Genomic DNA, 57671 nt, shown 5'->3' on the forward strand with positions numbered 1-57671 from the left:
TGAACCCGACTAAATTTTCTCTTGGAAAATCGAATCGAGATGTTCAATTAATATGTTATCGCTAACATTACCTGTGTTTTGTTACATTTCTGTAACGTGCTGTTGTTTCCTTACTTTCAAAGACCTTTCCTAACCTTGATCTGCTCTTTAGCAGTTCGTTGCCGGTTAAAATTGTTAGATGCCAAGGTTGCGAACCTCCAGGCCCGAAGCCTGCATCCAGTAAATATCTTAAGAACCATATCCCCTCACTTTCCTCTCACTTTTCTTTCTCTTCGATCACTCCGTTTCAGAAGGGAGTGCAAAGGTAGAAGAGTTTTTATTTCATTCCAAATTTTTCTGAAGAAAATTTCAATCTTTTTTCGATCGTCTTTTCCTCCGAAAACCAAGCCCATCAAGAACTTGCGGAAATCAAAACCATGTAAAGAACTGAAGTAGTTTACCGCGTTAGCGGGTCGCAAAGGTAGAAGAAGTATTTCTTTCAACCAAATTTTTCTTTCAGAATTTTATTCTTTTTCTCTGATCATTGAACCTCGGAAAACCACTGCTGGTATAGCTTTTAAGCCGTGCAGAAGAAAGAAAAACCATGCAAAGAACTACGTGTTTTCCGTGTTAGCGGGATGCAAAGGTAGAGACTTTTTCCCGGTACTTCCAAATGTTTTCAGCAATTATTTCTCACAAACAACCGTAATGCCCGTCCATAGCCAATTCTATCTTCCAATATTTTCTCCCAACACCCCCTCCGCATACATCACCCGCATCAAACAAAGCCCGTGCCCCGGCACCGCAAAATCAGCCCGCGTACAATCCTTACTCTCCACCGCCGCACGAAATTCCTCCATCGTCAGCTTCCCCCTCCCCACCCGCAACATCGTGCCCACAAGCCCCCGAACCATCCCGCGCAAAAAACGGTTCGCACTAACGCGATAGACTAAACGACCTTCTTCCCGCTCCCAGTACGATTCCTCTATAGCACAATTGTACGTTTTTACCTGCGTGTTCCGCTTGCTGAACGTGCTGAAGTCCGTATAACCTTTTACCGCCGCCGCCGCTTCCTGCAACAGTTGCAGGTCGATCGTATAAGGATAATAATAACCACGGTCGCGCATGAACGGGTCTTTAAACCCATACAACGTATACGCATACGCCCGCCCGGTAGCCGCAAAACGGCTGTGCAGATCGCCCGGCACTGCGTAAACGCCCTTCAACACCACATCCTGCGGCAATATCGCGTTCATCTTGTACATAAACTGCGGGTGCAGCGCCTTTTCCGTATCGAAATGCAAAAAGTTCTGCCGCGCATGCACGCCCGCATCCGTTCTGCTGGAACCGGTCGTTTCCACCGTTTCCCGCAGCAGCAGGCTCACCGCGCGGTCTATCTCCCCCTGCACCGTCTGCGCGTTTTCCTGCACCTGGAAACCGGCGTAACGCCCGCCCATATATGCTACTTCTATGAAATACCTGGCCATGATGCGCGAAAGTAGGGATTTTTAAAACGACAAATGGGGAAATGACACGTGTCATTCCCCCATTCGCAATATCAGGATGATAGCGGCTATTTCTTCAGCATCGCCTTGAAACGCCCCTTGTAATAATCGTCTTTCAAAAGATCCGACAGGCCCGCGAAATTCTGCGAATCGTACGTTCTAGCATATGCCGCGTCCAGCAGCTGGTAACGGTTTTCTTCCGTGGCGATCAGCTGCGCCAGCGCGCGTACCTGTTCGGTGCTCACGCATGTATTGCGGGTGCTTTTCCGGAACGCGTCTACCATATCTTCGTCGGTCTTCTTCACGTTCATCGTGCGCAGCAGTTTGCGGAACGCATCTACTTCCAGCACTTTCCCGCAATCGGAGTTCACCATGTCCAGCGACAGTTTTTTCTTTTCCTTCACCGTTTCTTCCGTCTCGGTTACCGCAACGTCTTTATTAAACTCGGCATTCGCGATGCTGTCTTTGATCTCGCCTTCGCGGATAGCTGCTTCGCGCTCGGCTTTCCTTTTCTGGCGTTTGGCCTCGCGGGCATCCTTTGCGCTCGTTTCCACCCCTTCTCCAACGGTTTCGGCCGCGCTTTCCACCGCCGCTGCGGCAGGCTCGGCGGGCGTTGTATTACCGGCGGCGCCAAAGTCGATGAACTCGGGCTCAGGCTGGTCGCGTTTCTTTTTGGGTTTCTTTTCTTTTTTCTCTTTCACCGGTTTGGGCGCGGGCGCATATTCCCCTCCTTCCGGCTCCGTAACCACTGCTGCTGTGGTGTCCGCTTCACGAAGCGCTTCGTCCGCCGCGGCTTTTTTCTCGTCTTCCAGCACGCTGCTCAGCAATGCCTGCTCTTCTTCCGTAAGCGGTTCACGGTCCCTGCCGCGTTTTCTGTTGCGGGGCTTTTTCACCGGGGCGGATTCGGTTACCGCCACAGGCGCCACATCCGCCACTTTTTCAGTTACCGGGGGAGCAGTGGGCTTGGGTTTGGGCAGTTCCAGCGGCATATCGTCCGGCCGGTCGTCCGTCACTACTTTATCAAGCGCGGCGGCAAAGCTGCTTTTTTCCTTCGGGCCGCTTTTAGGCGGCTCTGAGGTATCTGTTTTCTTTCCCAGCGCGGCTTCCACGTCGGCCTGCACATTATTGATCAGTTCTTTTTGTTCGGCCGTCGCATTTTCGTCGGAGACCCGGGCGATCGTCACTTCCTCCGCAGGCGCTTCCGCGGGCGGCGCGCCGCCGCCGGATTTCAGCGTGGCGAAGGTCTGCAGGTCGTACAACGCGTATTCCTTTTCACCCGTGTTTTTCAGCAGGTAACCATAATCGCGGCTGCCGTTGAGCCGGATCACGAACTGCTGCTCCGGAGCTTCGCTTTTCGGGAAACCTACGGTTACAGGCACTTTGCCGGCCTGCAGCTTCGGCAGTATCACATACCCTTTTTGCGAAGAACTGAGCAGTTTGCCGTCTATTTTAACATAGAAGGGCTGCTGTTTTTCGTGTTGTATGTAAACAAAATACGATGGGTCCTGCGCCGAAAGGCCCGAAGCGGCCAGCAGGCAGCAGAACAGATATAACAGTTTCATTCTGAATCGATGCATAATGTTACCTGTAACAAATATTATTCCAGCACAATGAGCACTTCGCCTTTTTCGACGGCGGTGCGCTCGGAAACCTTTATTTCTTTTACGACGGCATCCGCCGCGGCTTTGAACACATTCTCCATTTTCATCGCTTCCAGTATCAGCACCGGCTCGCCTTTTTGGATGGCCTGCCCCGGGCTCACCAGCACTTTCAGCACCATGCCGGGCATGGGCGCCTTGATGTCGTTGATCTTGCGGCTGGCCGCTTCGCTGATGCCCATGGATGCCAAAAGGCGGTCCATCGGCTCTTCCAGCGCCACTTCGTACAAAGCCTGGCCGATCTGGAGGCTGACCGTTTTGGTGTCCCTGTCTATTTTCACCACCTGCGCCACAAGGCTTTTCCCGTCCATCAGAATGCTGAAATCGCCGGAGGGAAGCGCTTCCGCGCTCCAGTTCACCTGCTTCCCGTTACATTCCACATTTCCGGTGCCGGGGCCGGCAGGAGTGATCTCGAACGACTGCGCGCCGTTCACTGTTGCTTTGATCATAAATTCGAGCTGTCCTGTTACAAAAATAACAATTTTAACCGCTTGCCTCGTATTTGGGCCATTTGTTTAAATTTGACCCTTGCCCTCGGTCGGAGGGCCTATTTTTGAATTAAACATTTTTTCATGCATTCACAGACCAGGAAATTAACAGGCCTTCTGCTGGCCAGCCTCGCGATCATGGGGCTCAGCCTGCGGGCATCCGCCCAGTCCGCCCCGGACAAAGAAGACCCGGAAATGAAAATCTATCGAGCCACCGCCACAAAAATCAACGATCTCATTCACACCAAACTGGACGTCCGTTTCGATTACGCGAAACGTTACCTCTACGGAAAAGCCTGGATCTCCCTCAAACCGCACTTCTACCCTACAGACAGCCTGACGCTCGACGCAAAGGGAATGGACGTGAAAACCGTGTCGCTCGTGCAGACCAGCGGCTCCGCCACCCTCAAATTCCCCAACGAGGCCGCACTTAAAGCCGCGCGCACCACGCCGCTGAAATACGAGTACGACGGCAGCCAGATACGCCTGAAACTCAACAAAACCTACAAAAACAACGAATCCTACACCATTTTCGTGGAATATACCGCCAAACCCGACGAAGCGAAAGTGGAGGGCAGCGCCGCCATCACCGACGCAAAAGGCCTTTATTTCATCAATCCCGACGGCTCGGACCCGAAAAAGCCCATCCAGATCTGGACGCAGGGCGAAACCGAATCGTCTTCCGTATGGTTTCCCACCATCGACCGCACCAATCAGAAAACCACCTCCGAGATCAGCATGACCGTGGAGAAAAAATACGTGACCCTTTCCAACGGTAAACTGACCAGCCAGAAATCCAATTCGGACGGCACGCGTACAGACACCTGGCGCATGGACCTCCCGCACGCCCCTTACCTCTTTATGATGGCCGTCGGCGACTTCGCCATCGTAAAAGACAGCTGGCGCGGCAAAGAAGTGAACTACTACGTGGAAAAAGCCTATGCGACCCATGCCAAAGCCATTTTCGGCAACACGCCCGAAATGCTCACCTTCTTTTCCAAACTGCTGAATTACGATTATCCCTGGGTGAAATATTCGCAGATCATCGTGCGCGACTACGTTTCCGGCGCCATGGAAAATACCACGGCCACCATTCACGGCGACTTCCTGCAGAAAACGCAGCGCGAGCTGCTGGACGATGACGAGCGCCTCGGCGAATCCGTGATCGCCCACGAACTGTTCCACCACTGGTTTGGCGACCTCGCCACCGCGGAATCGTGGAGCAACCTGACCATGAACGAATCTTTCGCCGATTACAGCGAGTATCTCTGGTTCGAGCACAAATACGGGAAAGATGCGGCCGACGAGCACGCCTGGTCCGCCATGAACAACTACCAGGAATCCGCCGAATACCAGGGAGACCGCGACCTGGTGCGGTTCCACTATCATAACAAAGAAGATATGTTCGACGCCGTCAGCTACCAGAAAGGCGGCCGCATCCTCCATATGCTGCGCACTTACCTCGGCGACGAAGCTTTCTTCAAAGCGCTCAACCTTTACCTGCGCAACAACGCGTTCAAAGCCACGGAAGCGCATCAGCTGCGCCTCGCCATGGAAGAGGTGTCCGGCCAGGACCTGAACTGGTTCTTCAACCAGTGGTATTTCGGACAGGGTTACCCTACGCTCGACATTTCCTACGATTACAGCCAGACCGGCTCCGCCAAAGTGACCATCGAGCAGAAAGGCGACAAGGTTTTCGATCTTCCTTTCGCGATAGACGTGTATGCCGGCGGCAAAAAAGAACGCCACGACGTGCGTCTCTCTGAAAAGAAAGCCACTTTTACTTTCCCGGTGAGCGCCAGGCCCGACTTTGTGAACGTGGATGCGGACAAATCGCTGATCGTTAAAAAAGCCGACCGCAGGGAGCTGAGCACATACGTGTTCCAATATAAAAACGCGCCCACTTATTTCGACCGCCGCGAGGCCATCGAGGCCTGCATCAAACAGCAAACGGGCAACGCGGCCGCACGCGCCACGCTCATCGCCGCGCTGAACGACAAATATGAAGGGCTGCGCGCCATGGCCGTTGCCGGTCTCAAGATCGAAAATCCTGAAGTGCAGTCCGCCGCGCTGCCCGTGCTAACGGAGCTGGCGAAAAAAGATAAGTTCTCCCAGGTGCGCGCCGCCGCAATCAAACAGCTGGGCAGGCTGAAAGACGCGAAATACATGCCGCTGTTCGAAGCCGCGTTGAAAGATCCATCTTACATGGTGGAAGGCACCGCGCTGAACGCGATTGCCGAGCTGGACATCAAAAAGGCTTACCAGCTGGCTAAAACCATGGAAAAAGACGCCCGCGGCCTGCTTGGCAGCGGCATTGCGAACGTGTACGCCAAAAACGGCGACGTGAGCGACGTGCCTTTCTTCGCGGCCAAACTCGAGGAAAGCTCCGGCCAGGAAAAGATCGGCGCGGCCATCCTCTATCTCAACATCCTCGCGTCTGTAGACGATACGCCCACGGTTACCAAAGGCATCGACGATATCACCGCGGTGGTGACCGGCTTCAACAACAACTGGGTGAACGATTACATCGTGAACCTGATGGGCCCCATCGCAAAAAAGAAACAGGAAAAAGCGGCACAGGCAGCCGGCGACCAGCGCAACGCGCTCAACGCCCAGGCGGATCACATCCTGAAAGCCATCGCTAAAATAAAAGAGACCGGCAAAGAGTAAGGTGATGGTTGCACCGGCGCCGGGAACGCTTCCGGGCCGCCGTTGTGTCACTCACTTCAGCCGCATCGCTTTTTTCAGCTTTTTAGAAGCGGCCTCCCCTGCGGAGGCCGCTTTTTTTATGCTGCCGCTTGCCAGGCGCCGGCCTTACCCGGAGTTGGTCTTATTACCTTCCTGTAAGGTTATTGCGCAGCTGCAGCGTAACCAAAGCGAATCGGAGTGAGCCGGAGCTTGCCAGGCGCAGGTCTCCCCCGGAATATGCCTTCGCTTGCCAGGCGCCGGCCTTACCCGGCGTTGGTCTTATATCACCTTCTGCAAGGTTATGGCGCAGCTGCAGCCTAACCGAAGGTGAATCGAAGGTGTACCGGAGTTGAGCCGGAGATGAGCCGGACTTGATCGGCGGTAAAATACTATCACAAGCATCGGATTTACCATTCAAGTTCCCTATATTGGGTAGCATTAAATTCCACCGTCTCCATGATCTCACCCTTGTTACTCGTTCTGCTGGCTATCCTGTTGCTCATTGCCCTCATCATGTGGGTAAAGCTCGATACTTTTATTTCATTCCTGATCGTAAGCGTATTGCTCGCCCTCGCCTGCAAGCTGGACGGGCCGCAGATCGGGCAGGCCATTTCCGGCGGCATCGGCAGCACGCTCGGCTCCCTGGTCACCATTCTCGGTTTTGGCGCCATGCTTGGCAAAATAGTGGCGGACAGTGGCGCGGCGCAGCAGATCACCACGTCGATGGTGCATCTTTTCGGCGTGCGGCACATCCAGTGGGGAATGGCGCTGGCCGGCCTGCTCGTAGGCATTCCCATGTTCTACACCGCCGGCTTCGTGATCGTGGTGCCGCTCATTTTCGCCACGGGCGCTTCCACCCGCCTGCCTTTGCTGTACGTGGGCATCCCGATGATCTCCGCACTGTCTACCGCGCATGGGTTCCTTCCGCCGCATCCTTCGCCCACCGCGCTTTGCCAGCAGCTGGGGGCAGACCTCGGCAAAACGCTGGTGTACGGCCTCATCATCGCCGTGCCTACCATTGCGCTGGCCGGCCCCTTGTTCGGCAGCACGCTCAAAAAAATCCACATCACGCCCGGGCAGGGCATGTTCAATATCCATCAGCGCGAAGCGGGCGAGCTGCCCGGTCTTGGCGTCAGCCTGGCCACGGCCATGCTTCCCCTCATCCTGCTTACGCTCACCACCGCGCTGGGCCCCTTCCTGGAGAAAGGCGGCGCGTTCAGCCGTTTTATCGCCATCATCGGCGACCCTAACATCGCCATGCTGATCTCCGTGCTGGTGGCCGCTTATTTCCTCGGCCTCCGCCGCGGGCAAACGATGAAGCAGGTGATGAAGTCGATGGAGAACGCGTTTAAAGAAGTAGCGCCCATCATGCTGATCATCGCCGGTTCCGGCGTGTTTATGCAGGTGATCAAAGACGGCGGCATCAATACTTACATCGGGCAATCGCTGAGCCACCTGCCGGTATCGCCGCTGGTGCTCGGCTGGATCATCGCCGCGACCATCCGCGTTTGCGTAGGATCGGCCACGGTGGCCGGTCTTACCACGGTCGGCATTTTGCTGCCGGTGATACAGCAGCAACCTGTACATCCCGAGCTGATGGTGTTGTCCATCGGCGCGGGCAGCCTCATGTTCTCCCATGTGAACGACGGCGGGTTCTGGCTGTTCAAGGAATATTTTAACCTCAGCCTGAAACAGACCTTCTCCACCTGGTCCGTCATGGAAACCATCGTGTCGCTCAGCGGGCTTGGCGGCGTGCTGGTGCTGCAGCAATTTGTGTGATTACTTCGATTTATTGGATACCTTTAAAATAAAATTCGTGATGAACGCAACAGCCAATTTTGAATCGCTCGGACTTCAACTTCCTCCCGCTCCCGCACCCAAAGGGGTTTACAAACCTTTACTGATCGTGGATAAATTCGTGTACGTATCCGGCCACGGCCCGGTATTGCCCGATGGTTCGCTGCTGTTCGGAAAGGCCGGTCTTGACGTAAACGCAGACGGCGCAAAACTGGCTGCGCAGCAGGTGGGCCTCACGATCCTTTCCACGCTGGTTTCCCAGCTCGGCAGCCTGAACCGGATCAAACGGGTGATCAAAGTATTGGGCATGGTGAACGCCACGCCCGATTTCGGCAAACATCCCTACGTGATCAACGGATGCAGCGAACTGTTCGTAAAGATCTGGGGGGAAGACAATGGCGTGGGCGTGAGAAGCGCCGTGGGCATGGGCTCCCTGCCGGACAACATCACGGTGGAAATCGAAGCTGTTTTTGAACTGGAAGACTGAAAAAACCCGCATGCAACCTGACTATCGCCACCACATCGCATCGCCGGCGCTGCTGATTTTCAAAGAAGAAATAAGCCGCAATATCGACAAAATGATCGCCATCGCGGGAAGCCCCGAAAGGCTCATCCCCCACGTGAAAACGCACAAAATGGCGCCCATCGTGCAAATGCAGCTGGCCAAAGGCATCACGCGATTTAAATGCGCCACTTATGCGGAAGCGATGATGCTCGCGGAAGCCGGCGCGAAAGACATCGTGATCGCATACCAGCAAAACTCTCCCGCTGCCGAGGCTTATGCCGCGCTCACACAACGATTCCCAAACATTTCCTTCGCTTCGCTGGTAGACAACCTTGCTTCCGCCGAACTGATCGACGCGATATTTTCGAAGATCAACGCCAAAGCCGGCGTTTACATCGATATGGACAACGGCATGCACCGCACGGGCATTGCGCCGGAAAAAGCCTTTGCGCTGTACGAACAGTTGCGCGAGCTGCCGAACGTGTTCTGCCGCGGCCTTCACGCCTACGACGGCCACATCCGCGAAACGGATTACGACAAACGCGCCGCGCTGTGCAACGAAGCGTTTGCGCCGGTGGAAGCGCTCGCAAAAAAAATGGAATACCCCGAGATCATTGCGGGCGGCACGCCCACTTTTCAAATACATGCGCGCCACGGCGGCGTAATGCTGAGCCCGGGCACCTGCCTGCTGTGGGACGAAGGTTATGCCACCGGCGTGCCCGAACAGCCCTTCGTTCCGGCCGCGCTGCTGCTTACCCGTGTATTGTCCAAACCCGCGGAAGGCCGCGTAACACTCGATCTGGGGCACAAAGCGGTGTCCGCCGAAAATCCCATCACCAAACGCGTGTTTTTCCATGAACTGCCGGAATATGAAGTGATCTCGCAAAGCGAAGAGCACCTGGTGGTGCAAACGCCGCTGGCAGACAAATTGAAAGTAGGCGACATATTGATGGGCACGCCCTGGCACGTTTGCCCGACGGTAGCGTTGTACAACGAAGCGCAGGTGATCGAAAACGGCGCCCGCATCGGCTCCTGGGCTATCGCGCGAGGCCGGCGGATCGACTGAAACCATATCAGCACATTTCTTCAACCAGATACCCTATGCAATCTTTTATTTTCGACGCGCACCTGGACCTGAGCATGAACGCCCTGGAGTGGAACCGCGATCTTACCAAATCCATACAGGCCATCCGCGACCGCGAAAAAGGCCTTACCGATAAACCGGACCGCGGGCGCGGCACCGTGTCGCTGCCCGAAATGCGCAAAGGCCGTGTAGGCTTGTGCGTGGCCACGCAGATAGCGCGGTACGTAGGGCTGGACAATCCATTGCCCGGCTGGCACTCGCAGGAGCAGGCCTGGGCGCAAACGCAGGGGCAGCTGGCCTGGTACCAGGCTATGGAAGCGCGCGGCGAAATGAAACAGATCACCAATGCAGCGGAGCTCACCGCCCATCTCAAACTCTGGGAAAACGCGGAAGACACGGCATCGCTGCCCATCGGGTTTATTCTCAGCCTCGAAGGGGCGGATTCTTTTTTTGAACTGGCCTGCGTGGAAAAAGCCTACGCATCCGGTCTCCGCGCCATCGGCCCCGCGCATTACGGCCCGGGCGTGTACGCCTACGGCACCGATTCCAGCGGCGGGCTGGGCACTAAAGGCCGCGCGCTGCTCAAAGAAATGGAACGCCTCGGCATCATCCTCGACGCCACCCATCTCTGCGACGAAAGTTTTTTCGAAGCCATGGACCACTTCTCCGGCCCCGTTTGGGCCAGCCATCATAACAGCCGCGCGCTGGTGCCGCACAACCGCCAGTTCTCCGACGAACAGTTCTCCATCCTCATACAGCGCGGCGCCGTGATCGGCACTGCCTTCGACGCATGGATGCTGACGCCCGGCTGGGTGCGCGGTGAAAGCACGCCCGAAAAAATGGGCGTGAACATGGAAAAGGTCGCAGACCAGATCGATCACATTTGCCAGCTGGCGGGCAACAGCCAACACGCAGCCATCGGCTCCGACCTGGACGGCGCTTTCGGAACGGAACAATCCCCGTACGATCTCGGCACCATCGCCGGTTTGCAGAAAGTGCCCGGGATACTGCGCACACGCGGTTATTCGGATGAAGATATTTCCAACATCACGAGCAAAAACTGGGTCCGCTTTTTATTGGACGCATGGAAATAAAAAAGGGCCGCCGTAGCAGCAGCCCTCCCCCGGTTACGGAAAGCAGATCGCAACCGGGCCCTTGTTATTGTTCACAGTTTTTATTCCGGCCACCGGCGGAACATACGACAACGGTTTTTAAAAGACAGCTGTTCCAAACGGATCAGCTGTCTTTCTTTTTTAGCCGGTCTTTATTCTCACTGGGTAAGTTCTATCTGTCCGCGTATCTCCCCGCCGCCATGGGCCGCGGTGTGAATGTTCACGTACCATTTGCCTGCCAGCAGGTCGGCTTCCGTTTGCGTGGTGCCATTGATGGTGAAGGTGGTGGAGAAGCTGCCCGAAGGCGCGGAAGCGAATAATGTCGCGAAGTTCTGTATCACGCCGGTGTTCACGCCGCGTTCGGCCGGGCCGTGGATGTGCATCAGGGTGGCGTTGCCGCTCAGGCCTTGCCAGCGCACGGTGATATTGAACTGTTTGCTCTCGGGATTGTAGGTGGCGTCGAAGCTGCCAGTGGCCGTGGTGGCTACCGCGGGGTTTTCCTGGGCGCCGCTCATCGGGACGTTGGTTGCTTTGTAGAGCTTTGGCCCGTCGTCGTTATCGTCTTTATTGCAAGCTACCGCAAATGTGCAAAACAGGCCCGCGGCGATCAGTATCCATACGTGCAATTTTTTCATAAGCGTAGTGTTTAGAGAAGTATACGGGCGGCGGGGCTTTGGGGTTGCCTGTGGTTCAGGGACGCACCACTTTGCCTTCTTCTTCGTCCCAGCGCCAGGGTGTTTGGTCCAGCGGGATGCCGCCGATCCAGACATTTTTACTGGAGGCGAAGGAAAGATAATTTTGTTCCTGCTTCAGCACTTCTTCGCCCAGCTCGGTAATGCTGAGCATTTCGTCTTCCCGCTTCACCACGCCGGCCTGCTGCAGGCGGTTCGTGTACACGTCCAGCTGGAAATCGCCAAAGCCATAGATCTTCAGTTCATCCCAAAACTGGTAATAAAGATCGCGTTCGCGCAGCTTCCCCAGCGCCAGCCTGTCAAGAAAAAAATGTTCCACCGCATTGAGGCCGTTGGATGCGTTGGGCAGCCGCCGCAGATGCGCCTGCAAAGCTTTTCCGAGATACGGCAGGCGATGGCCGGGCCGGTGGCTGAGCGCTTCGATGGCCAGCGGATCGTCTGTACTGTATGCTTCCCATGTTTCGCGCGCCAGGTCCCAGTCTTCCTGCTGAATATAAGTGCGCGTTCCGAACAATGGTGGCAGATGGCGGGATTGCAGCATGCCCAGCCCGCGGAAATTCGGCACTTCCGGGTGATGGTCAAGCTGAACGATACTGACGGGCGGGAGTTTAACGGAAAGCTGGCTGAGGTAATACAATACGAACACCAGGTTCACCTGGCAAAAGAGGTCGAATTCGAACCATAGCACGATTTCGTCGTAGGAAGCGGCTTTTTGAAGAGTTTGTTTGTCGCGTTGCGCTTCCGAGAGATAAGCAGCGCTGTCTATGCCGTAAGCCTGCTGCAGGAATGCGGCGCGTTCCTCGAAAAAGCGGGACATGTTCCGTGTGGCGGGCGTTCTGCCTTCGCAGAGCATTTCCCGCCACACGATCACGTCTCCTTCGATGCCGCTATCCTGGAAGACGGAGCGCGTGGCGTCTCCGTTAAGAATATGTAGGAACATAAAACAGATTTTTAATGCCTGGAACTGCCGGTAGATCGTCGGTTATCAAACGCGCGTCCTGCATTAAGATCTGCCGTTGATAATACGTTACCAGCTGCCGCTTGCGCCGCCGCCGCCACCGGAGCCGCCGCCGAAGCCGCCGAAACCTCCTCCGCCACCGGACCATCCACCGCCGCCTCCGCCGGACCAACCGCCACCGCCTCCACCGAGCGCGCTGCCGATCATGCCGCCGAGAATGCCGCCGAACACACTGTCGCCCCTGCGGCTGATCACGCGGCCGCCGCCTCTGCCGCCACCACCGCCACGGCCGATAAAGAGCAGGATGATGATGACCAGGATAACGATCCCGAAAATGCTGCCGGCGCCCGGCCCGTCGCCGGCGCGCGTGCTGCGGGGAACGCCTTTGTATTCGCCCGCGGCCGCGGCGATAATATCGTCTGTAGCCTCATCCAGGCCCTGGTAATAATGGCCGTCCCGGAAGTTGGGCTTTAAAACCTTGTTGATGATGCCGAAGGCCACGGCGTCGGGCACGGAACCTTCCATGCCGTAACCTGTTTCTATGCGAACGCGGCGGTCGTCGATGGCGGCCACGATCAGCACGCCGTTGTTTTTCTGGCCGCCGATGCCCCATTCGCGGAGGATCTTCAGGCCAAATTCCGCGATATCGTAGTCGCCCGTGGTTTTTACCAGCACAATGGCGATCTGTGTGGAAGTACTATCATCGTAAGCCACCAGCTTCCTTTCCAGTTCATCAGCTTCGGAACGGAGCAGTACGCCGGCGTAATCGTTCACCAGGCGGGGCGGATTAGGTTTTTGCGGGATCTGTTGTGCAATAGCGCTCCATCCTGTCAGTATCAGACCCCATAATAATAACCAGCGGGTAAACTTCATTGTTTTGTGCTTATGAATCATTGCTGATCTTATTTCCCGAATACGATATCGTCCGGCAGTTCATTCTGATCGCCGGAATCGTAGGGAAAATAATGATACAGGGATTCGCCGATCTCTTTCACGCATACTTCGATGCCTTCAATGATCTTGTGAGAAGAAAAATGTGTTTTGAGCAGCAGCGCTTCTTTTTGCCAGAAGTCGTTGCCAACTTTATCGTGAATGCCCTGGTCTCCCAGGATGGCGAACTGGTGATCGCGCAGGGCGATGTACAGCAGCACGCCGTTGCGTTGTTTGGTTTTTTCCATGCCCAGGGCCAGGAAGGCTTCGCGCGCACGGTCCATCGGGTCCACGTATTCGCAGCGGCTTTCCACGAACAGGCGGATCTCGCCGGAGGTGAGCCTTTCGGCCTGGCGGATGGCCTGAACGAGCCTTTCTTTTTCAGGATCGGAGAAAAGCTCTTTTTTATTGAATGAAAATAATTTCATGTCCGGCGGCATTAGCAGCGGGCCGGTAAGTGCCGGCCCGCTGTCAGCTTTTAAATATTATTTGGCCGGCGCTGCCGTGGCAGGCGCAGACGACGCGGCGGGCGGCGGTGTGGAAGAAGTTCCGAAATCCACTTTGGGGGCGGTTTCCGAGCCGGGGGCCGCTTCAAAGTAACCTTTGGCGTCGAAGCCGCCGAGACCGGCGATGATGTTGCCGGGGAATCGCCTGATGCTGCTGTTGTAATCGTTTACGGAAGCGTTATAGTCGTTCCTCGAAACGGCGATCCTGTTCTCCGTGCCTTCCAGCTGCGCCATGAGCGTCTGGAACTGTTCGGTGGTCTTTAATTCAGGATATTTCTCAACCGTTACCAGCAACCTGCTGAGCGCGCCGGAAAGCTCTCCCTGCGCCTGCTGGAACTGCTGTATTTTTTCGGGTGTAAGGTTATCCGCATTGATCTGGACGGAAGTAGCCTTCGAACGGGCTTCTATCACCTTCGTCAGGGTTTCCTGCTCGAAGTTGGCGGACCCTTTCACGGTGTTCACCAGGTTTCCGATCAGATCGCTCCTGCGCTGATATTGGTTTTGTACGTTCCCCCATGATTTTTTCACCGACTCCTGCTTATCGACCAATCCGTTGTACTTGCTGCAACCGAAAAAGCCCAGGAGTACCAAGACAATGATTACAATGATTCCAGTTTTCATATTTCTATCTTTTTTTAAATGTTAGGTTACGGGTACTACCAAACCTACAAGAAATAACGGAAAGCGCAAAACAAGGTTCAAACCGGAACGGTTACCGGGCAACTTCCAGCGGTTACCAATTACATATAATCGGTCAGCAGAAAGTTGAAAGCCGAATGTTAAAAAATATCTATGTTTGATCCGGATTTCCCGTGGATGGATACGTTTCGTTCAATCGCGGTTGAAGTTATAGAGAATGCTCATGCCTGTGTTTTCGGTTTTGACACCCGCCTAACAGTTCATTGCTGCTAACTCATTTATTTTTATTAACTTACATTAGTCTACTTCGTTATAATGAGTGCACAACACATTCACATCCTCTATATCGATGATGAAATACATAACCTGAATGCATTTAAAGCATCGTTCAGGAGGATATACACGGTCCAGACGGCCGAATCTGCGGATGATGCTTATAAATTGCTGGAAGATCATGATTTTCACATCATTATATCGGATCAACGTATGCCCAAAATGACGGGGATTGAATTTTTTGAGAGCATCCTCAAAAAATACCCGGAACCGATCCGCATCCTGCTCACCGGCTATGCAGACATCAATGCCGTGATAGACGCGATCAACAAGGGACAGGTGTACAAATATTTCTCCAAGCCCTGGAACGACGAAGAGCTTCGTCATAATATCGAAAAGGCTTACGAAGTATACGCCCTCCGCAAAGAAAACCGTGAACTGACCGAAAAACTGCTGGACGTAAACGAGAAACTGGAGTTCCTGCTCCGTCAGAAACTGATCTCTTAATAGTTTCCCTATATAATTTGAACGGGAAGCGCCTGCCGGGCGCTTCCTTTTTTATTGCGCTCTCCCGGCTATCATTTTTATGAGGCCGGAGAAGGCCGGTAGTGCATTTTCATTTAAATTGCGCTCATTGTGAACGTTTAATAGCTCAATCATGCAAGTTTGGAAAGATTACCAGGCCCAGCACAAAGACCGTTTTTTGAACGAATTGCTGGAACTGTTGAGAATCCCCTCTGTAAGCGCGGATTCCCGGCATAATGAAGATACAAGGCGCTGCGCGGAAGCGGTGAAACAAAGACTGGTGGAAGCCGGGTCCGAAAAAGTGGAAGTTTGTCCTACCGCGGGCCACCCGATCGTATACGGTGAAAAGATCATCGACCCTTCCCTCCCTACCGTGCTCGTTTACGGCCATTACGACGTACAGCCGCCCGACCCGCTCGATCTCTGGACCAGCCCGCCGTTCGAGCCCGTGATCAAAGACGGGAAGATCTTCGCGCGCGGCGCCTGTGACGACAAAGGCCAGTTCTTCATGCATGTGAAGGCTTTCGAGACCATGATGCAAACCAACACCCTGCCCTGCAACGTGAAGTTCATGATCGAAGGGGAAGAAGAAGTGGGCTCCAACAACCTGGGCATTTTCCTGAACGACAATAAAGACCGCCTGAAAGCGGACGTGGTGCTGATCTCGGACACTTCCATGATCAGCCTCGACACGCCTTCCATCGATACCGGCCTGCGCGGCCTGGCGTACATGGAAGTGGAAGTGACCGGCCCCAACCGCGACCTTCACTCCGGCGTATACGGCGGCGCGGTAGCGAATCCCGCTACCATTCTCGCGAAAATGATCGCTTCGCTGCACGACGAGAACAATCACGTGACCATTCCCGGCTTTTACGACGGCGTGCAGGAATTGAGCGCGGCCGAACGTGAAAACCTCAACAAAGCGCCTTTCGACGAAGCCGAATACAAAAAAGACCTGGGCGTGGACGAGCTGTGGGGCGAAAAGGGCTACACCACCATCGAGCGTACCGGCATCCGCCCGACGCTGGAGGTGAACGGCATCTGGGGCGGCTACACCGGCGAAGGCGCCAAAACCGTGCTGCCTTCGAAAGCGTTCGCCAAAATTTCCATGCGCCTGGTGCCCAACCAGGACTGGGTGAAGATCTCCGACCTGTTCAAAGCGCATTTCGAGAAGATCGCGCCGAAATCGGTAAAAATAAAGGTAACCGCGCACCATGGCGGCTCTCCGTATGTTACGCCTACGGACCACCTGGCGTTTAAAGCGGCCAGCCAGGCCATCACGGCCACTTTCGGCAAAGAACCGATCCCCGTTCGCGGCGGCGGCTCCATTCCCATCGTGGCCCTGTTCGAAAAAGTGCTGGGGCTGAAAACCGTGCTGATGGGCTTCGGGCTGGACAGCGACAACCTGCATTCCCCCAACGAAAAATACGAACTGGCCAACTTCTACAAAGGCATCGAAACGATCCCTTACTTCCACAAGTTTTTTGCGGAAGGCAGCAAGAAGTAATACCGGTAAGGAAACAGCTATAAAAGAAAAGGCGTCCCGGTGAATACCGGGACGCCTTTTTGTATGCGGTAAAAAACGGGTTATTGTTTGATCGCTGCGATGCCCGGCAGTACTTTTCCTTCGAAGTACTCCAGCATGGCGCCGCCGCCGGTGGATACATAGCTCACCTTGTCCGCCAGGCCGAACTGGTTTACCGCGGCTACGGAATCTCCGCCGCCGACCAGCGAGAAAGCCCCGCCCGCAGTGGCTTTCACGATCGCTTCGGCTACGGCTTTGGTGCCGCCCTGGAAGGCAGGCATTTCGAACACGCCCATGGGCCCGTTCCACAAAATCGTTTTAGACGCGGCGATCACGTCGCTGAACGTTGCGATGGCTTTCGGCCCGATGTCCAGCCCCATCCAGCCGGAGGGGATGTTGTCGTTAGACACCTGCTGCGTATTGGCGTCTGCCGCGAATTTGTCCGCCGCCACGGAATCTTCGGGGATGAGCAGCTGCACGCCGAGGGATTTTGCTTTGGCGAGCAGTTCCAGCGCCAGGTCCAGCTTGTCGTTCTCCACCAGGGAGTTGCCTATTTCTTTGCCCTGCGCTTTCAGGAAAGTGTATGCCATGCCTCCGCCGATAATGATGTTGTTGGCTTTGGCGAGCAGATTTTCGATGATGAGGATCTTGTCGCTTACTTTGGCGCCGCCGAGAATGGCGGTGAAAGGTTTTTCTGCGCTGTGCAGCACTTTTTCGGCGCTGCTGGTTTCGGCTTCCATGAGGAGGCCGAACATTTTTTTATCCGCCGGGAAAAATTCCGCGATCACGGCGGTGGAGGCGTGTGCGCGGTGCGCGGTGCCGAAGGCGTCGTTCACGTATACGTCGCCCAGTTTGGAAAGCTGCCCGGCAAAGGTTTTGTCGCCTTTTTCTTCCTGTTTGTGGAAGCGGAGGTTTTCCAGCAGCAGCACTTCGCCGGGCTGCAGGTTTGCGGCCGCTTTTTCGGCGGGCTCGCCGATGCAGTCTTCCGCGAATTTCACGGTGGCGCCGCCGAGCAGTTTTACGAGGCGGTTCACGAGGTGTTTGAGGGAATATTTATCGGCGGGGCCGTCTTTCGGGCGGCCGAGATGGCTCATCAGGATCACGGAGCCGCCGTCTGCCAGTATCTTTTTGATAGTAGGCACGGCTGCCTGCATGCGGGTATCGTCGGTGATTTCGAGCTGATCGTTCAGGGGAACGTTAAAATCGACGCGGATAAGGGCTTTCTGGCCTTTGAAGTTATGATCAGAGAACTTGCTCATGATGAAGGATTTAGGAATTTGGAAGAAAAAACCCTCCGTATAGGCTGTGAAACAGCTTATCGCGGAGGGTTGGCAAATATCTGAAGACCCGCTTATTTGCTGATCAGTTCTGCGAAATGTTTAACGGTACGCACCAGCTGGGATACGTAGCTCATTTCATTGTCGTACCAGGAAACGGTTTTCACCAGCTGAAGGTCGCCCTGGGTCATTACCCTGGTTTGGGTAGCGTCGAACAGGGAACCGAAGTTGATGCCGATGATGTCGGAGCTAACGATTTCGTCTTCGGTGTAGCCGAAAGATTCGTTGGCGGCGGCTTTCATGGTAGCGTTGATTTCTTCGGCGGTCACTTTTTTACTGAGGATGGTGGTCAGTTCGGTGAGGGAGCCGGTGATGGTGGGAACACGTTGTGCGCTGCCGTCCAATTTGCCTTTCAGTTCGGGCAGTACCAGGCCGATGGCTTTGGCTGCGCCGGTGCTGTTGGGAACGATGTTGGCTGCGGCGGCGCGGGCGCGGCGCAGGTCACCTTTCGGATGGGGGGCATCGAGGGTGTTCTGATCGTTCGTGTACGCGTGGATGGTGGTCATAAGACCGGTTACGATGCCGAATTTGTCGTTCAGCACTTTAGCCATCGGCGCGAGGCAGTTGGTGGTGCAGGAAGCGCAGGAGATCACGGTTTCGCTGCCGTCGAGGATATCGTGGTTTACGTTGAAAACGATGGTTTTCAGGTCGCCGGTTGCGGGAGCGGAGATCACCACGCGTTTAGCGCCTGCAGTGAGGTGGGCTTCAGCTTTCGTTTTATCGGTAAAGAAACCGGTGCATTCCAGCACTACGTCTACGCCATGATCTTTCCAGGGAATCTGGGAGGGATCTTTCTGCGCGTAGATCTTCACTTCATCGCCGTTAACGGTGATGGAATTGTCGCTATGCTTCACTTCCTGTCCAAATCTACCTTGCGCGGAATCGTATTTCAGCAGGTGCGCCAAAACGGCGGGGCTGGTCAGGTCATTGATCGCCACCACGTCGATGCCGGGCATATTGTAAATTTGGCGGTACGCCAAACGGCCGATGCGGCCGAAACCATTAATACCAATTTTGAGAGAAGTTCCCATTTTACACTGTAGTTTGTAGATGAAAAATTGAAAGGCAAAATTACGTGCTTAACGGGTATTAATCAATAGATATTTAGGTTAAGTAAATTTATTTTGGAAATATCGAAATGGATTATACCTTTGCAATCCCAAATGAGGGAATGCCGCGTTGGTCAATCGGCTAAGACGCCTCCCTTTCACGGAGGAATGACGGGTTCGACTCCCGTACGCGGTACTGAAGGGAAGGTTAATAAATTTTAACACTCCTAAAAAATTAAAAGCCCATCAATATGATGGGCTCTTTTTATTGACTTACACACACTTGGGTGTTCAACTTTCTTCAGCTATTACTAATGTCAGGCCAATGAGGTTGGTTGCATTAACATTATCCGTTCACAAGGGTATATAAAGCAGGCTTACCCGTCAAAGGCAGGTAAGGAACATAGATATGACAACTATCGACCTCTCAGTTTCGAGCGAATATGGGACAGGTACGCTTCTGTCACCTCCGGAAATTCCTTAAGGGGAATAAAAACTTTTCCAACCGATTGATCTTTACCTAAAACAAACAAGAAAGGAATCCCATTGCCTTCAATCGTCAGGCCCATGTTTCGACCAATTATATTCCAGACAGGCACATCCCATTCTCCGGAAGAGGCTTTTATGCGATACTCCCGTTCTGAATCGGAATCAGTAACTACTCTTACATAATAATCGAGACTGTCTTTAAATTCCGCTTTCAATTCGGTAAAAACAAAGTCCATACAAGGCTTGCAATCCTTATTTGAGAAACGGAAAATGAGCTTTTGCTGATCATCTAAAAATTCTTCCAATGAAAACTTTCTTAGCGTAGTATCCTGCAAGGTCAGGCTAGAATCCAGTTTACGAAGCTCGTTTTCGATAATAAATGAAATATAGTTGTCGTAAAAGGAACTTACTGAAAAATGTGAGCCTTTACCACCTTTTTCTGGAAGAATAATAGGCCGCGCAGCACTACCTTTCATCATCCCGAAGAAAATGGCCGCGGCGGTTGCAATAATAGTTATAGTTATCAGAATCTGATTAAATGTGCGTTGTTGAAGTTTCATTTATAATTCATTTTATACCAGTTGTAAACTAACTGATTGCTGTAAATTGTCAGAAAAAGAATGTACGCAGTTATGGCAACTGTCAGAAATTTACTTCTCCTGTACGTGAAATGAATAGGCATGCCGTTAATGATATAGCAAAATACTGCAGTAAGCATAAAAATAGACGGGACATACATATACCGGTCTGCCATTACCGCCGGTCTGGTCATTGGAACGATTTGAAGACATATTCCCAAATGAATCATAAATGCGACGCCACAGAAAATGTAAAGCGGTTGTAGGTGTTTCCGCCTAAGGAAGTGGCACCCTCCCCACAAAATGATTATAAAAAGCATAGGAAATATATAATACAGCGTTGGAAGAGGCTGTCCGGCCGCCATGGGAAACTTATAGTTATAATGTAACCCGAAAGGCAAAAACAAATTGAATACGTAAAAAAACAAACAGTAGAAAGACAAGAAGAAGCGCTGACTGAATGGATAAATGGATAAGTCCTTAACGTCTGCATGATTAGCCTTCAAGGTAACCAGGCCCATCAACGCTGCAATCGAAAAAACTGCAATGAAGAAAAAAAACCACGACAATCCGATCTCACGCCAACTCTTTGGCCTTCGGTAACAAGCCCAGAAAGCCAGCAACATCGGAGCAATAACAACTACCTGCTCTTTGAAGAAAAATGATACTATAAAATATAAAACAGACAATACCAATGACCAGTTCTTTCCTTTAGTTACACCATCGATAAAAGAAATTAAACTTAACAGGGTAAAAAAAGCGGATAACGTAATCTTGCTTGCGGAAATCCAAACCACAGTCTCTGTGTTGATCGGACTGATCATCCAAAAAACAGCAACAGACCAACCAATGAACGATTCGTTTGGATAGTTAAATGTCCTCAATAACCTTACAACCAAAACAAACACCAAATAGGAGTTTACCAGATGGGTTATAAACGAAGCGAGATGAAAGTAATAAGGATCAAAACCATTTACCTTGTAAATGACCGCATAATAAAGTGTGTTAAGGGGACTATACTGTATACTATTAAACGTACTAAAAAGCTCCCTGAAATAGTCGTACGAAAGCGTCAGCCGGGGTACGAGGTCATTGGTTAAAAGCATCCAGCGATCATCCGCACGAACAAAGCCAATTTCATAAAGTCTGCCGTAAGCAACTGTCACTAGGACCAAACTACTGCAAATACATGCAACTAATAGAGGAAGGCCTGATTTATCTTCTCCAGAGTTAGTTAATATCATTTTGAAAACAATTTGCTTAGTGAAAAAAGCCCATATAACCATGGTGAATTAAACATATATATGCCCAGAAAAGCGGCCCGCCAGAGGATAGCTATTACTGTCCCAGCGCCAGGCTGAAACCGAACATGTCAGCTTGCGACCGGACGAGTTGTCCGCAATTCAGGTTTATGTTCAACAGACCTTGAAAATGATACGTCCCGTATTTCTTTCACCAGATATGCCGGGCGCCGTTTCGAGGCCAGAAACGTTTTTCCTAAATATTCCCCAATAATGCCAAGCATTAACATCTGAATGCCGGAAATAAATAGGACGCTTGCAATAATGGAAGTCCAGCCCTGAACCGTCTGGTCTGTGAATAGATGGACATAAATCGCATAGATCCCATATAGAAAAGACATAAACGACAGGCCAACTCCAACAAATGACGAAAGCCTGAGCGGGCTCACGCTAAATGAAGTGATCCCACGCAAGGAAAGCGAAATTAACTTCAAGAAAGAGTATTTACTCTCCCCGTAAGATCGCGACTCAATATTTACCGGAACAGCGGTACAGTTAAATCCCATCCACGGAATAATTTCTTTGAGATAAGGGGTAGATTCCTTAAATTCAGCGAGGGCACTTACAACCTTCCTATCCACCAATCGGTAGTCTGGACCATCGGCAAGTATCTGTGTAGTGGAAATGATGTTCACGAACCGGTAAAATAGTTTTGCAAAAATGCGCCGGTTCAAGGCGCCATCCATTTGTACGGCCCTGACCGTATTTACAATGTCAAATCCATCCTGCCATTTAGCAACCAACAGGTCAATTTTATCCGGAGGGTGCTGAAGATCGGCATCCATGCTGATTACACAATCTGCGTCAGTGGCAAAATCATACCCCGCCTTTAAAGCGTTGGGCTGTCCAAAATTTCTGGAAAGTGAGATGTATGCAACCAGCGGATCTTCATTGCTGAGTTTTTGCAATATGGAAAGCGTCTCGTCTTTGCTGCCATCGTCTATAAAAATAAAACGGTAATCATATTTCTTAACGTATCGTACTACCGTCCGGTAAAACATCTCTACCATTAACTCCTCATTGTAGCAGGCGACGATAACAGTCAACCTAATGTTTTCCGGGTGCAATGCTTTTCTATTCATTGGTACTTGTTTAGAAGGGATAACCAAATCAGTCAAATAAGATAATTTCGAAATGAACTATCAGATAAATTTGGTATTGCTTGAGGGAGGGTATCCCACACCATTCATAAAATAGCAGCGAATCGGCTTCCTCTTTATAGCTTCGACCGATTGCCACTTCCCTCCTAGAGTTCTTCTTTCAGCTTCAGCCGAAGGATAACTGGATTACTTGTTGAAGTACTCTTGTTAAAATACCTCTTTAGTGTTTCCGGATATGCAACTTTCTTATCTTTTGCCTCTTCCTTTCCATTGAAAAGAGAGAGCGAGGACAAACTGGTATAAATATATGTGCCATCACTGTACGCAATACCTATATTTTCAAAATTAGAAGTCACCTTGTCACAAATTGGCAGAAAAAAAGACATCTCATCAGGCAATATGCGCTTATACGCTATGAGACTCCCTGAGGCCAGATTGTAAATCAAATTATCTTCCATGCTGGAAGTATATGCACTCGCTCTAAACAGGAGATTGTGTCCCAGCTTATAAAAGTTATTCAAAGAAAAAATCAAACTTTTGTTTTTTTGGACAAAGGCTATTCTCTTTTGCTCATAAATTCTATTTACCAGGAAGTCATCGGGTAACGAAAAGGACTGCGGGAATATGAATTTATACGCAAGCGCGATACTGCTAGGCGTTATGCTATAAACTAAATAATCATAGGGCTTTGTGAATAAAAAAACAGTATCATCGGCAGTGGGTTTGAGTGGTGAGACAGCAGTGCTCAAAACATCTATTTTACTTTCAGCAGCAGTATAGGGCATTCCGATTGAATGAATCGGATGACCAAATCTCAGCAGAGATCTTGAATAAGGCTTGTAATATATTGACAAAGTATCCAGATCTCTATATTGATCGTAACCGATCAGCTGGTCTTTTGAAGTAAAACTGGTATTCAAATAGATGATTGGAATACCACTTAAATCCATATTCCTATCTGTGCGAACTACCTTTCCATCCAGGTCGCAGTAATTCATGCTTTGGAAATTATCGTTTGAAAAAACAATTTGGTTCGTCCACCTATTTATATAAAACCGTTGTATTCCTATGCCCTTTTTCCCATTTATCCTCGCCCGAAATTTACCGTTGTCCTCAAAAATGAAGATGGCATTTTTATCATAGTCCAGTACAACAAAATGCCCGTTGAGTATTCCCAGTTGATTGACCTTACCTAAAGTGCTTTTCGGGGTTGTTTCAAGCGGAATATACTCCAGTCCACTAAAAATATCAGAAACATTCCCTCCCATTGCATTGGAAGGGTCGATACGAATGGCTGTGAATGAGCTGGTGTCGATCTGGACAATATTCTGGGCATATGCCGGGGTTACAATCAGAAAGGCAAGTCCCACAACCTGCGAAAACAATCTCCTAATAATCCTTGAGTTCATGAAACTATTTTTAAATATCTTTTTTATGTCAGTATTCGGCAAATCGTCTGCAACTATTTTCCTTTCAGCCCGAATTTTCTGGGATAATATGCCAGCGTGATCATAAAATACTGCTGCAAAACATTTACCGCACCTACAGATATACTGTTATTGTTGACATAGTTAACAATGCCCTTATTCTGCCTGAGCAGGTCCAATCCGGAAAGTTTAATTTCCCCGTTTGCACCCTTGAAAAACCTGTACCCCAAATCCAGATTCCAGATAGCAAAGGTGATGTCCTTCACATTGGTAGAAGTATTTTTATTGAACTCAAACCTGGTAGTAAGAAAAATTTTCTTGGGCATGGTCAGCGCGACGTTCGTGTAGGTCTTCACGTTGCCGAACCTGAAAACATCAGAAGCGATCCGCGCAGTGCGGCTGCTGGACATTGACGCGCCAACTCTTGCCGTCAACAGGTCAGAAAAAGAATAGACCAAATCTGCTTCTGTAAATAACGTCTGTCTGGTTGTCTGGTAAATTTCTCCATCCAAATAGGAAGGGAACTTCGAATAATACACATTCGAGCTTCCGGAAAGCTGAAACTGATGTTTATCGAATTTCAACGCCTTCTGTACCCTTCCTGCCCCGGAAAGGTGGCGTTCTCCGGAGACGTTTACGGGAAAGTATACCCTTCTTCCGAACTCCTCGTAATAGCTGCTGTCAGAAATGAAATTTTTTGTAGCGCCGCCCACAACGCTGATCTCACCCTGGAATGGATAATTAACATTGGAATTGTTATATGAATATTTAAATGACACATCATGAGTATAGGGAGCCTGCAATGCGATTGAACCAAAATCGAGCGAAAATAGGTTTGCATTATCTACAACTGGCGCGAGTTGCTCGAGAGTCGGGTATTGTACTCGGGTAGTGTACTTTAATGTATATGTCTTCTGGAATTTACCAATCCGGTAGTCTCTCCGGCCAATGGAGGATGATGGAAGAAAGAAAAAGTATGATCTGTTTAAATTCTGATATTCCTTCCGGGACTCATTTTTAAACGAAAAAAATTCACTCTCAGCCAATAAATTGAAGCTCCAGGTTTTTCTGTACCGGCCAGACAGATTGTCCACCATGCTCTTAGAGAAGTTCAATCCCGGTCTGTAACTCAATTCCGTGGTTGCATTTTTTGTACTTAGCGACTCGTTCGGAATATAACGCACATCGCTACCGGAAAAATCGCTAACAGCATCCGTTTGGTTTTTATTCTGAAAGAGTAAAGAGTTCTTTAAATCTATCTTTGCCATCCTGCTCCTAAGTCCAGCCAAACTTAAAACATCGTTAAGGCTGTTAGCTACTGAATGAAATGATGAAACTGCCCGGGTATTATAGAGCCGGTCGAAAGACTGATTTTGAACGCCGTCAGTTGTTGTTAGCATGGTAGATCGCTTACTGTCCTCATCAATGCTACCTAATCCAAACCGGTAATTTGTTTCCATATTTACCGATTTATACCTGTCGCTGCCAAAATCCCTATGCCGCTGCGTTGAGTAGTTTAGATCCACGGTGTGATTTAACCTGTTATTATTCATTTCCCGGACATCACTATTCTCTGTAAGTTCATCGGTTAAAGTACTGGCGGATCTACTTATGCGGTTATAATGAGTGCTGACTGCATTATGTTGCAGATCGTATGTTGCAAGCAACCGGCTATGAGCATACTTCTTATCGTATTTGGCACTCAGCATTTCCATGTCCAATCTGGCATCGGAGTTGTTGGTGGCTTCCTGAGAAAGAAATTCCTTCTCGCCCAGCGAGACTTCGGTTGTGAGTTGCTCTCTGTTGGAAACACTATTGGATGTCATGAAATATTCAACCTTAAGATTATTGGTGTCTATTCTATCAATTTCTAGTCTGGAAAAGTCATGAAAGAGACTGACACCAGCCGCTTTATATACTGTTTCACCAGATTTCCGGAAATCAGCGTGATAATCATTACCCACACCCGCCCCTTTAAAAGAATTGATGCTTATTAAAGAGGAAATGTTGTTTGCTGTTTTGTTGACATTATTGACTGCGCCCCCCAGGCTGATCTGATTTTTAGGTGAAAAATAATTAAACGTTCCATTGCCGTCATAACGTCCTACCGTGCCTAAACCTGCGCTGACTTTCCCGAAGTATCCATCTTTTTTATCCTTTTTCAACACGATATTCATATTTGTTTTGGGAACATTAGGATCTTCCTCTTTTTTATCTTCATAAACCTGTATTTTTCTTACAGCATCCTTCTGAAGATTCTGAAGTGCGATTTTGCCATCCTGCCCAAAAAACTCTTTCCCATCTACCAGCAGCCTGTTAATCTTTCTCCCGTTTACAGTAATCAATCCGTCGTTCCAGACCGTAATGCCGGGCACCTTACGCAACATGTCTTCAACAACGGCATTTGAATCCAGTTTAAAAGCGTCTGCATTAAATTCAAGGGTATCTCCCCGGACCTGCACAGGCGGCAACCCTCCGGAAACAGTCACTTCTTTCAATGCGATCGGTGAGCGCTCAAGATTTAACGATTGGAGATTTATTTCATTCGTTGCTGAAGAAATCACAAACACCTTCTTAGCAGGAAGATAACCTATGTTAGTGGCAACCAGGCGCAATTGGATGCCAACCGGGAGCTGCTTCAGCGAAAACCGGCCAAAATTATTTGTAAGCTGATAACTAACCAGTTCTTCTGTTCCGACTTTGTAAACTGAAACCGTAGCAGACTGCAAAACGTAGTTGTGTACACTATCACGAACCACTCCAACAGCTATTCCTGAGCCGGAAGGTGTAGGGGAACTATTCTGCGAATACGATTTCGAATTAACGAGAAGTATACAACAAATTGATAAAAGGAGCCTTACATCTCTAAGTAAAGAAAATATATAAAAAAAACTATACTCAAACATTACTATACTACAGTAAAAATAAATGAATCTGTTCTTAGCTGAACTCCATCAATCAAGCTACAAGGACGGCAGAATCTCAAATTTGCTCCGGCCGGCTACCCAGAAATACCGCTTATAGATTGATGAATAATATGCCTGTGACAATTCCGGCTCAGTAACCTCTGGAATAAAGAAATTATGAACCCTCATGTCAGAAGCGAGTAAAAAGATGAAAGGCTTATCACTCTCCTTTTCAAACGGAACTCCAAGATCAGCAGCAATAAATATGGGAAATGTCACCTTATTCGTCTGCTTGAAAACGCTCAATTTTCTCAAATTGCTATGCGTAGTGATAACTATAATATTCGAATCCCCAATAATATCAGCGAATTTCTTAATTTTTTTTAATTCATTTTCAATGCAGGCGCCACAGCCTGTCTCCGTATTTCTTACGATAAGCTTTGGTCCTCTGGAAACAAGTTGCTCAAGCTTTAGTGTCCCTTGTTCGTCATTCAAAAGTTGGAGTTGGCCGTTTATTTTAATATTGTTGTTTAACTGTATGTTTTTTATAGAACTGATGTAAAGATACTTGCTATTAGCCAGCCTGGCACTATCAAGTGAACCATTACCGGTAACCGAGTTCTTATCGGCCGCCGAAATATTGACCAAGGTAAATATGTTAGTACATACGAGCGCCACGATAACAAAATATACTATCTTTCGTTTCATTTACTAATTTTTTTAGAAATATTTCAGTTTCTGGATCAACACAATAGGGTTATCAGATGATTTGACTGATTGAAGCACATCTATTTCCTCCGGAGTGTAAATGAAATCACTGGCAACAAAATCATCCCTGCCTGATATAGCCTTGTAGAACCTGTTTGCCGCCGCTGCCATGGTATCCATCTGAATTCGGGAAGGTGGAGCTTTATACACATTTTGCAAGGATTCAATATGGCTGGGGTCAAATACCATAACGACATCGTTTCCGGATATACCCTTGTTAACTCCGGTAAAAAAACCATTAACGTCATTGAACCATGTGTTGGCATATTTCGTTTGCTTTGACTTCTTCGAATAATATGCGCTATAAATCTTTCGTTTGTACACAAATGTGTAAATCAGGCAATCATCAGTTTCCCAGTAGTGATCCAGGTATGCATACCCTGATTTGGCTAAAGCTTCGTGAAAAGCCATTGGCCCCTTATATTTATCGGAGAAACCATCTGGAATCTGAGCCTTCCCAAAATCGATTCCATATTTTTTTGAAAGAACATTTCCTTCGGGATAAATTTCATAGATGGTATTGGAATAACCTGGTGAAATCAGGAATTTCCGACGATTCTGACTAAAGAAAAAACCGCCCTTACTGAAGTATTCCCAATTCGATTCAAATCCAACTCCATCCAAATTTTCGGTACGGTCATACATTTTCAAATTATATTTCTCCGTTCCTTTCCAATCCTTACCGATATCCAGATACAATGCGTACCTGTTCTCGCCAAGCATTACACCAGACTTTGCGGTAGATCCTGTTTTGACCTCACGCGCTAATGTCCCATCCAGATTAAAAATAATAAATTTAGTCTGATCATTCACCCAAATAACCAGTTCGTCCCCAATTATTGAAATATCGTTAGGTTCATTATACTCGCCAACACCATTCCCATTCTTACCAAAACGCCTGATAAATTTACCACTACCATCAAATTCAAAGACTGCCTTGCTCTGAACTTGATCCAGTATAAAAATATGATCGTTGTTATAAAGAATTTTGTCCACTCGTCCAATCAGCGATTCGGCTTTTGTTTCTAATCTTATAATTCTAACGCTGTCAAATACTTCAGAATATCTGCTAAGCTGCAAATCCTTAATCTCTTTAGGAGATGGTATCAGAATAAATGCCGATTCGTCTTCGATGGAAGCCTTTCTATCGTTACAGGAAAAGAACAGTATTAAAACTATAAGACTTACGTAATATTTACATTTCATACAACTTCGTGAATATTGTTAAAACCATAATGCCTGATATAGGAACCCGCATCGATTGACCAGCTTCTTTATGAAAAACCAATCCGGTACACATGTATATAATACATGCGTACCGGAAATCACAAATCAATCCGTATCGTTGGAGGCATCACACTCCTCATCACAAACACTTGACGAACAGTTCTTAGAAGCGTCCTGAATAAGCTTACAATGCATGTAGTGCCCCTTTAAAGTAACTTCATACGTGTACGGGGGAATACCTGCCATCTCTTTAATTTCACATTCATCAAGCCCACAATACTTATATTGTGAACCGCCACCAGTGTCACCGTTAGTATCACTGTTGCTGTCACTGTTGCTATCACCCGTATCATCGCTGTTTAGCATAGCGGATACATTCCCTTTTTTTGACTGAGAGCTGGCGGTTAGTGACACGCCAACATTCATGAGCAGTAGCGCTACAAATACTGCCGCTACCACAACTTTCGAAAGTTTCGATTTCATAATTGTGATTTAGTGAATAATAAAAAATAGATCCCGGATATATTTAAATATCAATCTGAAAAAATATAGGTGATGATTCGCTTAACTGAGCGCGCGTCGATCAACGCATCTACAATGTATCATCATCAAAAGTGCACACAACATCACATAAACTGCTATTGCAGTATTGTGTTGCGTCCGGTGTTAATACACAATGCTTATAATATCCTATTTCAACTACAGGAATCTCATACGGCGGCTCACCAATTAAGATTGTCCTAGTACATTCATCAGTAGCGCAATACTTGTATGCCCCACCGCCATTTGTATCGGTGTTACTGTCGCTGTCGCCAGTATCACTGTTTAACAATGCAGCGCCAGTTTCATTTTTGGATTGGGTCCGGGCGCTTAATTTTTCAAAATTCATCAGTAATAACGCTGCAAAAGCTCCAGCTATCATTACTTTAAATACATGTGATTTCATAATTGTGTCTATTAAACTGAAAGATAAAAACGAAAAAATGTAATGCCCTGCCCTGAGCATAGAAGTACCAGCAGCAATCAGACATTGAATTCAGATTGCACGACAACCCATGGAATTAATTCCCTGATCGCAACATCAGATTTGCTATTCAAGGTAAAGTGACGGGCACAACAATCCCCGTGCGATCATTTTTAATAAACAATCATAGCACAGAGGCCTTAACCCAATTTGTCTTAAATGATACCTTTTGGATACGTTTAGAAAATATGCCGGGTACGCCGGCATCGCCCATCATACTTAAATAGGTACATCATAGAATTTTCTGCAAACAAAAGAGGTTTAACATTTTTTTCATAAATAAACATTAGGTCCGACAAAAAACCTCCCAAGGCAACAGAACATCCAAATCACATAAACTACTTTACGGGTAACAATAAGCTGCCATCTACAAGTTAACATCGAGGTTATTTCGTCCAATTTTTTGAGATTGTATAGGGACCTATGTCGGGTTAGCCTTCAACTCAATTTTCATCTCACGGTATTAAAGATAATAATATATTTTAATCGCAAAAGATATTTTTAGTTGCAATTTCGCCCAAGACGAATTGGTAAACACGCAAGGGGTAGGTTTAAGTATCAAATCAGTTATGTTTTTAAAACTTTATAAAATTATTTGATAAAGTTTTAATCCTTGGCATCACTAATACCTGATAAAAAAAGTCGTTTCAATAAGCCAATCCGGGAAATCGCAGGAACCTCTATCTTTTATAAGTCTTACGATAAGCAGACGGCGATGTCCCGATAAGTTTTGTAAACAATCGTGAAAAATAATACTGGTCGTCGATACCCAGCGAAGTGCAGATTTCCTTAATGTTTTTGTCCGTAAAGTAAAGGTATTGGCAGGACTGCTGTATTTTAAGCTGGTTGAAATACGCGGTTGGCGGTTGCCCGGTTTTGGCTTTGAAACTGCGCAGATAATGGGAAACAGACAGATTCTGCTGATCCGCAAGCTCTTTCACGCTCTTTTTTTTATCAAGGTTCATTTTCATATAGGCAATTGAATTGCTGACCATATCCACGCTATACACTTTGGGATTGATCTCCTTATAATAGATGAACGAAGTTATAAAATGAAGCACCCGGAAATTCATAATTTCCATATCCCTGGAACTGAAACTCCGGTCCAGTGTAGTAAATATCTGATCGAATGATTGAACCCGGTATCCCTCAAAAGGAATGGCCTGCACCTCATGCTTCCCTTCGACCAGGAAACGTTCGTAGACCATCCTGGAGTTTGTGCCGCTGAAATGCAGCCAGTAAATGCTCCAGGGCGCCTTTTCCGAGCTGTAATAACGGTGCGCTATGTTTTTGGGGATGATAAAAAAATTATTGGCCTTTAACACATACACTTCTCCGTTCATTTCTATCCTGCCCTCGCCATCGGTGCAATACAGGAAAATAAACTCGCCTGCGCCCCGCGGCCGCTCGCATTCATGGCCGACGGCATGCGGATAATGACCGATGGCTGTGAGGTAAAGGGTGTTTATTAAGGGATTTGATTTGATTTCCTTCCTGATATTCGGTGTTAAAACGATCATCCTTTGCCCAAGAAAACCTTCTTCCATGAGTTTTTTCTGTTCTTCCATACATGATATTTAAATACTTCCTGATAGGTTCTTCTGCGCAGCTGTTGGCCTGCTTTTGTTTTGGTTGATCATGCCGTTGGCCAGTCGTTTTTTCAGTAATGAAAATTACTCATTTTTTAGCGATTAGAAAATAGCGGCTGCGGATTTTCGAATAATACTATAGTCCATCTTTACGATCATTTTATGCATACCCATAGGCCAAAAGCCCAAAATCAGACTTTATTCCGAAGGTGGCAAATGATTTTATTATCCATCATTATGATTAATTTATACATTCCCCGCAAGCCGGTTTAGCGTAGTTTTACTATATACCAATTATCAACCAGCCCGAACGTTATGAATGTAACTTTTACCCTGCGTATAAGGCTCTTTTATCATTTTTTTCCGTGGAACAGAAGGTGTTTTTATTTCCGTTACCTGTACAAATTCTCCGCTGATCTGTCCACCCACTTAATTCCATCTTTATGAGATACATTTTTAATTTCAGTAAAGGCCATCTGGCTTCCGCATTCCTGCTGATATGCTTTTTTTCGTTTGCGGGAAACAAGGCCTTCGCACAGGGAACTCCCAGGATAACCGTATCCGGTACAGTATCAGACACGCTAAGCAGGGGCATTCCCGGAGCGACGGTAATGGTTTTGGGTAACACCAAGGTCGGGACCCAAACCGATGCAAACGGCAAATTCGTGATCGAGGTGAATGAAGGAGCCGTGCTCAGGATCACTTACATCGGGTTTAAAGAGCAGCGCATCACGGTAACCTCTACTACCCGGAACCTCAACGTGCGCCTCGTGGAAAACAGCATGCTGGCCAACGAGGTAGTGATCACCGCAATGGGGCAAAAACAACGGAAAGAAGCGGTGGTAGGCTCGGTCACTACCATTAAGCCCGGCGATCTGAAGATTCCCGCCAGTAACCTGACCGCCGCGCTTGCGGGGCAGGCGGCGGGGATCATCTCCTATCAGCGCAGCGGGCAACCGGGGCAGGACAATGCCTCCTTCTTCATCAGGGGAGTAACCACTTTCGGTTACAAGCAGGACCCGCTTATCCTGATCGACAACGTGGAGCTGACGCCTAATGACCTGGCGCGCCTGCAGCCTGATGATATCGCCAGTTTTACGATCCTGAAAGATGCCAGCGCAACGGCGCTCTACGGCGCCCGCGGCGCCAATGGCGTAATACTGGTTAGCACCAAGGAAGGTAAAGAAGGAAAAGCCCATGTAAATTTCCGTTCCGAATATTCCCAATCGCAATCCACCCAAACGCTTAAGCTGGTAGATCCTATCCAGTATATGGAACTTTTTAACGAAGCTTCATTAACGCGCGATCCGGCTTTGCCCTTGCCTTTCCCGGCAGTTAAAATACAAAATACAAAAGCCACCATTGCAGGCACCTCCGGCAGCAATCCTTATGTATACCCAGCGGTCGACTGGATCGGGATGCTGTTTAAAGACAAGGCCAGCACCCAGCGCAACAATTTAAGCATCAGCGGCGGCGGCGGAGTGGCCAAGTATTATATCTCCGGCTCCTATAACGTGGACAATGGAATATTAAAAACGGACATCCGCAACAACAACGACAACAACGTTAATTTCAAGAATTACCAGCTCCGTTCAAACATCAACATCAGTCTTACCAAATCCACCGAGGTGATCGTAAGGCTTTCAGGCACGTTCAGCGATTACAACGGGCCGATCACCTTAGACGGGTCTTTTGCTTCGGACCTGTACGCGATCGCTTCGCATGCCAGCCCGGTTTTATTCCCGGCCTATTATCCCGCCGACGAAGCCAATACGGGAGCCAATCACATCCTGTTCGGCAACGTAGGCGGACCGAACGGAACAAGAAGCAACAGCATCCTTTACCCAAACGGGAACCCCTACGCCCAGCTTTTAAAAGGACATAAGAACTCCTCAGAGTCGCGCCTCTCCGCACAGCTGGAGCTTAACCAGAACTTCGATTTTATCACCAAAGGCCTTAAACTAAGAGGGATATTCAACACCAACCGGTATTCTTATTTTGATTCACAACTTGCCTATTCCCCTTATTTTTACAGCGCGGATAGCTACGACAAAACAGACAACACCTATACGCTTACCTGGCTGAATCCCATGAAAGGTCCGTCGTTCAGCAACGTTCCCACGGAATACCTGGAATATTCCAAAAACGAGCCCAATGCCAATTCCTTCTACTACATCCAGGCTGCTTTAGACTACAACAGGAAATTCGGCAACCATACCCTCAGTTCCACCCTGATCGGCACTGCACAGCAAACCTTGTATTCAAGCGCTAAAGATCCCAGAACAAACACCACTACGCTGCCATATTCCCTGCCTTTCAGAAACCTCGGTTTGGCGGGCAGGGCTACCTATTCATTTAATGACAGGTATTTTGTCGAGTTCAACTTCGGATACAATGGCTCAGAGCGTTTTTCATCCAATAACCGCTATGGTTTTTTCCCGACCATCGGCGCGGCCTGGGTACCTTCCAACGAAGCCTTCTGGAAGCAGAACGATATCGTGAACCGTTTAAAGTTCCGTTTCAGCCATGGTTTGGTGGGTAACGACGCCATCGGCTCCCAGCGTTTCTTCTACCTTTCCGATGTAAACCTGAACGGCGGCAACTTCGCACAGTTCGGCATCAATAACCAAAACCAGTTAAACGGCGTGACCATCAGAAGTTACGCCAATTCGAACATTACCTGGGAAACATCCAGGCAAACCAACCTGGCAACGGAGATCACCCTGCTGGAAAACTTCAATATCATCGCAGAAATTTATAAAAATCACCGTTACGACATCTTACGCACGCGGAACATACCGGCAACGGAAGGTTTTGAGGCTGATGTTTTGACCAATCTCGGGGAGGTCGATTCAAAAGGCATAGACCTGTCGCTGGATTACAAAAAAAATTTCAACAGCGGCCTGTGGGCTGCGGTAAGAGCCAACTTTACCTATTCTACCAACAAATACACTTACATAGAAGAACCCAATTATCCCGAGACCTGGAGGCATTTTATGGGCCAGCCGATCAGTCGCGGTTACGGTTTTATCGCGGAACGCCTCTTTGTGGACGACGCCGAAGTGGCCAATTCGCCGAAACAGTTGTTCACCACGCAGGATGCTTACGATAACAAAATTACAGGAATGCAGCCGAGAGGAGGCGACATTAAATATCGTGACCTGAACGGCGATGGCAAGATCGACGACCTGGACATGGTATTCATGGGTTATCCCAACACGCCGGAAATCGTATATGGCTTTGGTATTTCCTCCGGCTTTAAGGGATTTGACCTCTCCGCGTTTTTCCAGGGCCAGGCGAGAGTTTCCTTCTTTATCGACCCGAGAAAAGTAAGCCCGTTTTTAGAACGTAATGTAAAATATGTAGAAGGAAGATCGCAGGTGCTGCAGGATTTTGCGGATAGCCACTGGTCTGAGGAAAACCAGGACGTGTATGCGGTCTATCCCCGCCTGGGCACCAGCAACGAACTGATCGCCAATAACCTGCAGCCCAGTTCATGGTGGCTTCGGGATGGCAGCTTTATCCGTTTAAAATCGCTTGAGGTCGGTTATACGCTGCCCAAAAACCTCCTGAAGTCGTTAAAGATCGCAAACTGCCGCTTTTATTTCAACGGATTGAACCTGGTCACCTGGAGCCCCTTTAAAATGTGGGACCCTGAGCTGGGAGGCAATGGATTTGCCTATCCCATACAAAAGGTATTCAACCTGGGCGTAAACGTGAATTTATAATTGTTCATCATAGCAGAAAAAACTTGAGATATGAAATTCTATTATAAACTGGCCTGCGTTGTTGTTCTGTGTGTTATGGGAACGTCCTGCCGGAAATACCTGGACGTTGTTCCCAACAATGTAGGAACGCTCGACTACGCTTTTTCGAACAGGAACGAAGCGGAGAACTACCTCTTCGGGTGTTTTAACGCATACCAGAGCATCAACCGCGATGTGGAGAATAACGTGGGCTTTGTGACCTCATCGGAAGTGATCTATCCACTTGGCCTGGACGACAATCCCTTTAACCAGATCAAATCCCCCGGCTTTAAGCTGATAAGAGGCGGCGTGCAAAATACGTCGGACCCGGTGATCAATTACTGGAACGGCTCCAACGGCGGCCAGCCCCTGTATATTGCGCTGAGGCGATGTAACATCATGCTTGAGAACATTGATAAGCCCTTTGATCTGAAAGAACCCGAAAAGAAAAGATGGATCGCCGAGACCAAGTTTTTAAAAGCATTTTACCATTATTACCTCATCAAGCTGTATGGCCCCATCTCCCTGGCTAAAGAAAACCGCGCGATCGACGGCCCGATAGAAGAAACGAAAGTAAAAAGGGCGACCGTAGACGAATCCTTCGCTTATGTAACCCAGCTTTTGGAAGAATCCATACCAGACCTGCCGGTCATTATCGGCAATCGTCTTTTAGAGCTGGGCCGGCCAACGAAAGCGATGGGGATGGCGTTAAAGGCCGAAGTACTGACCACCGCGGCAAGCCCTTTATTTAACGGCAATCCCGACTATGCGGATTTTAAGGACAAAGACGGCCGGCATCTTTTCCCGGCTGCCGCCGATCCCAAAAAATGGACCCTCGCAGCCAAAGCCTGCAAAGAAGCTATCGACGAGTTTCTGGCGCAGGGCGGCGATCTGTATAACAGGGTGCCTATCGATAAGGTATCCGAAGTATCCGATGAACTGAAACAGGTATTGAAGCTGCAGGCTGTGATCACGGAAAAATGGGACCAGAACCCCGAGCTGATCATTTCTTCACAATATGATTTCCCCTACCAGGGATTCAACTTTCCCAAACTGAACCAGGAATCGGTTTCCCTGGGCAACGAGCATCCTTCGAACTGGGCGGTGCCGCTGTCAACCACCGAATTGTTCTACACCAAAAACGGCGTGCCTATCAACGAAGACAATACCGGCGTTTTTGATTACGCCGGGAGAAATACCACCAGGATGGGAGATGCCGCCAACAAACATTACATCAAAGAAGGCTACGAAACCGCAAAAGCCAATTTTAACCGCGAGCCGAGGTTTTACGCAGCGCTGGGATTCGATGGCGGCATCTGGTTCGGCAACGACAAGATCAATGAAAGCGACGCTTATTATGTACAGGGCCGGGGAAGGTTCGCCCTTGCAGGTCCCAAGAGTCAATACGCCACCAATGTGACCGGGTACTGGCCCAAAAAACTGGTGCATTATATGTCGATCATGAACCAGAATGCCAGCTTCGCCTCGTTCAAATTACCCGTTGCGCGTTTGGCCGGATTATACTTATTGTATGCCGAGGCTTTAAACGAAGAGGGGACCGCGCCCAAAGCGGAGATCTTGTCCTGGGTAGACAAAGTGCGCACCAGGGCCGGTTTGCCCGGCGTGGAAACGGCCTGGCAGCAGTATTCGAACAAACCCGGCAAGCCAGACACCAAAGAAGGCAGAAGGGAGATCATTCACCAGGAAAGAAGGATAGAGCTTTGTTTTGAAGGTCAAAGCGGATGGGACCTTCGCCGCTGGAAAGAATTACAGGGCGTACTCAGCAGGCCCCTGCAGGGCTGGAACGTAAATGAAGACGCCCCGGCAAATTATTACAGGCCCGTAACCGTAGCCGTACCGACTTTTGGTTTGAAAGATTATTTATGGCCCATCAAAAACGAAGAGGTGGTTAAAAATGAAAATCTGACCCAAACCATATTCTGGTAAGCTATTTAAAACTCAAAAAGATGAAAAAACTGAATGATAAAAAAGGTCTGTTCTCTTTGATGTTTACCATTTCCCTGGCGGTCATAGCGCTGGCTTCGTGTAAAAAGAAGGACGCCAATATCGAAATCATATCAAAGGATATGACAAAACCCGGAGTGGTGAGCAATGTAAGCGTGGAGAACCTGGACGGCGCGGCAAAGATCACCTACCGGTTGCCGGATTCAAAGAACCTCCTGTATGTGCTGGCCCGTTATTCCATTAACGACGACCGGGTGAGGGAAACCAAGGCTAGTTATTATACGGATACGATCATGGTAGACGGTTTTGCCAGGGCCAAAGAATATGAAGTTTCCTTATATGCCGTGAGCAGGGCAAATGTGATGTCTGACCCGGTGGTCGTAAAAGTGCATCCTAAAACGCCCAATTATATTTTGATCAATTCCGGTCTTGAGATCACACCGGATTTTGGAGGCGCCAATTTCTTCGGGCTCAACAAAAACAGGTCGCCGCTTGCGCTGCATTTGCTGGTATACAACGAAACCACCCAAAAGTACGAAGAGCAGGACCCTGAATATGTAAATACGGACACGATAGACGTTTCCATCAGGAATTTACCACCGGTGCCGCAGAAGGTGGGCGTATATACCACAGACAGGTTCGGCAATGTTTCAGATACGGTATTCAAAACTGTAACGCCATTATTTGAAACCCTCCTGGATAAAAGCAAATTTTTTGTCTATCCCCTGGCCAGCGACGCGCCGACGAATCAATTCGGCTGGGACCTGAAGTATCTCTTCGATGGCAACCTGGGCGAGCCGGGCTGGCATACCAATACCAACGTTCCCAGGAGTATCGGCACGTTTGGCATCGGCGTACCGGCCAAGATCAGCCGTTTGGTAATATGGCAAAGGGGACCGAGCTATTATGAATATCAGAATACGCGCAAATTCACGCTATGGGGGTCCGATAAGGATAATCCCGCGGATGTAAACCTGCCAACGGGTTCCGCGCCGGGCACCGTGGCCGGGGACTGGGTGAATATGGGCAATTTCGTTTTCCCGAACCCGCCGTCGGGCCTGGCGCCGAGCCAGGCAAACGAGGCCGATAAGGCCTTTGTGGCTAAAGGCGTCAACTTCACCATGCCAAGATCAGCCGGGCCCGCGAAATACATCAGGCTTGAGGTTACACAAACCTGGGGCGGCTTAACTTATGTAAACGCTTTGGAAATAAGCATGTACGGCAACCCGCTATAAACGTTAACGTTTCATTTAAAGAAATAGGTTATGAAGATCATAAATAATATTGCGCTCATCTGTTTTACATCACTGCTGATCGGGGGTTGTAAAAAGTATGGCGATGATTATAAAGATTTCCTGGAAGATACAGAGATAAAATATCCCGGGAAGATCCAGGCGGCGGGTTACAACACCGGTAACCTGCGCGCGGAACTGTTCTGGCGGCCCAGCCCGGACCCAAGCATCACCAGGTATGTCGTTTCCTGGAACAACGGCGTGAATAAACTGGAGGTGGCCGCAGCCACCCATGATCCCAAAGATACCGTAAAGGTGATCGTGCCTGACCTGAATGAATATGTCTATGCCTTCGTAGTGGTCTCCTATGACAATGAAGGCAATAAATCCATCTCGACCGAGATCAACAACGTAAGGGTATACGGCGCAACTTATACCAGCACCTTATTGAACAGGGGAGTAAATGCAACCGAGCCTTATCAATTTTTACCCGACGGGAGCCTGCAGCTGAATTTTAACAAGAAGGACACGTTGAACGTAGCAACAACGATCCGTTACACCAACAGCACCGGCGCCACGGAAGAAAAGGAGCTGCTGCCGGAAGACAACAGCATCGTGATCCCGGATTACAAACCGGGCACAACCATACAATACCGTTCTTCCTATATTCCCGAGCCTGGCTCCATTGATAGTTTCAACGTTGCGCAGTTTACGGATTTCCCGACGATCATCAAGGTTACGCAATTGGACAAATCACTGTTCAGGACCTATAAACTCCCCACGGATATTAACGATGAATACGGATGGAAACTGGAGAATCTATGGGACAACAATGACGGCACCGGCGGCGGAGACCCTGCTGGTTTCCATACCGGCGGCTCCGGTTTGCCGCAGTGGTTCACGATAGACATGGGGCAAACCGCAAAGCCGGACCATTTCAGGCTTTGGCAACGCGATAACGCCTTGTACGACGTTGCTAATCTTAAAGTGTTTGAAGTATGGGGCAGCAACAGCCCGAATCCCGACGGAAGTTTTGATAACAGCTGGACCAAACTGGAGACATTTACTTCGGTGAAGCCATCCGGCCTGCCCAGGGGGCAGCTGAGCGATGCAGACCGTGCATTTGCAAGAGCCGGTGAAAAGTTCACTTTCCCCGCGGGCATTCCTGAAGTAAAATACCTCCGCTTTAAAGTGCTGGAAACATGGGGCGGAACCAACTACATCCACCTTCTGGAACTATCGTTCTTTAAAGTGAATTAAGCGCAAACCATATCAGAGATGCACATCGTGGGCATAATAGCCAGGAGTTGACCAACCTGCGATCGGCCGACGCGCCGATCCGGGTTTCCTTTAGAAGTTTATGAGTAAGATCACACATCATCCATGGAGTAAACTGAACAATGATACGATCCATCTGTTCAGAATGGAAAATGCCAGCGGTGCTTTTGTAAGCCTCAGCAATTACGGGGCAACATTGGTCGCGGCGTATGTTCCCGACAGAAACGGTCTGCTCGGCAATGTTATACTGGGTTTTCCCGACCTGAAAGGATATCTCTGCGACAAAAATTATATCGGGGCCACCATTGGAAGATTCGCTAACAGGATCTCCGGGGCAAAGTTCATCCTGGACGGCAATAGTTATACACTGAACGCCAACGACGGTGGGAATAACATCCACAGCGGCGGCGCCGGGTTCGATGCCAGGGTATTCGATTTCGATATCGACCGGCAGACGCTCTCCTTCAGCCTGTTCAGCGAAGACGGCGAAGGGGGCTTCCCGGGCAACCTGGAATTTAAGGTGAGCTATCGCTGGACGGACGACAATGAATTGCTGATCGATTATTGGGCAAGCAGCGATCAAAACACCATCGCCAACTTTACCAATCACGCGTACTTTAACCTCTCGGCGGCCACCACCAAGATATTCGACCACGAGCTGACCATTCATTCGGACCGTCTGGTTGACGCCGGCCCCGACCATATCCCCTCCGGCCTGATCGTTCCCGCGGCTGAATTGTCTTTTAAGAAAAACAGGATCAGGGAAAGGATAACCGTAAATGACGCCGGCGAGGCTACCGGCCTGAACGTTTGTTACGTGCTGGCTGAAGGAGACTGGACGAAAGCGCCGGCTTGTATACTCACATCGCCGGAATCGGGCAGGGTAATGGAAGTATATACTTCATATCCCGGTTTAATGTTATATACAGGCGATTACCTGCAAAGCAGCGAAACCGGGAATCATGGAAAGGTGTACGGACCTTTTGACGGCTTGTGCCTGGAATGCCAGTATTTCCCCGACAGCCCCAACCAGTCTTTATTTCCTTCAACGGTGCTAACCCCGGAAGCGGTTTATCAGCACAGCATTCATTTTAAATTCAGAACAATAGCATAGTCATGAACTTTAAATACATTTTACTTACCGGGTCGCTCCTTTTTCTCGCAATATTCCATGGCAAAGCCGGGAACACAACCCCCAAAAGTTACACCCTGGCATCACCCAATGGCCAGCTGCGGCTGCGCGTGGTGATAGATGACAGCATTACTTACAGCATATCGTTAAAAGATCAGACTGTAATCGCCCCGTCTGTTATTTCGATGACATTGGAAAACCAGGTGCTGGGAAAATCCGCAAATATCCGGAAAGCCAGGCAGCACACATTCAGGGGGCGGATAAAACCGTTGTATGGAAAGGAGGCTGTGCTCGATAACACCTTCAACGAACTGCTGATCGACTTCCGGGGCCATTATGCCGTAGCCTTCAGGGCCTATAACGAAGGGCTCGCCTACCGGTTCATCACCCATATTGCAGATACAATAAAAGTATTGACGGAGCGCGCGGATTTTAACCTCCCCGGCGTTCCGCAGGTGATCTTTCCCGAAACGGACAACTTTACCTCCTGGGAAGTGCCTTATAAAACATATGCTGAACCGGCACTGATACCCGATGGAAAAAAAGCCATCACCCCTACCCTATTTTCTTATCCAGAATCCGGCGTTAAAGTGGTGATCGCGGAATCGGACCTGTTCGATTACCCCGGCATGTATGTACTTAAAGATAACGGCAAAATGACGGGCTTATGGTCGCGCTACCCTTTACGCACGGTAATGGGAAGCTGGGGCGATTTTGTATCGGTAGTGAAGGACCGGTCTGATTTTATCGCCAGAACCTACGGCGAAAGAAGTTTCCCCTGGAGAGTGATCATCGCTTCCGGCGACGATAAAACGCTGCTGAACAACCAGCTGATCTACAAACTCGCCACTCCTTCAAAGCTCAGCAACACTTCATGGATAAAGCCGGGAAAGGCCGCCTGGGAATGGTGGCACGATGCGTTGCTGCCGGGGGCTGCCATACCTTCCGGCATGGCCAACAGGAATACCGCGCTTTATAACTATTACGTTGATTTTGCGGCGGAAAACCATTTCGAATACCTGATGATCGATGCCGGCTGGTCTGACAATTATAATTTACTGAAAGTAAACCCAAAGCTTGATGTGCGCAGCGTGATCAGGCGTGCCGCATCAAAACAGGTGGGCGTTTTTTTATGGTGCGTAGCCAGTACGTTGATGAAGGACCTTGAAGGACAGCTGGATTTTCTGAAATCGCTGGGAGCCGCCGGAATCAAGGTAGATTTTATTGACCGCGACGATCAGCAGGCTATACAGTGGTTTGAGCAGATCGCCCGCGCCGCGGCCAAAAGAAACCTGATGGTAAACTTCCATGGTTGCAGCAAACCTACCGGTCTGCAGCGGACCTATCCGAACATTGTCAACTACGAGGCCGTAAGGGGAGCGGAATGTTCAAAATGGGATTACAGCGCCAACCCGGACCACCATCTGCTGATCCCTTTCATCCGCATGCTTGCAGGCCCTATGGATTATACGCCGGGCTCCATGCGGAACAGCAGCAGGAAAACATTTAAACCTGTAGACCCGGGATTGCCTTCCACCCAGGGAACAAAGTGCCACGAACTGGCGATGTTCGTGATCTTCGATCAGCCGCTTGCCATGCTCTGCGATTCCCCGGTCGAATATCAGAAATACCCGGACGTATTGAAGTTCCTGTCTGCCGTTCCCACCGTGTTTGATGAAACGAAGGTATTGGACGCCCGGGTGGGAGCTTATGCTTTAATGGCCAAAAGATACCGGAACAAATGGTTTATCGGCGCCATGACCAACTGGGATGAAAGAACGCTTCAGCTTGATTTCTCTTTTTTACCTGCCGGCAAAACCTACGTGGCTAATTTATATACGGACGCGGGCAGCGCAAACGCTTCAGGCTATCATTACCAGGCAATGGAAGTTACCAGCCAGACGAAAATAAAGCTGCCTTTGGCTAAAGGAGGCGGAGCGGTTGCTTACCTCAATTTGGAATGAGCATATAGTCCATGCTTTAACTGGATATATCCATTGTTGAACTTCCGATAAAAAGACAATTTTAAATAACCAAGTAATGACATGACAGACAACAAAAACACATTCAACAGCAGGTACATTCTCGGGATTTCATTCATCTCCGCCCTCGGCGGCTATTTGTTTGGGTTCGACTTTGCGGTGATTTCCGGCGCCCTGCCGTTCCTGAGGGAACAGTTTATGTTGGATGCCTGGTGGGAAGGATTTTTAACAGGTTCCCTGGCTTTGGGATGTATCGCAGGCTGTTTAATTGCCGGAAGGCTCGCCGATAAATATGGCAGAAAACCCGGGCTGATGCTCGCTGCTTTTATTTTCGCGATTTCTTCCGTCGCCATCGCATTTTCCCCCGGCCTTACTTTTTTTATGCTGATGCGTTTTGCCGCGGGGATCGGCGTTGGGATGGCATCTATGTTATGCCCGATGTACATTGCCGAGATCTCGCCGGCAAAGGTACGGGGCAGGAATGTAGCGATCAACCAACTGACCGTAGTGATCGGCATCCTGGTCACCAACCTGGTGAATTATTTTCTGGCCGATACGGGTGAAAATGCCTGGAGGTGGATGTTCGGATTGGGAACGGTGCCTTCCGTCTTCTTCCTGTTAGGCGTAATATGGCTTCCCGAAAGCCCCCGCTGGCTGATGAAAGCCGGCAGGGATGCGGCAGCCCGGTCGGTCTTACATAAGATCGGCTCCGTGGAATTCGTTGACAGTACGGTTTCAGCTATTCAAAGATCATTAACGGGCAACACTACACGCACTTTAAGGGAACTATTTGATAAACGCGTACGGCCGGCAGTAGCCGTCGGCATCACTTTAGCCGTATTCCAGCAGTTCTGCGGGATCAACGTGGTGTTCAACTATACCTCTACCATATTCGAATCCGTGGGCGCAAATCTCGACAGGCAGCTTTTTGAAACCGTAGCGATCGGATTCGTGAACCTGGTATTTACCCTGCTGGCGATGTGGCAGGTGGATAAAATGGGCCGCCGGCCGCTGATGCTGATCGGCTCGTTAGGACTGTCGATAGTATACATTATCCTGGCCTTTATGCTGCAGGAACAGTTCCCCGCAGGCATGGTTTCCATTTTTGTGCTGCTGGCCATCGGCATGTATGCGATTTCTCTTGCGCCGGTAACCTGGGTGTTGATCTCGGAGATCTTTCCCAACAAAATAAGGGGGGTGGCTTCGTCTGTAGCCATTGTTTCCCTTTGGGGCGCCTACTTTATCCTCGTATTTACATTTCCCGTGCTCGCTAAAAAATTAGGCGCATACGGTCCGTTCTATCTCTATGCAGGCATCTGTCTCATGGGCTTTCTCTTCGTGTTAAGGAAGGTCAAAGAAACCAAAGGGCAAACCCTCGAAGAGCTCGAAGACAATTTGATCAGGCATTAGTTATTGTTCATTTTTTATTACGATACGATGAAAACATCACAAGTAAACGTTTGGGAAGAAGAAGTGATCATACCCACTTATGGTATCGGTAAACCGGACAAGAACCCCATGTTCTTCGAAAAACGCATTTACCAGGGAAGCAGCGGGGTGGTTTATCCCAACCCGGTTATCGAAAAGATATATGATGAAAAAGCAGACAAGGCTTATAAAGGGCTCTTCCTCGAGAACGAATACCTGAAGATCATGATCCTGCCCGAACTCGGAGGCAGGATACAGATGGCATACGACAAGATCAAACAAAGACATTTCATCTACTACAACCAGGTGATCAAACCCGCCCTGGTGGGGCTTACCGGCCCGTGGATCTCGGGAGGCATCGAGTTCAACTGGCCCCAGCACCATCGCCCCAGCACATTCGATCCAGTGGATTACAAGATCGAAGAGAATCCGGACGGAAGCATGACCGTATGGATAAACGAAGTAGAGCAGATGTTCCACACCAAGGGGCTTGCCGGTTTCACTTTATATCCGGGCAAAGCCTATATTGAGATCAAAGCCAGACTGCTTAACCGTTCCGGCTTACCGCAGACTTTTCTCTGGTGGGCCAATCCGGCGGTAAAGGTGAATGACCATTACCAGTCCGTGTTCCCCCCGGATGTAAATGCGGTGTTCGATCACGGCAAGCGGGACGTATCTACTTTCCCGATAGCCACCAGCACCTATTACAAAGTGAACTATGCCCCGGGAACGGATATATCCATGTATAAGAATATCCCGGTTCCTACGTCTTACATGGCCATTAATTCCGCTTATGACTTCGTTGGAGGCTACGAGCACGATTCAAAGGGCGGATTGCTCCATGTAGCCAATCACCATGTTTCCCCCGGGAAAAAACAATGGACATGGGGGCATAGCGATTTCGGACAGGCCTGGGACAGGAACCTGACCGATGAAGACGGACCTTATATCGAACTGATGACCGGCATGTTTACGGACAATCAGCCGGATTTCACCTGGCTGTTGCCGAATGAAGAAAAATCCTTTACCCAGTACTTCATGCCTTACCGGGAATTGGGCATGGTAAAAAATGCTACCCGGGATATTCTGCTGGCATTGGACCTGCACGAGGCCGTGGCGGAACTAAAGATCTATGTGACCTCATTGCAGAAAGACATCCGCATTCAGCTTTTTTATGAAGGGATCGAACTGTTCAGCGACCAGGCAAGCATTGATCCGAAGCAGGTGTATATCAAAAAAACCGGGCTGCCCGAAGCCGCGAAAGAAAACGGCCTGTTAGTGATCATCCGCTCCCAAAAAGGCGATGAGCTCATCCGGTACGAACCGGCATCCAATAAGATCAATGCGGTGCCGGAAGCGGCAAAGCCCGCCGTTGCCCCCGAGCTGGCGGAAAATAACGAACAGCTGTTCTTAACAGGCCAGCACCTGGAACAATACCGTCATGCAACCTATAGCCCCGTTCCTTATTATGAAGAAGCCTTAAAACGCGATCCGCAGGACATCAGGTGCAACAATGCACTGGGCCTCTGGTACCTGCGGAGAGGCCAGTTCGGCCAAAGCGAGCCCTACTTCAGAAAGGCTATCGAGACGAGCACGCAGCGCAATCCGAACCCATATGATACCGAGCCTTATTATAACCTGGCTTTAAGTCTTAAGTTCCAGAACAAGCCCGATGAAGCATACCAGTTCTTTTATAAAGCAACATGGGGCAAAGCCTGGATGGACAGCGGGTACTTTGCCGTAGCGCAGATAGACATGGCGCGGGGAGATTACCAGCTGGCCCTGGAACACATCGATGCTGCCATAGATGGCAATGCCGGCAACAGCAAAGCCTATGTTATCAAAGCTGCCGCGCACAGGAAAACGGGGCAATACGACCAGGCGATCGCCGTTTCCAAAGCCGCCCTGGCCAGAGACCCGTTTAACCTGGGCGCGCTCTATGAGCTTTCCCTCGCGTTCGGTGCAACATTGCAAGCCGCTGAAAGTACAGCCGCTTTGGAAGAACTGATGAAACTATCCAGGGGATATGCGCAGAATTTTATCGCTTATGCGCTGGATTATGCAGCGGCAGGATTGTACAGCGAAGCATCGGACCTGCTTCATCATGCAGTCAGCCAAACAGGAACGCACCCGATGGTATTTTATCACCTCGCTTTGTTTGCCCATCGCCTGGGTATGAAAAAAAAGGCCGAAGACCTGCTCTCCAAAGCGGCTGAAGCGGACCCTTATTTGTGTTTTCCAAACAGGCTGGAGGACATCAACGCCTTGCAGCTGGCCATATCGCTTCGCCCGGCAGATCCCCGGGCCCCGTATTACCTGGGTAACCTGTTTTACGACAAGCGCCAGTATTTATTGGCCATACATTATTGGGAGAATGCCGCCAAAGCAGACCCCGGTTTTCCAACGGTATGGCGAAATCTTGGCATCGCTTATTTCAATAAACTGAATGACCAGCAAAAAGCCGTAACCTGCTTCGAAAAAGCGTTTGAACTGGACCCGAAAGACGATCGTGTGCTTATGGAGCTGCATCAGCTCTACAAAAGATTGAATTATACGCCCTGGGAAAGACTGAAATTTTTGGTAAAACACCAGGAAACCGCTTTCCAGCGGGATGATGTTTACCTGGAAATGATCACGATCCATAATTTCATCGGGGATCATGCCAAAGCCATGCAAATGTTAAGGAACAGGCAGTTCCATCCCTGGGAGGGCGGGGAAGGCAAGGCTTCCGGGCAGTATGTGCATGCGCTGGTGCAGACGGCAAAGATGATGATCGCCGACGGGCATCCCGGGCAAGCCATCGAATTGTTGAAACAGGCGCAGGTATACCCCCATAACCTGGGCGAAGGAAAGTTGTTCGGAGCACAGGAGAATGATATATTTTACCTGATGGGCTGTGCTTTTAACGATCTCGGCGATCAGCAGCAGGCCATCATGTATTTCCAAAAAGCGACCCTCGGGAGCACGGAACCCGCAGCCGCGATCTTCTATAACGATCAGCAGCCGGACAAGATCTTTTACCAGGGCCTGGCCTGGAAAAAGCTGGGAGATCATGAAAAAGCGGCCGGGATTTTTAACCGCCTGGTCAATTACGGCCTGCAACACATGAACGATGCCGTGGAAATTGATTACTTTGCTGTTTCACTACCCAACCTGCTGGTATTCGAAGACGACCTCCAGCTGAGGAACAGGGTCCATTGCCTTTTTATCAGCGGATTAGGCTACCTGGGATTAGGGTCTCATGAGCTGGCGAACCGTTCGTTCCTCGACGTTCTCAGCCTCGATGCCGAGCACCTGGGCGCTAAACAGCATCTTGAAATCCAAAAACCGATAACAGATCTTATAGATTAATCAGACCGCATGAATTACATCAAACAATGTATCCCCGCAAATACTTGTTTATTATTTGCTTTATTGATCGTATGCGCGCTCCCTGGTGTCGCTCAAACTACCATTCCGATAGAGACCAGGCACAATGCCCTGGTACTTCAGGCCGACGCTCAAAAGAACCTCGCTATTATCTACTTCGGCAGGAAATTGTCCAGCCCGGAAGAGTATGCGCACATTCCGGCTGTTTACAAGCAGCCGGGAGACTATACCGGCGTGCTGAATTCAGCTTATACCCCTTCGGGGTCCAGGAGCCTGCTTGAGCCCGCGATAAGCGTCAGCCATGCAGACGGGAATAACTCGCTCGACTTACGGTACGTAAGCCATAACGTGACAAAAGTGGATGCTGACGTGTCTTTAACTACGGTATTGTTGAAAGATCCCGTCTATGACTTCCAGGTAACGCTTTATTACAAGACCTATTTCAGGGATGACGTGGTGGAACAATGGAGTGTGGTTAAACACCGGGAAAAAGGGAATGTCCTATTGCACAAATACGCATCGGCCAACTTATACCTGAAAGCGGAAGGCGGATTCTGGCTAACCCAATACCATGGGGACTGGGCCAAAGAAATGCAGCCGGAAGAATCGAAGGTCACCCATGGCATAAAAACTTTAGACAGCAAGCTCGGCACAAGAGCGAATCTGTTTATGCCATCGGTATTTATGGTCTCCTTCAATAAACCTGCTACGGAAGATGAAGGGACCGTATTGTATGGCTCCCTGGAATACAGCGGAAATTTCAGGACCGACCTGGAACTGGATTACCAGGACAACCTGAAGATCATCTCGGGCATCAATAATTACGCCTCCGTATACACGCTCAAACCCAATGAAGAATTCGAGACGCCGGCATTCCTCTACACCCTGTCCGGCACCGGGAAAGGCACCGCAAGCAGGAACATGCACAACTGGGCCAGGCAATATAAGTTACTGGATGGCAAAGGAACAAGACTGACATTGCTGAATAACTGGGAAGCGACTTATTTCGATTTCAACGAAAACAAACTATTCGAACTGCTGAAAGATACCAAAAAGCTGGGAGTGGACATGTTTTTGCTGGATGACGGCTGGTTTGCGAACAAATATCCGCGCAATGGCGATGTTGCCGGCCTGGGGGATTGGGAGGAAAATAAATCCAAGCTGCCGAACGGCATATCTTCCCTTGTCAGGGAAGCGCAGGCCAATGGAGTGAAATTCGGGATCTGGATCGAGCCTGAAATGGTCAATCCTAAAAGCAATCTGTACGAAAAACATCCTGACTGGGTCGTTAAGCAGCCCAAGCGGGATGAATACTATTTCAGGAACCAGCTTGTACTTGACCTGAGCAACCCTAAAGTACAGGACTTTGTGTTCGGAGTGGTCGATGATCTGTTTACAAAAAATCCCGATCTCGCCTATATCAAATGGGATTGCAATGCGGTCATCTACAATGCATATTCCGCCACTTTGGGCAATCAAAGCCATTTTTATATCGAATACATGCGCGGCCTGTATAAGGTGCTTGAAAAAATACGCGGCAAATACCCCACTGTACCCATGATGCTCTGCTCGGGCGGCGGTGGCCGCGTAGATTATGCCGCGCTGAAATACTTTACAGAATTCTGGCCAAGCGACAATACCGATCCTTTGGAACGGATCTACATCCAATGGCAGAACTCCTATTTTTACCCGGCCATCACGTCGTCAAACCACGTGACCGACTGGGGCAAACAGCCCATTAAGTTCCGTACCGACGTGGCCATGATGGGCAAGCTGGGTTTTGATATCGTGATCAAACATCTCAGCGACAATGACCTGAAATATGTTCAGCAGGCGGTAAAAACGTATAACGGCATCAAGCAGGTCATCTGGCAAGGCGATCAATACCGGCTGGCCAATCCAGCGGAGGGCAGCCTGGCATCGATGCAGTATGTGAACGCAGCTAAAACTTCCGCTGTCATGTTCAATTTCCTGGTGAATAACCGTTACGGTCAGGGCAGCAAATTTCCAATCCGGTTAAAGGGCCTTGAGGCAGCCAGACATTATCGCATCAGGGAGCTGAATGTATATCCCGGAACCAGCTCAACAATAGATCCGTCCAAAACTTACACGGGCGAGTTCCTGATGACCATAGGCTTTAATCCTGATGTAAATGCGCGCAGAACCAGTGTGATATTGGAAATAGAGAGCGTCAGCAAATAAACTGCATTGCTTTAACACTAAAAGAACACGTCCTGATGACGTGTTCTTTTTTATTCTTCAACTGAAAGTTTAGCTTTTTTCGGAAATGATCTCCCTGATCTCCCCGTTCACTTTTACTTTCACTTTCTTTGCCGTTGTTGAGCTTATCCTGTAGCCGGTGATCCTGCCATCTTTCCAGTTCATGTTTACGGTGAAGTTTCCGCGGGCTTTCAGTCCTTTTACATTTCCATAGGCCTTCCATGCATCCGGCAGCGCGGGAAGCAGATCGATAAAACCATCATGGCTTTGGATCAGCATTTCGGCCAGGCCCGCAGTGGCGCCGAAGTTTCCGTCTATCTGAAACGGGGGCCCGGCGGACAGCATATTGGGATATACTCCGCCGCCTGCTCCATAATTGATATCCAGCCTGAGGGTGGGTTTGAGCAGCTCTTTAAAAAGTTTGAATGCGCGGTTCCCATCCTGCAGTCTTGCCCAGAACAATAATTTATACGCAATGGTCCAGCTTGGCCCGTCGTCTCCTCTTACTTCGAGGGTTTTCCTGGCTGCCCCGGCCAGCGCCGGCGTACGGGTGGGTGTAATCAACGAGGCAGGATACAGGCCGTACAAGTGGGAAATATGACGGTGCCGGGGGTCGGTTTCTTTATAATCTTCTATCCATTCCCGGATACGGCCGTCTTTACTGATCACGCCCGCAGGGGGCACCAGCTTCAACCGGTTTTCCAGCTCTTTTCTGAATTCCGCATCGATGCCTAAAATTGTGGAAGCGGTGATCACATTGTTAAACAGTTCCCTGATGATCTGGTTGTCGATGGTCGGCCCCATGGAAATACTGGCGGTTTTTCCGCTTGGCAGGTAAAAGGTATTCTCCGGGGATACGGAAGGGGAAGTAAGCATCCAGCCTGTTTTTGGATCTTTGACCTGTGCGCTTTTATAGAATAGCGCGGAACCTTTTAACACCGGGTAGATCTCTTTGAGGTACTTCCTGTCCATGCTGAAAGCATAATGTTCCCAAAGATTGTTGCACAACCAGCCGGAACCTGCATTTGCCGCTCCCCAGGACGCGCTTTCGCCCGGCTCCGTAAAACCCCATACGTTGGTGATCACATGGGCGATCCAGCCTTCAGCATTATAATATGCCTTTGCGGTTCTTTCACCGGGTTTTACCAGGCCTTTTACGAGGTCTGCCAGGGGAAGGTTCAGCTCCGAAAGATTGGTTACTTCCACCGGCCAATGGTTCATCTGCACATTTACATCCAGGTGATAATCTCCGTTCCAGGGCGTGTTGATCTCTTTAGCCCATAATCCCTGCAGGTTTGGAGGCAACAGGCCAACTCTTGTGCTGCTGATGCTAAGGTACCGCCCATACTGGAAAAAAAGCGCGGCCATCCCCGGGTCCGATTCCGAGTGTTCATAAAAAGCCGCCAGGCGGGAATCGGTGGGCCGCTCCTCCGCCTCTCCCGATCCAAGATCGATGCTTAATCTATTGAATAGTTTGCTGAAGTTAACGACATGCCTGTTCTTTTGTGTTTCATAAGACTTTTTTATGGCGCTGGAAAGTGATTGCTGCGTTTTTTCTTTAAATGCAAAACCCCTGAAGTCAGTGGCCGCTGAAACATAAATGATCAGTTCATCCGCGTCTTTAACGATCAGGGAATTTTGATCTGAACTTAAATTACCTTCCTTTAGCTTTACAATCACCCTGGCCAGGTATTGCATTCCCTTACCGTCTGTTCCGTTATCAAGCTGCCCGGACATCTGTAACTGCCCTCCCTCGGTTTTAACAGCAAACTTTTCAGGCCGGCTGATGGAGATCCTGCAATTGATCATCCCGGGCTTATCTGCGCTGATCTTTATAATATTGACATCGTCGTCAAAACTGCAGAAATATTCCCTTTTATATTTTACCTGGTTCAAAGTATAGCTGCAGCCGGCAATGGCACTGTCCAGCGACAATTCTCGTTTATAATCTTCGGGCGTGGCGATAACGGCATCCCCTCCCTTATGGTCATAATGGATATCAAGGGCGCCGAGGGTCTGGTATTTCCCCCACTGCGCGCCGCCCGAGCCGGGGCCTTTACATACAAAATCACGGTTAACCAACGCCTGCGCTTCATCGTTTTTTCCTTCAAGGATCAACTTTCTGATGGCCGGAAGGCTTTTATGCGCTTCATAATTATTTGCGTCCTGCTCAGATCCCGACCAAAGCGTGATATCGTTGAGCACAATTTTTTCATTCGTCAACCCGCCGTCGGGGGTCATCCCCAACCGGCCATTGCCAAGCGGCAAGGTCTCCTCCCATAATTTTGCCGGCTTGTCATACCATAGCCTCAAAGCTTTTTGCTGCGCATTAGCGGATGCAGGCAAGCAAAACAGCAGTATCAATAAAAAAAAGTTATTGCAGGAAACGCGGTGGTACATAGACTTGTTTCAATTTATATAATAGCGCTTAAAAATATCCTTCATTACCGGGCTGTGCAATGGATTATACTTGTTAAATAATGGATAAAATGCTCCTGACAAAAAAAGATCCGTACGATGCGCGGATCTTTTTTGTTGCGGCGATGGAGCGTCGCGTAATTATTTATAAATTTCCCGTCATTGCTTCAAATAATGAAGCGCCACGCTTCCGGATTTGAAATGTATGATCTCGGCCAGCTTCAGGTTAAGTTTTTCCCGGAGGCTCCCGGCCTCCAGCAATTTTCTTCCGTTCCCGACGATCACCGGGTGAACAACCAGGTTAAATTCATCGATAAGGCCTGCGGTTATCAACTCGGGCAGCATGCTTACACTGTCTACCGAAATTTTTTTACCCGGCTGCTGTTTCAGTTTCGCCAGTTCTTCCGCCGGGTTACCATGAACGATCCGCGTTTTTTCGTCGCCGACGTTCAGTGTTCTTGAAACAACAACCCTGTCGATGGAACTGAACCTTTGGGCAAATTTATTTTCACTGGCTGTACCGGATTGATCTCTTGCGACATCGCTCCAATAAGGAAACATGAGTTGATAAATGAAACGGCCGAAAAATACCAGGTCTACGTCTTCCATCATCCCGGTAAAATAATCAAGAACGTCTTCACCCGGATTATAAATAGTGTGATCGCAGTAGCCATCAATGCTGATGTTCATGCCGAATGTTACTGTTCTCATTTTTTATCGGTTTTTGTTTTTTAAGGTTATAACCCAAAAATAAGGGAGGGGTTTAACTATTTTGAGGGTATTCCGTGCCAAAAAGGAGGGCGTTTAGGTCGTTAACCGCCTTTTTTTTGCCTGGCCAGCCTTTCATTCCGTTTATCGGTCAGATATTTTCTTATGGGAATATCGTAAAATACCATCACCAGGTATGCCGCTCCCACCAGCAGAATCACCCCGGCGATGATGATAAAGGTCAGTTGCATGGCGCCGGGCTTATAGTTAGTGTAATAATTGCCGAACATCCACAAAACGGCATAATGCGTCATGTACAACGGGTAAGAGATCTTCCCTGAAAAAACGCAGATCTTTTGCAAGCCGGGTTTCAACGCCGCGCCGGCGCCCAGGGCGATCAGCAGCGGAAAGTAAAACAATACGATCAAAGGCTCCGTTAACCAGTTCCGGTTTGAAAATGGCATAAGAAACGCCAGGAACAATAATACGGCCATGCCGGTAAAACCAAGCCTGTTTTTGATGATCCAGTTGGAGCGGTAAATAAGCAGCCCCGCCAGGAAAGAATACGATATGCGCGCGCTGCCGTCCCAAAAGGTGGGGCCGCTCCAGCCGCCCAATAAATTGCCGGAACGGTATGCGACGAAGCAGATCGCCACCGCCGAAATGATGGTCAGCAGCACCAGGTAGCCGCGTTTAAGCCGGTAGAGAATAAATGCATACACGATATTGGCGACATATTCCCAAAACAACGACCAGGAGGGCGCATTAAAGCTGAACAGGTTAAATCCTCGATCGGCTATTACCGGAAAAGGAATGAGCAACATCGAGCACAAAAACGCCACGATGATCTTCGCGGCGCTGTACGATCCGGGATTACCGCCAAACGGGTCGAACAAAAACGCCAGCAGGCCCAACACCGATCCGGCTACGATCAGCGGGTGCAGCCTGATGAGCCTCGATTTGAAAAACTCAAGAACGCCCATTTTTGCGATACGATCGTCATAAGCGTACCCGATCACAAATCCTGAAAGGCAGAAGAAAAAATCGACCGCTAAAAAACCGTGCCCGATGAAGTTCTTGCTTGCATCGGTATACACCCATTCCATAAAATGAAATATTACGACGGCCAGGGCGGCAATCCCCCGTAACCCGTCGAGAATTTCGAAATGTTGTTTTGTCTGCAGAATTGGCGCGGAGGTGTTGTTCGTATCCATTTAATTATCACACAAGTTTAAAGTAGCCATCACTCCCGGTTGGCGTTGCCAAGTTATCTAAAATCGGCAGCCCGGCCAAATGGATCGATACGGGCATCACGGATGGATGATCAAAAATATAAACGCCGCCAGGTTTACCAGCAATACCGCGCCGTACACGATGTTCGTACGGCCGCTGGCGAGAGACAACATTACGGTGAACACCGAAAGCCCCAGCAATATCATGGACTTGATATCGAGCCCCAGGATCATGTTCATATCATACAGGCTGCTCACGATGGAAACGCAGGGAATAGTGAGCCCGATGCTCGCCAGTGCAGACCCCAATGCCAGGTTCACGCTCGTCTGCAGTTTGTTTTTCTTCGCCGCGTTGATCGCCGCGATCCCTTCAGGTAAAAGGATGACTGCCGCAATGATCACGCCTACCAGCGTTTTCGGCAGGTTATTACTGATCACGATCTTCTCGATCGTTGGCGAGAGGGTTTTGGCCATCAACACCACGATGCCCAGGCTCAGCAGCAGGAATACGAGGCTGACGGCCATCTTTTTGCCGGAAACCGCCATAGTTTGAGCGTCGTCAGCACCTTCCGGCAGGAAATATTCACGATGCCTGCGCGTTTGCGCCAGCAGGAAAAACGAATAGATGACCAGGCAGGCGACGGAAACGAAAATGAGCTGCGGCGTGGAATAATAAGGCCCGCTTACGCTGGTCGTAAACGTAGGGAACACCATGGTGAGGATCACGATGGCGATCAGCGAAACGAGCGCAATGGTGGCGGAATGTTTGGTGAAGATCTGTTCCCGGAATTTCAGGCCGCCCAAAAACAGGCAAAGGCCGACAATTCCGTTAAGAATGAGCATGATGGCGGAAAAGATGGTGTCCCGCGCGAGAGAGGCCGCTTCATCGCCCCCGGCTACCATCAGCGAAATAATGATAGATACTTCGATAACGGTTATGGCCACTGCGAGGATGATCGTGCCGTAAGGCTCGCCCACCCGGTGCGCGATCACTTCGGAGTGATGCACCGCAGACATCACGCTGCCGATCAATAACACGCTTGCGACGACCTGGAAAATACTGCTGTCGTAGACAAGTCCCGTAAAGAACAAAGCCCAGGCCAGTATAGGCGTAATGGTCGTCCATTGTAATAATAATCTCATCCGCTGGGTTTTATACCGTTTGTAAATGTGGTTACTGTCTGATGTGGCGACAACTACGGCTTGTAGCGCCGTCCGGGTAAAAATAGCCAAATAAACGGGAAGTCGGCAGACGGAAAAGGCCCCTTTGCAGGCGCATCCGATTCGCCCGGTTTCCTGGCTGACCGTATACGGGCAATCTTTTTCCTGCCTTTATCATGCGGTTTTTCTTTATGCTATACTACAGCTTTTCTTTTTCAACAGCCTTCCAAATAAAAACTTACAATTCCCCGCAGGATTTTTCCTAAATTAAAGCGAACACTCAGCAACAACACCCATCGAATGTCAGTCAAACAGAAACCCACGGCCTTTCTTGCGGCATTGATCGCCGTTGTCCTTTTATCAGGCGCGAAAACGCCCGCCCGCACCACACCGCCGGACGATAAGCCAAACATCATTTTTATCCTTACGGACGATATGGGCTTCAGCGATATCGGTTGTTTTGGCGGGCAATTCGTTCCCACGCCCAACATCGACCGCATCGCGAAGAACGGCCGGAAGTTCACCCAGTATTACAGCGCCGCGCCTATTTGTTCGCCTTCAAGAGCAGGCCTGCTCACCGGCATGTATCCCGGCAGATGGAATTTCGCCACTTACCTCGACAACAAAAAACATAACCGGAACGCCCAGCAGGCGGATTTCCTCGATCCTTCCGCGCCTTCCATCGCACGTTTCTTTAAGAACGCGGGTTATGCCACCGGCCATTTCGGGAAATGGCACCTGGGCGGAGGAAGGGATGTGCAAAACGCACCCGGCTTCGAACAATATGGTTACGACGAACATGCGGGCACTTATGAAAGCCCCGCCCCCGATCCGCTGATCACCGCTACGAACTGGATCTGGTCAGATAAAGACAGCATCAAAAGATGGGACCGCACTAAATATTTCGTGGATAAAACGCTGGATTTTCTCGGCAGGCGCAAAGGCCAGCCCTGCTTTGTAAACCTCTGGCCGGATGACGTACATACGCCCTGGGTACCGCGGAAAGACCCGGAACATGCAGACGAATACCCGAAGAACCGCGAAGAAGAAGCCGCGTTCAAACTTGTGCTGAAAGAATATGACGTTCAGATAGGCCGGCTGCTGGACGGTTTGAAAAAACTCGGCATCGAAAAAAACACCATCATCATTTTTACCAGCGACAACGGGCCGCTGCCGAGTTTCAGGGGAAGCAGGGCGGCCGGGCTGAGAGGAACGAAATTATCTTTGTATGAAGGCGGTATCAATATGCCTTTCATCATTTCCTGGCCGGGGCATATTCCCGCCGGAACGGTGGATAGTTCCTCTTTCGTAAACGCAATAGACATGGTGCCTTCCCTGGCGAAGATCTGCCGCGTTCCTTTACCCAAAAATTTCCCCGGCGACGGGATCGACAGAAGCCGTGCGCTGCTTGGAAAACCTTCCGCAAGGAACAGGGAAATGTACTGGGAATACGGCCGCAACGATATTGCGTACAAATATCCGCGCGGTAAAGACAAAAGCCCCAACCTCGCCACGCGCTCGGGCGACTGGAAATTGATCATGAATAACGATGGATCGGACGTTCAGCTCTATAACATAAAAAAAGACAGGGCCGAAGCGAATAACGTTGCCGGTAGCGAACCCGCTGTCGTTGCCAAACTAAAAGATAAATTGCTGCGCTGGTGGAACGGCCTTCCGAAATTAACCGCGGGCAATTAAGCTTATAACAAAAAGGGCTGTCTCCATGAAGGAAACAGCCCTTTTCAATTTTTCTCAACCTGCTACGGCGTTACTTTGATCGTAAAAGTACGAACCGTGTGATGATCTCTCAGATCAGACGCATCGATCCTGATCACGGTTTCCGCGCCGATGTTTTCCAGCACATAATTCACGTGATACACATTCGGCGTCAGCTGAAAGTCCGTATATGTTTCCAGGAGCTCTTCGTTTTTCCCGGCTTCCGTTTTGTACATTTTGATGTCCTTCAGCTTGGAAGGCGCGCTCACCCTGCATTTCACGTTCCATTCGGTAACGCCCGCAGCCAACGTCGTGGCGACAAAATCGGCATTTTCCACTTTGTCGTTTTCATAATACAGCACTTCCGGCACAAACCTGTCCATGAAGTCGTTCTTTTTTTTGCAGCTGAACACAGCCAGCGTCAT

The 57671-nt window shown here is 49.4% G+C and carries 42 protein-coding genes and 1 tRNA gene (1 of these 43 running past the window's edge); 18 read left to right on the forward strand and 25 right to left on the reverse strand.

All coding sequences use genetic code 11. The features are described from left to right. Positions 1 to 707: 707 nt before the first annotated feature. From truA to J7I43_RS08130, 3 genes are all read right to left on the reverse strand, one after another. Entirely contained in the window at positions 708 to 1466 is a 759-nt protein-coding gene (truA, locus tag J7I43_RS08120; protein ID WP_209145119.1) for a tRNA pseudouridine(38-40) synthase TruA, read from the reverse strand. An 86-nt stretch (positions 1467 to 1552) separates the two neighbouring features. Further along, positions 1553 to 3046: a DUF4476 domain-containing protein gene (locus tag J7I43_RS08125; RefSeq protein WP_209145121.1), complete on the reverse strand. Its 1494-nt coding sequence runs from the start codon at positions 3044 to 3046 to the stop codon at positions 1553 to 1555. 35 nt (positions 3047 to 3081) lie between these two features. Then, positions 3082 to 3591, reverse strand: coding sequence for a biotin/lipoyl-containing protein (locus tag J7I43_RS08130; RefSeq protein WP_209145123.1), 510 nt, complete (start codon positions 3589 to 3591; stop codon positions 3082 to 3084). Positions 3592 to 3714: 123 nt separating this feature from the next. On the opposite strand from J7I43_RS08130, the gene J7I43_RS08135 reads away from it, so the two are divergent. The 5 genes from J7I43_RS08135 to J7I43_RS08155 all read left to right on the forward strand — a co-directional run bounded on the left by J7I43_RS08135 (position 3715) and on the right by J7I43_RS08155 (position 10798). Continuing rightward, complete coding sequence (locus J7I43_RS08135) at positions 3715 to 6300, forward strand: M1 family aminopeptidase (RefSeq protein ID WP_209145124.1); 2586 nt, start codon at positions 3715 to 3717, stop codon at positions 6298 to 6300. Positions 6301 to 6774: 474 nt separating this feature from the next. Then, entirely contained in the window at positions 6775 to 8097 is a 1323-nt protein-coding gene (locus J7I43_RS08140) for a gluconate:H+ symporter (protein WP_209145126.1), read from the forward strand. 40 nt (positions 8098 to 8137) lie between these two features. After that, on the forward strand, positions 8138 to 8602 hold the full coding sequence (locus J7I43_RS08145; RefSeq protein ID WP_236023369.1) for a RidA family protein: 465 nt from the start codon (positions 8138 to 8140) through the stop codon (positions 8600 to 8602). Positions 8603 to 8612: 10 nt separating this feature from the next. Then, on the forward strand, positions 8613 to 9686 hold the full coding sequence (locus J7I43_RS08150; protein WP_209145130.1) for a D-TA family PLP-dependent enzyme: 1074 nt from the start codon (positions 8613 to 8615) through the stop codon (positions 9684 to 9686). Between the two features lie 35 nt (positions 9687 to 9721). Beyond that, positions 9722 to 10798 (forward strand): dipeptidase, encoded by a 1077-nt coding sequence (locus J7I43_RS08155; RefSeq protein WP_209145132.1) that lies wholly within the window; start codon positions 9722 to 9724, stop codon positions 10796 to 10798. A gap of 176 nt (positions 10799 to 10974) precedes the next feature. Here J7I43_RS08155 and J7I43_RS08160 read toward each other — a convergent pair whose 3' ends face one another. From J7I43_RS08160 to J7I43_RS08180, 5 genes are all read right to left on the reverse strand, one after another. After that, entirely contained in the window at positions 10975 to 11451 is a 477-nt protein-coding gene (locus J7I43_RS08160) for a CHRD domain-containing protein (protein WP_209145134.1), read from the reverse strand. Between the two features lie 55 nt (positions 11452 to 11506). After that, positions 11507 to 12448: a DUF1835 domain-containing protein gene (locus J7I43_RS08165; protein ID WP_209145136.1), complete on the reverse strand. Its 942-nt coding sequence runs from the start codon at positions 12446 to 12448 to the stop codon at positions 11507 to 11509. An 87-nt stretch (positions 12449 to 12535) separates the two neighbouring features. Beyond that, the gene (locus J7I43_RS08170; RefSeq protein WP_209145138.1) at positions 12536 to 13339 is read right to left on the reverse strand and encodes a TPM domain-containing protein; all 804 of its coding nucleotides are present in this window, start codon (positions 13337 to 13339) and stop codon (positions 12536 to 12538) included. Between the two features lie 29 nt (positions 13340 to 13368). Further along, a complete protein-coding gene (locus tag J7I43_RS08175) occupies positions 13369 to 13824 on the reverse strand; it encodes a TPM domain-containing protein (RefSeq protein WP_209145140.1) in 456 nt (151 codons plus the stop codon). A 57-nt stretch (positions 13825 to 13881) separates the two neighbouring features. Next, on the reverse strand, positions 13882 to 14523 hold the full coding sequence (locus tag J7I43_RS08180; RefSeq protein ID WP_209145142.1) for a LemA family protein: 642 nt from the start codon (positions 14521 to 14523) through the stop codon (positions 13882 to 13884). A gap of 333 nt (positions 14524 to 14856) precedes the next feature. Between J7I43_RS08180 and J7I43_RS08185 the strand changes: the two genes are divergently transcribed. Beyond that, positions 14857 to 15321: a response regulator gene (locus J7I43_RS08185; RefSeq protein WP_209145144.1), complete on the forward strand. Its 465-nt coding sequence runs from the start codon at positions 14857 to 14859 to the stop codon at positions 15319 to 15321. A gap of 151 nt (positions 15322 to 15472) precedes the next feature. After that, complete coding sequence (locus J7I43_RS08190; protein ID WP_209145146.1) at positions 15473 to 16846, forward strand: dipeptidase; 1374 nt, start codon at positions 15473 to 15475, stop codon at positions 16844 to 16846. Between the two features lie 80 nt (positions 16847 to 16926). On the opposite strand, the gene J7I43_RS08195 is transcribed toward J7I43_RS08190, so the two are convergent. Then, positions 16927 to 18123, reverse strand: coding sequence for a phosphoglycerate kinase (locus J7I43_RS08195; protein WP_209145148.1), 1197 nt, complete (start codon positions 18121 to 18123; stop codon positions 16927 to 16929). A 92-nt stretch (positions 18124 to 18215) separates the two neighbouring features. After that, a complete protein-coding gene (gene gap / locus J7I43_RS08200; protein ID WP_209145150.1) occupies positions 18216 to 19232 on the reverse strand; it encodes a type I glyceraldehyde-3-phosphate dehydrogenase in 1017 nt (338 codons plus the stop codon). 142 nt (positions 19233 to 19374) lie between these two features. On the opposite strand from gap, the gene J7I43_RS08205 reads away from it, so the two are divergent. Further along, positions 19375 to 19446, forward strand: a tRNA-Glu gene (locus tag J7I43_RS08205). Positions 19447 to 19666: 220 nt separating this feature from the next. Here J7I43_RS08205 and J7I43_RS08210 read toward each other — a convergent pair. The 10 genes from J7I43_RS08210 to J7I43_RS08255 form a co-directional block, all read right to left on the reverse strand. Further along, entirely contained in the window at positions 19667 to 20299 is a 633-nt protein-coding gene (locus J7I43_RS08210) for a hypothetical protein (RefSeq protein WP_209145152.1), read from the reverse strand. After that, positions 20296 to 21561, reverse strand: coding sequence for a hypothetical protein (locus tag J7I43_RS08215; RefSeq protein WP_209145154.1), 1266 nt, complete (start codon positions 21559 to 21561; stop codon positions 20296 to 20298). The genes J7I43_RS08210 and J7I43_RS08215 overlap by 4 nt, the downstream gene beginning before the upstream one ends. A 128-nt stretch (positions 21562 to 21689) precedes the next feature. Next, complete coding sequence (locus J7I43_RS08220) at positions 21690 to 22700, reverse strand: glycosyltransferase family 2 protein (protein ID WP_209145156.1); 1011 nt, start codon at positions 22698 to 22700, stop codon at positions 21690 to 21692. Between the two features lie 164 nt (positions 22701 to 22864). After that, on the reverse strand, positions 22865 to 24127 hold the full coding sequence (locus J7I43_RS08225) for a 6-bladed beta-propeller (protein WP_209145158.1): 1263 nt from the start codon (positions 24125 to 24127) through the stop codon (positions 22865 to 22867). A gap of 53 nt (positions 24128 to 24180) precedes the next feature. Beyond that, positions 24181 to 26874, reverse strand: coding sequence for an outer membrane beta-barrel protein (locus J7I43_RS08230; protein WP_209145160.1), 2694 nt, complete (start codon positions 26872 to 26874; stop codon positions 24181 to 24183). A 234-nt stretch (positions 26875 to 27108) separates the two neighbouring features. After that, positions 27109 to 27759 carry a hypothetical protein gene (locus J7I43_RS08235; RefSeq protein ID WP_209145162.1) on the reverse strand — a complete coding sequence of 217 codons (651 nt, stop codon included), beginning with the start codon at positions 27757 to 27759 and terminating at the stop codon, positions 27109 to 27111. 12 nt (positions 27760 to 27771) lie between these two features. After that, a complete protein-coding gene (locus J7I43_RS08240; protein ID WP_209145164.1) occupies positions 27772 to 29025 on the reverse strand; it encodes a 6-bladed beta-propeller in 1254 nt (417 codons plus the stop codon). A 126-nt stretch (positions 29026 to 29151) separates the two neighbouring features. Beyond that, the gene (locus J7I43_RS08245; protein ID WP_209145166.1) at positions 29152 to 29529 is read right to left on the reverse strand and encodes a hypothetical protein; all 378 of its coding nucleotides are present in this window, start codon (positions 29527 to 29529) and stop codon (positions 29152 to 29154) included. A 109-nt stretch (positions 29530 to 29638) separates the two neighbouring features. Continuing rightward, on the reverse strand, positions 29639 to 29992 hold the full coding sequence (locus tag J7I43_RS08250; protein WP_209145168.1) for a hypothetical protein: 354 nt from the start codon (positions 29990 to 29992) through the stop codon (positions 29639 to 29641). 758 nt (positions 29993 to 30750) lie between these two features. Beyond that, on the reverse strand, positions 30751 to 31638 hold the full coding sequence (locus J7I43_RS08255) for an AraC family transcriptional regulator (protein WP_209145170.1): 888 nt from the start codon (positions 31636 to 31638) through the stop codon (positions 30751 to 30753). Between the two features lie 464 nt (positions 31639 to 32102). On the opposite strand from J7I43_RS08255, the gene J7I43_RS08260 reads away from it, so the two are divergent. The 9 genes from J7I43_RS08260 to J7I43_RS08300 all read left to right on the forward strand — a co-directional run bounded on the left by J7I43_RS08260 (position 32103) and on the right by J7I43_RS08300 (position 49993). Then, a complete protein-coding gene (locus tag J7I43_RS08260) occupies positions 32103 to 35387 on the forward strand; it encodes a SusC/RagA family TonB-linked outer membrane protein (RefSeq protein ID WP_209145172.1) in 3285 nt (1094 codons plus the stop codon). 30 nt (positions 35388 to 35417) lie between these two features. Next, the gene (locus J7I43_RS08265) at positions 35418 to 37352 is read left to right on the forward strand and encodes a RagB/SusD family nutrient uptake outer membrane protein (RefSeq protein WP_209145174.1); all 1935 of its coding nucleotides are present in this window, start codon (positions 35418 to 35420) and stop codon (positions 37350 to 37352) included. Between the two features lie 20 nt (positions 37353 to 37372). Continuing rightward, entirely contained in the window at positions 37373 to 38605 is a 1233-nt protein-coding gene (locus J7I43_RS08270; protein ID WP_209145176.1) for a DUF4959 domain-containing protein, read from the forward strand. A gap of 30 nt (positions 38606 to 38635) precedes the next feature. Then, positions 38636 to 39862 carry a DUF4998 domain-containing protein gene (locus J7I43_RS08275; RefSeq protein WP_209145178.1) on the forward strand — a complete coding sequence of 409 codons (1227 nt, stop codon included), beginning with the start codon at positions 38636 to 38638 and terminating at the stop codon, positions 39860 to 39862. A gap of 100 nt (positions 39863 to 39962) precedes the next feature. Continuing rightward, a complete protein-coding gene (locus J7I43_RS08280; protein ID WP_209145180.1) occupies positions 39963 to 40994 on the forward strand; it encodes an aldose epimerase family protein in 1032 nt (343 codons plus the stop codon). Positions 40995 to 40996: 2 nt separating this feature from the next. After that, positions 40997 to 42976, forward strand: coding sequence for a glycoside hydrolase family 97 protein (locus J7I43_RS08285; RefSeq protein WP_209145182.1), 1980 nt, complete (start codon positions 40997 to 40999; stop codon positions 42974 to 42976). A gap of 81 nt (positions 42977 to 43057) precedes the next feature. Then, positions 43058 to 44404: a sugar porter family MFS transporter gene (locus J7I43_RS08290; RefSeq protein WP_209145184.1), complete on the forward strand. Its 1347-nt coding sequence runs from the start codon at positions 43058 to 43060 to the stop codon at positions 44402 to 44404. Positions 44405 to 44431: 27 nt separating this feature from the next. Beyond that, positions 44432 to 47773: a DUF5107 domain-containing protein gene (locus J7I43_RS08295; RefSeq protein ID WP_209145186.1), complete on the forward strand. Its 3342-nt coding sequence runs from the start codon at positions 44432 to 44434 to the stop codon at positions 47771 to 47773. Positions 47774 to 47782: 9 nt separating this feature from the next. Beyond that, a complete protein-coding gene (locus J7I43_RS08300) occupies positions 47783 to 49993 on the forward strand; it encodes an alpha-galactosidase (RefSeq protein ID WP_209145187.1) in 2211 nt (736 codons plus the stop codon). Between the two features lie 69 nt (positions 49994 to 50062). Here J7I43_RS08300 and J7I43_RS08305 read toward each other — a convergent pair whose 3' ends face one another. From J7I43_RS08305 to J7I43_RS08320, 4 genes are all read right to left on the reverse strand, one after another. Further along, positions 50063 to 52411: a glycoside hydrolase family 95 protein gene (locus J7I43_RS08305; RefSeq protein ID WP_236023340.1), complete on the reverse strand. Its 2349-nt coding sequence runs from the start codon at positions 52409 to 52411 to the stop codon at positions 50063 to 50065. 177 nt (positions 52412 to 52588) lie between these two features. Next, positions 52589 to 53140, reverse strand: a complete 552-nt coding sequence (locus J7I43_RS08310; RefSeq protein ID WP_209145191.1) for a dihydrofolate reductase family protein — start codon at positions 53138 to 53140, stop codon at positions 52589 to 52591. Positions 53141 to 53241: 101 nt separating this feature from the next. Beyond that, entirely contained in the window at positions 53242 to 54351 is a 1110-nt protein-coding gene (locus tag J7I43_RS08315) for an acyltransferase family protein (RefSeq protein WP_209145193.1), read from the reverse strand. A gap of 96 nt (positions 54352 to 54447) precedes the next feature. Continuing rightward, entirely contained in the window at positions 54448 to 55512 is a 1065-nt protein-coding gene (locus J7I43_RS08320; protein WP_209145195.1) for a calcium:proton antiporter, read from the reverse strand. Between the two features lie 318 nt (positions 55513 to 55830). On the opposite strand from J7I43_RS08320, the gene J7I43_RS08325 reads away from it, so the two are divergent. After that, positions 55831 to 57228, forward strand: a complete 1398-nt coding sequence (locus tag J7I43_RS08325; RefSeq protein ID WP_209145197.1) for a sulfatase family protein — start codon at positions 55831 to 55833, stop codon at positions 57226 to 57228. 62 nt (positions 57229 to 57290) lie between these two features. On the opposite strand, the gene J7I43_RS08330 is transcribed toward J7I43_RS08325, so the two are convergent. Then, positions 57291 to 57671, reverse strand: partial view of a hypothetical protein gene (locus J7I43_RS08330; protein WP_209145199.1) — the 3' portion only. It continues 24 nt past the right edge of the window; 381 of the gene's 405 nt are visible here — the last part of the coding sequence; the start codon falls outside the window, past its right edge — the gene reads right to left on this strand; its stop codon occupies positions 57291 to 57293.

Source organism: Chitinophaga chungangae (assembly GCF_017742215.1).
Taxonomy (GTDB): domain Bacteria; phylum Bacteroidota; class Bacteroidia; order Chitinophagales; family Chitinophagaceae; genus Chitinophaga; species Chitinophaga chungangae.

What these genes read in the sequence shown, in the direction of transcription:
- truA (WP_209145119.1), bottom strand. Translation starts at nt 1,466, where the DNA reads ATGGCCAGGTATTTCATAGAAGTAGCATATATGGGCGGGCGTTACGCC.
- J7I43_RS08125 (WP_209145121.1), bottom strand. Translation starts at nt 3,046, where the DNA reads ATGAAACTGTTATATCTGTTCTGCTGCCTGCTGGCCGCTTCGGGCCTT.
- J7I43_RS08130 (WP_209145123.1), bottom strand. Translation starts at nt 3,591, where the DNA reads ATGATCAAAGCAACAGTGAACGGCGCGCAGTCGTTCGAGATCACTCCT.
- J7I43_RS08135 (WP_209145124.1), top strand. Translation starts at nt 3,715, where the DNA reads ATGCATTCACAGACCAGGAAATTAACAGGCCTTCTGCTGGCCAGCCTC.
- J7I43_RS08140 (WP_209145126.1), top strand. Translation starts at nt 6,775, where the DNA reads ATGATCTCACCCTTGTTACTCGTTCTGCTGGCTATCCTGTTGCTCATT.
- J7I43_RS08145 (WP_236023369.1), top strand. Translation starts at nt 8,138, where the DNA reads ATGAACGCAACAGCCAATTTTGAATCGCTCGGACTTCAACTTCCTCCC.
- J7I43_RS08150 (WP_209145130.1), top strand. Translation starts at nt 8,613, where the DNA reads ATGCAACCTGACTATCGCCACCACATCGCATCGCCGGCGCTGCTGATT.
- J7I43_RS08155 (WP_209145132.1), top strand. Translation starts at nt 9,722, where the DNA reads ATGCAATCTTTTATTTTCGACGCGCACCTGGACCTGAGCATGAACGCC.
- J7I43_RS08160 (WP_209145134.1), bottom strand. Translation starts at nt 11,451, where the DNA reads ATGAAAAAATTGCACGTATGGATACTGATCGCCGCGGGCCTGTTTTGC.
- J7I43_RS08165 (WP_209145136.1), bottom strand. Translation starts at nt 12,448, where the DNA reads ATGTTCCTACATATTCTTAACGGAGACGCCACGCGCTCCGTCTTCCAG.
- J7I43_RS08170 (WP_209145138.1), bottom strand. Translation starts at nt 13,339, where the DNA reads ATGAAGTTTACCCGCTGGTTATTATTATGGGGTCTGATACTGACAGGA.
- J7I43_RS08175 (WP_209145140.1), bottom strand. Translation starts at nt 13,824, where the DNA reads ATGAAATTATTTTCATTCAATAAAAAAGAGCTTTTCTCCGATCCTGAA.
- J7I43_RS08180 (WP_209145142.1), bottom strand. Translation starts at nt 14,523, where the DNA reads ATGAAAACTGGAATCATTGTAATCATTGTCTTGGTACTCCTGGGCTTT.
- J7I43_RS08185 (WP_209145144.1), top strand. Translation starts at nt 14,857, where the DNA reads ATGAGTGCACAACACATTCACATCCTCTATATCGATGATGAAATACAT.
- J7I43_RS08190 (WP_209145146.1), top strand. Translation starts at nt 15,473, where the DNA reads ATGCAAGTTTGGAAAGATTACCAGGCCCAGCACAAAGACCGTTTTTTG.
- J7I43_RS08195 (WP_209145148.1), bottom strand. Translation starts at nt 18,123, where the DNA reads ATGAGCAAGTTCTCTGATCATAACTTCAAAGGCCAGAAAGCCCTTATC.
- gap (WP_209145150.1), bottom strand. Translation starts at nt 19,232, where the DNA reads ATGGGAACTTCTCTCAAAATTGGTATTAATGGTTTCGGCCGCATCGGC.
- J7I43_RS08210 (WP_209145152.1), bottom strand. Translation starts at nt 20,299, where the DNA reads ATGAAACTTCAACAACGCACATTTAATCAGATTCTGATAACTATAACT.
- J7I43_RS08215 (WP_209145154.1), bottom strand. Translation starts at nt 21,561, where the DNA reads ATGATATTAACTAACTCTGGAGAAGATAAATCAGGCCTTCCTCTATTA.
- J7I43_RS08220 (WP_209145156.1), bottom strand. Translation starts at nt 22,700, where the DNA reads ATGAATAGAAAAGCATTGCACCCGGAAAACATTAGGTTGACTGTTATC.
- J7I43_RS08225 (WP_209145158.1), bottom strand. Translation starts at nt 24,127, where the DNA reads ATGAACTCAAGGATTATTAGGAGATTGTTTTCGCAGGTTGTGGGACTT.
- J7I43_RS08235 (WP_209145162.1), bottom strand. Translation starts at nt 27,759, where the DNA reads ATGAAACGAAAGATAGTATATTTTGTTATCGTGGCGCTCGTATGTACT.
- J7I43_RS08240 (WP_209145164.1), bottom strand. Translation starts at nt 29,025, where the DNA reads ATGAAATGTAAATATTACGTAAGTCTTATAGTTTTAATACTGTTCTTT.
- J7I43_RS08245 (WP_209145166.1), bottom strand. Translation starts at nt 29,529, where the DNA reads ATGAAATCGAAACTTTCGAAAGTTGTGGTAGCGGCAGTATTTGTAGCG.
- J7I43_RS08250 (WP_209145168.1), bottom strand. Translation starts at nt 29,992, where the DNA reads ATGAAATCACATGTATTTAAAGTAATGATAGCTGGAGCTTTTGCAGCG.
- J7I43_RS08255 (WP_209145170.1), bottom strand. Translation starts at nt 31,638, where the DNA reads ATGGAAGAACAGAAAAAACTCATGGAAGAAGGTTTTCTTGGGCAAAGG.
- J7I43_RS08260 (WP_209145172.1), top strand. Translation starts at nt 32,103, where the DNA reads ATGAGATACATTTTTAATTTCAGTAAAGGCCATCTGGCTTCCGCATTC.
- J7I43_RS08265 (WP_209145174.1), top strand. Translation starts at nt 35,418, where the DNA reads ATGAAATTCTATTATAAACTGGCCTGCGTTGTTGTTCTGTGTGTTATG.
- J7I43_RS08270 (WP_209145176.1), top strand. Translation starts at nt 37,373, where the DNA reads ATGAAAAAACTGAATGATAAAAAAGGTCTGTTCTCTTTGATGTTTACC.
- J7I43_RS08275 (WP_209145178.1), top strand. Translation starts at nt 38,636, where the DNA reads ATGAAGATCATAAATAATATTGCGCTCATCTGTTTTACATCACTGCTG.
- J7I43_RS08280 (WP_209145180.1), top strand. Translation starts at nt 39,963, where the DNA reads ATGAGTAAGATCACACATCATCCATGGAGTAAACTGAACAATGATACG.
- J7I43_RS08285 (WP_209145182.1), top strand. Translation starts at nt 40,997, where the DNA reads ATGAACTTTAAATACATTTTACTTACCGGGTCGCTCCTTTTTCTCGCA.
- J7I43_RS08290 (WP_209145184.1), top strand. Translation starts at nt 43,058, where the DNA reads ATGACAGACAACAAAAACACATTCAACAGCAGGTACATTCTCGGGATT.
- J7I43_RS08295 (WP_209145186.1), top strand. Translation starts at nt 44,432, where the DNA reads ATGAAAACATCACAAGTAAACGTTTGGGAAGAAGAAGTGATCATACCC.
- J7I43_RS08300 (WP_209145187.1), top strand. Translation starts at nt 47,783, where the DNA reads ATGAATTACATCAAACAATGTATCCCCGCAAATACTTGTTTATTATTT.
- J7I43_RS08305 (WP_236023340.1), bottom strand. Translation starts at nt 52,411, where the DNA reads ATGTACCACCGCGTTTCCTGCAATAACTTTTTTTTATTGATACTGCTG.
- J7I43_RS08310 (WP_209145191.1), bottom strand. Translation starts at nt 53,140, where the DNA reads ATGAGAACAGTAACATTCGGCATGAACATCAGCATTGATGGCTACTGC.
- J7I43_RS08315 (WP_209145193.1), bottom strand. Translation starts at nt 54,351, where the DNA reads ATGGATACGAACAACACCTCCGCGCCAATTCTGCAGACAAAACAACAT.
- J7I43_RS08320 (WP_209145195.1), bottom strand. Translation starts at nt 55,512, where the DNA reads ATGAGATTATTATTACAATGGACGACCATTACGCCTATACTGGCCTGG.
- J7I43_RS08325 (WP_209145197.1), top strand. Translation starts at nt 55,831, where the DNA reads ATGTCAGTCAAACAGAAACCCACGGCCTTTCTTGCGGCATTGATCGCC.